Origin of the sequence: Halomonas sp. CSM-2, from assembly GCF_002119345.1 — a bacterium.
Lineage (GTDB): Bacteria > Pseudomonadota > Gammaproteobacteria > Pseudomonadales > Halomonadaceae > Vreelandella > Vreelandella janggokensis.
Genome location: NZ_NBYR01000001.1, coordinates 114,699 through 172,369, shown reverse-complemented (window position 1 = coordinate 172,369; position 57,671 = coordinate 114,699). Strand labels below are relative to the sequence as shown.

The 57,671-nt window shown below is 57.9% G+C and carries 52 protein-coding genes, 5 tRNA genes and 1 pseudogene (2 of these 58 cut by a window edge); 19 read left to right on the top strand and 39 right to left on the bottom strand.

The features are described from left to right. The 3 genes in view from B7L15_RS00800 to B7L15_RS00790 are tightly spaced (at most 30 nt apart) and all read left to right on the top strand, a layout consistent with a single transcriptional unit that may run on beyond the window. On the top strand, positions 1–2,403 hold the 3' portion of the coding sequence (locus B7L15_RS00800) for an efflux RND transporter permease subunit (RefSeq protein WP_085917149.1). Its footprint begins 696 nt before the window's first position; only the last 2,403 of its 3,099 coding nucleotides appear in the window; its start codon lies off the left edge, out of view; its stop codon occupies positions 2,401–2,403. Continuing rightward, positions 2,403–3,821: an ATP-binding protein gene (locus B7L15_RS00795; protein ID WP_085917148.1), complete on the top strand. Its 1,419-nt coding sequence runs from the start codon at positions 2,403–2,405 to the stop codon at positions 3,819–3,821. The genes B7L15_RS00800 and B7L15_RS00795 overlap by 1 nt, the downstream gene beginning before the upstream one ends. Positions 3,822–3,851: 30 nt before the next feature. Continuing rightward, entirely contained in the window at positions 3,852–4,550 is a 699-nt protein-coding gene (locus B7L15_RS00790; RefSeq protein ID WP_085917147.1) for a response regulator, read from the top strand. A gap of 13 nt (positions 4,551–4,563) precedes the next feature. Here B7L15_RS00790 and B7L15_RS00785 read toward each other — a convergent pair whose 3' ends face one another. Continuing rightward, positions 4,564–5,436, bottom strand: coding sequence for an alpha/beta hydrolase (locus B7L15_RS00785; protein WP_254902818.1), 873 nt, complete (start codon positions 5,434–5,436; stop codon positions 4,564–4,566). Between the two features lie 185 nt (positions 5,437–5,621). On the opposite strand from B7L15_RS00785, the gene B7L15_RS00780 reads away from it, so the two are divergent. Then, on the top strand, positions 5,622–6,020 hold the full coding sequence (locus B7L15_RS00780; RefSeq protein ID WP_085917145.1) for a hypothetical protein: 399 nt from the start codon (positions 5,622–5,624) through the stop codon (positions 6,018–6,020). Positions 6,021–6,266: 246 nt separating this feature from the next. Then, on the top strand, positions 6,267–8,306 hold the full coding sequence (gene betT, locus B7L15_RS00775; RefSeq protein ID WP_085917144.1) for a choline BCCT transporter BetT: 2,040 nt from the start codon (positions 6,267–6,269) through the stop codon (positions 8,304–8,306). Here betT and B7L15_RS00770 read toward each other — a convergent pair. Beyond that, positions 8,303–8,959, bottom strand: a complete 657-nt coding sequence (locus B7L15_RS00770; RefSeq protein ID WP_085917143.1) for a methyltransferase domain-containing protein — start codon at positions 8,957–8,959, stop codon at positions 8,303–8,305. The genes betT and B7L15_RS00770 overlap by 4 nt on opposite strands. Before the next feature lie 248 nt (positions 8,960–9,207). Between B7L15_RS00770 and dauA the strand changes: the two genes are divergently transcribed. Continuing rightward, a complete protein-coding gene (gene dauA, locus B7L15_RS00765; protein WP_085917142.1) occupies positions 9,208–10,956 on the top strand; it encodes a C4-dicarboxylic acid transporter DauA in 1,749 nt (582 codons plus the stop codon). Positions 10,957–11,030: 74 nt separating this feature from the next. Here the strand turns inward: dauA and adhP are convergent. Continuing rightward, positions 11,031–12,045: pseudogene (adhP, locus tag B7L15_RS00760) on the bottom strand (alcohol dehydrogenase AdhP). Between the two features lie 128 nt (positions 12,046–12,173). Continuing rightward, the gene (exaC, locus tag B7L15_RS00755) at positions 12,174–13,694 is read right to left on the bottom strand and encodes an acetaldehyde dehydrogenase ExaC (RefSeq protein ID WP_085917141.1); all 1,521 of its coding nucleotides are present in this window, start codon (positions 13,692–13,694) and stop codon (positions 12,174–12,176) included. A 117-nt stretch (positions 13,695–13,811) separates the two neighbouring features. On the opposite strand from exaC, the gene B7L15_RS00750 reads away from it, so the two are divergent. Next, on the top strand, positions 13,812–14,501 hold the full coding sequence (locus B7L15_RS00750; protein ID WP_085917140.1) for a LuxR C-terminal-related transcriptional regulator: 690 nt from the start codon (positions 13,812–13,814) through the stop codon (positions 14,499–14,501). 2 nt (positions 14,502–14,503) lie between these two features. Here B7L15_RS00750 and B7L15_RS00745 read toward each other — a convergent pair whose 3' ends face one another. The 10 genes from B7L15_RS00745 to B7L15_RS00700 all read right to left on the bottom strand — a co-directional run bounded on the left by B7L15_RS00745 (position 14,504) and on the right by B7L15_RS00700 (position 27,080). Continuing rightward, on the bottom strand, positions 14,504–15,898 hold the full coding sequence (locus tag B7L15_RS00745) for an ATP-binding response regulator (RefSeq protein WP_254902817.1): 1,395 nt from the start codon (positions 15,896–15,898) through the stop codon (positions 14,504–14,506). Beyond that, entirely contained in the window at positions 15,870–17,033 is a 1,164-nt protein-coding gene (gene nosP, locus B7L15_RS00740) for a nitric oxide-sensing protein NosP (RefSeq protein ID WP_085917138.1), read from the bottom strand. The genes B7L15_RS00745 and nosP overlap by 29 nt, the downstream gene beginning before the upstream one ends. After that, positions 17,014–19,248, bottom strand: a complete 2,235-nt coding sequence (locus tag B7L15_RS00735; protein ID WP_085917137.1) for a hybrid sensor histidine kinase/response regulator — start codon at positions 19,246–19,248, stop codon at positions 17,014–17,016. The genes nosP and B7L15_RS00735 overlap by 20 nt, the downstream gene beginning before the upstream one ends. Beyond that, on the bottom strand, positions 19,238–19,756 hold the full coding sequence (locus tag B7L15_RS00730) for a molybdopterin-dependent oxidoreductase (protein WP_085917283.1): 519 nt from the start codon (positions 19,754–19,756) through the stop codon (positions 19,238–19,240). The genes B7L15_RS00735 and B7L15_RS00730 overlap by 11 nt, the downstream gene beginning before the upstream one ends. Positions 19,757–19,771: 15 nt before the next feature. Further along, positions 19,772–20,200, bottom strand: coding sequence for a universal stress protein (locus B7L15_RS00725; RefSeq protein WP_085917136.1), 429 nt, complete (start codon positions 20,198–20,200; stop codon positions 19,772–19,774). A gap of 12 nt (positions 20,201–20,212) precedes the next feature. After that, positions 20,213–22,816, bottom strand: coding sequence for a TRAP transporter permease (locus B7L15_RS00720; RefSeq protein ID WP_085917135.1), 2,604 nt, complete (start codon positions 22,814–22,816; stop codon positions 20,213–20,215). A 149-nt stretch (positions 22,817–22,965) separates the two neighbouring features. Continuing rightward, positions 22,966–23,952 carry a TAXI family TRAP transporter solute-binding subunit gene (locus B7L15_RS00715; RefSeq protein WP_085917134.1) on the bottom strand — a complete coding sequence of 329 codons (987 nt, stop codon included), beginning with the start codon at positions 23,950–23,952 and terminating at the stop codon, positions 22,966–22,968. Positions 23,953–24,232: 280 nt separating this feature from the next. After that, positions 24,233–25,540, bottom strand: a complete 1,308-nt coding sequence (locus B7L15_RS00710) for a TRAP transporter large permease (RefSeq protein ID WP_085917133.1) — start codon at positions 25,538–25,540, stop codon at positions 24,233–24,235. Then, positions 25,530–26,009 carry a TRAP transporter small permease gene (locus B7L15_RS00705; RefSeq protein ID WP_085917132.1) on the bottom strand — a complete coding sequence of 160 codons (480 nt, stop codon included), beginning with the start codon at positions 26,007–26,009 and terminating at the stop codon, positions 25,530–25,532. Before B7L15_RS00705 ends, B7L15_RS00710 begins: the two co-directional genes overlap by 11 nt. Before the next feature lie 60 nt (positions 26,010–26,069). Further along, positions 26,070–27,080 (bottom strand): DctP family TRAP transporter solute-binding subunit, encoded by a 1,011-nt coding sequence (locus tag B7L15_RS00700; RefSeq protein WP_085917131.1) that lies wholly within the window; start codon positions 27,078–27,080, stop codon positions 26,070–26,072. A gap of 233 nt (positions 27,081–27,313) precedes the next feature. Here B7L15_RS00700 and B7L15_RS00695 point away from each other — a divergent pair, with 233 nt between their 5' ends. Beyond that, positions 27,314–28,174 (top strand): DMT family transporter, encoded by an 861-nt coding sequence (locus B7L15_RS00695; protein ID WP_085917130.1) that lies wholly within the window; start codon positions 27,314–27,316, stop codon positions 28,172–28,174. On the opposite strand, the gene B7L15_RS00690 is transcribed toward B7L15_RS00695, so the two are convergent. From B7L15_RS00690 to puuE, 14 genes are all read right to left on the bottom strand, one after another. Beyond that, positions 28,171–28,692: a DUF192 domain-containing protein gene (locus tag B7L15_RS00690; RefSeq protein WP_085917129.1), complete on the bottom strand. Its 522-nt coding sequence runs from the start codon at positions 28,690–28,692 to the stop codon at positions 28,171–28,173. The two genes, B7L15_RS00695 and B7L15_RS00690, sit on opposite strands and share 4 nt — an antisense overlap. Before the next feature lie 15 nt (positions 28,693–28,707). Beyond that, on the bottom strand, positions 28,708–29,814 hold the full coding sequence (locus B7L15_RS00685) for an ABC transporter ATP-binding protein (RefSeq protein WP_254902816.1): 1,107 nt from the start codon (positions 29,812–29,814) through the stop codon (positions 28,708–28,710). Continuing rightward, positions 29,807–30,454 (bottom strand): molybdate ABC transporter permease subunit, encoded by a 648-nt coding sequence (gene modB / locus B7L15_RS00680; RefSeq protein ID WP_233337278.1) that lies wholly within the window; start codon positions 30,452–30,454, stop codon positions 29,807–29,809. Before modB ends, B7L15_RS00685 begins: the two co-directional genes overlap by 8 nt. A 20-nt stretch (positions 30,455–30,474) precedes the next feature. After that, on the bottom strand, positions 30,475–31,254 hold the full coding sequence (gene modA, locus B7L15_RS00675) for a molybdate ABC transporter substrate-binding protein (RefSeq protein ID WP_085917282.1): 780 nt from the start codon (positions 31,252–31,254) through the stop codon (positions 30,475–30,477). A 3-nt stretch (positions 31,255–31,257) separates the two neighbouring features. Then, positions 31,258–32,742 carry a pyruvate kinase gene (pyk, locus tag B7L15_RS00670; RefSeq protein WP_085917126.1) on the bottom strand — a complete coding sequence of 495 codons (1,485 nt, stop codon included), beginning with the start codon at positions 32,740–32,742 and terminating at the stop codon, positions 31,258–31,260. Between the two features lie 82 nt (positions 32,743–32,824). Then, complete coding sequence (locus B7L15_RS00665) at positions 32,825–33,316, bottom strand: ureidoglycolate lyase (RefSeq protein WP_085917125.1); 492 nt, start codon at positions 33,314–33,316, stop codon at positions 32,825–32,827. 9 nt (positions 33,317–33,325) lie between these two features. After that, a complete protein-coding gene (locus B7L15_RS00660) occupies positions 33,326–34,183 on the bottom strand; it encodes a bifunctional allantoicase/(S)-ureidoglycine aminohydrolase (RefSeq protein WP_085917124.1) in 858 nt (285 codons plus the stop codon). An 88-nt stretch (positions 34,184–34,271) separates the two neighbouring features. Beyond that, positions 34,272–35,000, bottom strand: coding sequence for an amino acid ABC transporter ATP-binding protein (locus tag B7L15_RS00655; protein ID WP_085917123.1), 729 nt, complete (start codon positions 34,998–35,000; stop codon positions 34,272–34,274). Beyond that, positions 34,981–35,637 (bottom strand): amino acid ABC transporter permease, encoded by a 657-nt coding sequence (locus B7L15_RS00650; RefSeq protein WP_085917122.1) that lies wholly within the window; start codon positions 35,635–35,637, stop codon positions 34,981–34,983. Before B7L15_RS00650 ends, B7L15_RS00655 begins: the two co-directional genes overlap by 20 nt. Beyond that, a complete protein-coding gene (locus B7L15_RS20065) occupies positions 35,634–35,837 on the bottom strand; it encodes a hypothetical protein (RefSeq protein ID WP_441316939.1) in 204 nt (67 codons plus the stop codon). The genes B7L15_RS00650 and B7L15_RS20065 overlap by 4 nt, the downstream gene beginning before the upstream one ends. A gap of 30 nt (positions 35,838–35,867) precedes the next feature. After that, positions 35,868–36,311, bottom strand: coding sequence for an amino acid ABC transporter permease (locus B7L15_RS00645; protein WP_441316938.1), 444 nt, complete (start codon positions 36,309–36,311; stop codon positions 35,868–35,870). An 8-nt stretch (positions 36,312–36,319) separates the two neighbouring features. Continuing rightward, positions 36,320–37,174 (bottom strand): transporter substrate-binding domain-containing protein, encoded by an 855-nt coding sequence (locus B7L15_RS00640; RefSeq protein WP_085917121.1) that lies wholly within the window; start codon positions 37,172–37,174, stop codon positions 36,320–36,322. 306 nt (positions 37,175–37,480) lie between these two features. After that, complete coding sequence (locus B7L15_RS00635; protein WP_085917120.1) at positions 37,481–38,356, bottom strand: MurR/RpiR family transcriptional regulator; 876 nt, start codon at positions 38,354–38,356, stop codon at positions 37,481–37,483. 21 nt (positions 38,357–38,377) lie between these two features. Further along, positions 38,378–39,307, bottom strand: a complete 930-nt coding sequence (puuE, locus tag B7L15_RS00630) for an allantoinase PuuE (protein ID WP_085917119.1) — start codon at positions 39,305–39,307, stop codon at positions 38,378–38,380. 314 nt (positions 39,308–39,621) lie between these two features. On the opposite strand from puuE, the gene B7L15_RS00625 reads away from it, so the two are divergent. From B7L15_RS00625 to B7L15_RS00615, 3 genes are all read left to right on the top strand, one after another. Beyond that, positions 39,622–40,380, top strand: coding sequence for an aspartate/glutamate racemase family protein (locus B7L15_RS00625; protein ID WP_254902815.1), 759 nt, complete (start codon positions 39,622–39,624; stop codon positions 40,378–40,380). A gap of 120 nt (positions 40,381–40,500) precedes the next feature. Beyond that, positions 40,501–41,871, top strand: coding sequence for an NCS1 family transporter (locus B7L15_RS00620; protein ID WP_085917118.1), 1,371 nt, complete (start codon positions 40,501–40,503; stop codon positions 41,869–41,871). A 29-nt stretch (positions 41,872–41,900) separates the two neighbouring features. Further along, positions 41,901–43,382 carry an NCS1 family nucleobase:cation symporter-1 gene (locus B7L15_RS00615; RefSeq protein WP_085917117.1) on the top strand — a complete coding sequence of 494 codons (1,482 nt, stop codon included), beginning with the start codon at positions 41,901–41,903 and terminating at the stop codon, positions 43,380–43,382. 226 nt (positions 43,383–43,608) lie between these two features. On the opposite strand, the gene B7L15_RS00610 is transcribed toward B7L15_RS00615, so the two are convergent. Genes B7L15_RS00610 through uraH form a run of 3 tightly spaced genes read right to left on the bottom strand, consistent with a single transcriptional unit; the run spans position 43,609 to position 45,919 of the window. Continuing rightward, positions 43,609–44,322: a GntR family transcriptional regulator gene (locus B7L15_RS00610; RefSeq protein ID WP_085917116.1), complete on the bottom strand. Its 714-nt coding sequence runs from the start codon at positions 44,320–44,322 to the stop codon at positions 43,609–43,611. 16 nt (positions 44,323–44,338) lie between these two features. After that, a complete protein-coding gene (locus B7L15_RS00605) occupies positions 44,339–45,550 on the bottom strand; it encodes a urate hydroxylase PuuD (protein WP_085917115.1) in 1,212 nt (403 codons plus the stop codon). A 15-nt stretch (positions 45,551–45,565) separates the two neighbouring features. After that, on the bottom strand, positions 45,566–45,919 hold the full coding sequence (gene uraH / locus B7L15_RS00600) for a hydroxyisourate hydrolase (protein WP_085917114.1): 354 nt from the start codon (positions 45,917–45,919) through the stop codon (positions 45,566–45,568). Positions 45,920–46,045: 126 nt separating this feature from the next. Here uraH and uraD point away from each other — a divergent pair, with 126 nt between their 5' ends. Then, positions 46,046–46,594, top strand: a complete 549-nt coding sequence (gene uraD / locus B7L15_RS00595; protein ID WP_085917113.1) for a 2-oxo-4-hydroxy-4-carboxy-5-ureidoimidazoline decarboxylase — start codon at positions 46,046–46,048, stop codon at positions 46,592–46,594. 105 nt (positions 46,595–46,699) lie between these two features. On the opposite strand, the gene B7L15_RS00590 is transcribed toward uraD, so the two are convergent. Both B7L15_RS00590 and B7L15_RS00585 read right to left on the bottom strand, forming a co-directional pair. Next, positions 46,700–47,056, bottom strand: a complete 357-nt coding sequence (locus tag B7L15_RS00590) for a phasin family protein (protein ID WP_085917112.1) — start codon at positions 47,054–47,056, stop codon at positions 46,700–46,702. Between the two features lie 126 nt (positions 47,057–47,182). Continuing rightward, entirely contained in the window at positions 47,183–47,878 is a 696-nt protein-coding gene (locus B7L15_RS00585; RefSeq protein WP_085917280.1) for a glutathione S-transferase family protein, read from the bottom strand. Between the two features lie 387 nt (positions 47,879–48,265). Between B7L15_RS00585 and B7L15_RS00580 the strand changes: the two genes are divergently transcribed. The 5 genes from B7L15_RS00580 to B7L15_RS00560 all read left to right on the top strand — a co-directional run bounded on the left by B7L15_RS00580 (position 48,266) and on the right by B7L15_RS00560 (position 54,464). After that, complete coding sequence (locus B7L15_RS00580) at positions 48,266–49,963, top strand: L-lactate permease (protein ID WP_085917111.1); 1,698 nt, start codon at positions 48,266–48,268, stop codon at positions 49,961–49,963. Between the two features lie 144 nt (positions 49,964–50,107). Beyond that, positions 50,108–51,607, top strand: coding sequence for a glycolate oxidase subunit GlcD (gene glcD, locus B7L15_RS00575; protein WP_085917110.1), 1,500 nt, complete (start codon positions 50,108–50,110; stop codon positions 51,605–51,607). Positions 51,608–51,640: 33 nt separating this feature from the next. After that, entirely contained in the window at positions 51,641–52,741 is a 1,101-nt protein-coding gene (gene glcE, locus B7L15_RS00570; RefSeq protein WP_085917109.1) for a glycolate oxidase subunit GlcE, read from the top strand. Between the two features lie 14 nt (positions 52,742–52,755). Further along, the gene (gene glcF / locus B7L15_RS00565; protein WP_085917108.1) at positions 52,756–53,985 is read left to right on the top strand and encodes a glycolate oxidase subunit GlcF; all 1,230 of its coding nucleotides are present in this window, start codon (positions 52,756–52,758) and stop codon (positions 53,983–53,985) included. A gap of 77 nt (positions 53,986–54,062) precedes the next feature. Then, positions 54,063–54,464 (top strand): heme-binding protein, encoded by a 402-nt coding sequence (locus tag B7L15_RS00560; protein WP_085917107.1) that lies wholly within the window; start codon positions 54,063–54,065, stop codon positions 54,462–54,464. Between the two features lie 115 nt (positions 54,465–54,579). On the opposite strand, the gene B7L15_RS00555 is transcribed toward B7L15_RS00560, so the two are convergent. From B7L15_RS00555 to B7L15_RS00530, 6 genes are all read right to left on the bottom strand, one after another. Then, positions 54,580–54,656, bottom strand: a tRNA-Asp gene (locus tag B7L15_RS00555). A gap of 67 nt (positions 54,657–54,723) precedes the next feature. Then, positions 54,724–54,799 (bottom strand) — tRNA-Val (locus tag B7L15_RS00550). A 58-nt stretch (positions 54,800–54,857) separates the two neighbouring features. Then, a tRNA-Asp gene (locus B7L15_RS00545) sits at positions 54,858–54,934 on the bottom strand. 40 nt (positions 54,935–54,974) lie between these two features. Beyond that, a tRNA-Asp gene (locus B7L15_RS00540) sits at positions 54,975–55,051 on the bottom strand. Positions 55,052–55,114: 63 nt separating this feature from the next. Continuing rightward, positions 55,115–55,190, bottom strand: a tRNA-Val gene (locus tag B7L15_RS00535). A 120-nt stretch (positions 55,191–55,310) separates the two neighbouring features. After that, positions 55,311–56,036, bottom strand: a complete 726-nt coding sequence (locus tag B7L15_RS00530) for an alpha/beta fold hydrolase (RefSeq protein ID WP_085917106.1) — start codon at positions 56,034–56,036, stop codon at positions 55,311–55,313. Between the two features lie 113 nt (positions 56,037–56,149). Here B7L15_RS00530 and hemN point away from each other — a divergent pair, with 113 nt between their 5' ends. Next, the gene (hemN, locus tag B7L15_RS00525) at positions 56,150–57,565 is read left to right on the top strand and encodes an oxygen-independent coproporphyrinogen III oxidase (protein WP_085917105.1); all 1,416 of its coding nucleotides are present in this window, start codon (positions 56,150–56,152) and stop codon (positions 57,563–57,565) included. A 63-nt stretch (positions 57,566–57,628) separates the two neighbouring features. Beyond that, positions 57,629–57,671 carry the start of a fumarate/nitrate reduction transcriptional regulator Fnr gene (fnr, locus tag B7L15_RS00520; RefSeq protein ID WP_085917104.1) on the top strand. 695 nt of this gene lie beyond the right edge of the window, so 43 of the gene's 738 nt are visible here — the first part of the coding sequence; its start codon is at positions 57,629–57,631; its stop codon lies beyond the right edge, outside the window.

The window sequence follows — 57,671 nt, the reverse complement described above, 5'->3', positions numbered from 1 at the left end:
CGAAACAGCGCCGATGCCTTCGCCGAGCTGCCGGTTCTCACCAGCTCCCAGGGTATGCCAATTCGACTAGGCGATATCGCCGACGTACGCGAGGGGTTTGCCGAAACCGACCGGGAGGAGTTTTATAACGGCCAACCCGGCCTCTCGGTGGATGTTTATCAGATTGGCGACCAAACACCGACCAGCATTTCAGAAGCCGTCAACGGCGAGCTTGAACGCCTGCGTGCCGGGCTACCCGAAGGTGTCAGTCTGGATGTTTCCCGGGACAGCTCCGAGGTCTACGAAGACCGGTTGAGCCTGCTGCTGAAAAACGCATGGATGGGCCTGGCGTTGGTCCTGGTCTTGATGGCGCTGTTTTTGGAAGCGCGCTTGGCTTTCTGGGTCACGCTTGGGATCCCCACGGCATTCCTGGGCGCGATGCTATTCCTTCCCTGGATCGGCGTATCGCTGAACATGATATCGATGTTCGCGTTTATCATCGCGCTGGGGATTGTGGTCGACGACGCCATCATGGTGGGTGAAAACATCTACAGCTACCGTGAAGAGGGCTATTCGCTGCGCGATGCAGCGGTCAAGGGTGCCCGGGAAATCGCTACGCCACTGACCTTTGCGATTCTTTCCAACATCGTCGCTTTTCTACCTCTGTTGTTCTTGCCTGGCTTCCTGGGGCTGATTTTTGCGACCGTCCCGGTAGTGGTCATCACCGTCTTCTTGATTTCCTGGGCCGAAGCGCTGTTTATTCTGCCCGCGCACCTGGCCCATAGCCGTAAACCCCGCCAGACACCCACCTGGCAACGCCCGCTGGAAGCCTTGCGCCAACACATGCAAGGCGGGCTTCATCACTTTACCTATCATCAGTTCGAGCCCTTTCTGCAGCGGGCGCTCAATGTCCGCTGGCTGACCGTCGCGCTGGGAATCGTCATCTTGCTGGTGACGCTTGCCTGGAGCATGAGCGGGCGGCTTGGTTTCTCGCTGATGCCTCGGGTCGAATCCGATGAGGTCGAGGCCAGCGTCACACTGCCCATTGGCAGTCATATCAGCGTTAGCCGCGAACTCAGCCAACAGCTATTGGAGGCTGGCGATCAACTGAGTCAACGTGAGGAGTCTCTCCACTTCAGCAGCACCCACACCCGCCTGGACGGCGAGAGCCTGCAGGTAGAATTGGAGATTGCGCCAGAAAGCCTGGAGGACTGGCCGCCTTCGCGAGTTGCCCGGGAGTGGCGCGAGCTAACCGGCGATTTACTTGGCGCGCAATCGGTGCGCTTTGCTTCAGATGCAGGCGGGCCGGGTAGCGGTGCAGCGCTTAGCTTACGCCTGTCACACCCTGACACCCAGGTGCTCGAAGGAGCGGCCAACCAATTGGCCGATTCACTGGGCAACTATGGTTTGATCGATATCGACAGCGGCCTGGGCGATGGTAAACCGCAGCTTGAAATGCGCCTTTCCTCCGAAGGACGCTCGCTGGGCCTTACCGGCAGCGATCTGGCCCAAGCCCTGCGCGGCCCCCTCCAGGGTGCCACGGCCCTGGAGCAGTTTGTCGGGCGCAGCGAAGTCAGCGTCGAGGTACGCCTGCCCGAAGAAAACCGCAATAGTCTGAACGAACTCTACCGCCTGCCGGTACGCACACCCGACGGCCTCAGCGTGCCGCTTTCCCGGGTCGCCGACATCTCGCTGAGCCAGGCCTCCAGTGGCCTTGAGCGGATTAATGGCCGGCGGGTTATCACCGTCACTGCGGATGCCGAGGATGACCTGCCCATCAACCAGGTAATGGCCACCCTTCAGACGGATGTTTTCCCCGACCTGGAAACCAACTGGCCGGGGCTTGACGTCACCCTGGGCGGGCGCCAGCAGGATACCGCCGACAACCTCGCTACGCTTCGCACCTCCATGTGGTTGATGATGGCCGCGCTTTATGCGCTGCTGGCGATCCCGTTCAAAAGCTATCTGCAACCGCTGCTGGTGATGGCCGCGATCCCGTTTGGTATCGTCGGCGCGATTGGCGGGCATATGCTGATGGGCTTCGGACTGTCGATCATCAGCCTGCTCGGCATGCTGGCGCTCTCGGGTGTGGTGATCAACGATGCGCTGGTGCTGATCGATTTTGCCAACCGCAAGCGGCGCGAAGGCATGGCGGCGCGCGAAGCCATCGTCACCGCCGCCACCCGCCGCCTGCGCCCCATCATGATGACCACACTAACCACGTTTTTGGGGCTGGCGCCGATGATAATGGAAACCTCCCGGCAGGCTCGCTTCATGATTCCCATGGCGATTTCGCTGGGCTTTGGCATGCTTTTCGCCACGCTGATTCTGCTGATTCTGGTACCGTGCCTCTACCTCAGCCTCGAGAATCTGCGCGAGCGGTTACGTACGCCGCCGCAGCCGCATTCAGCAGGAGTTAGCTAATGTCGTTGACCTCGTTGCGCTCAACCCTGGGCGGCTTTCGCTGGCGTTTCTCGCGGCTGGGACTGAAGCTGTTCCTGATCATCCTGAGCGTTAACGTGGCGATTTCCGCGGGCGCCTTTCTGGCCGTCTCGTACAGCATTGACCGGGGATTTCTTGAGTATCTTAACCAGGCCCAGGAGCGGCGGGCCACCTTGCTGGCCGACAGCCTGGTGACGCGTTGGCAGCCCCGGCAAAGCTGGGCGTGGCTCGAACGCTCACCGGAACGCTGGCCGATGGTCGTACGCCACGCCCTGGGCCAAGAGCACCGTGACCGTCCAAGTCCACTCGGCGAGGCACAGGACTTTGTGCTGCGCGATGCCGATGAACGTTTTGTGATCCCGCCCCATAATGCCAGTCAGAGCAACTGGCACTGGCTCACGCTACGCAGCGACGACGAAGAGATCGGGGAGCTCGGGTTTCGCCCTCCCCAACAAGTCATGGAACGCATGGAAAACCGCTTCCTTGAACGTCAGCAGCGCAACCTGGTTATTATCGTTCTCTCGCTGGGTGTCGCCTCCTTGTTGTTGGCCGGTGGGCTCTCCTGGTGGCTGGGACGACGCACTCGGGCCCTTGCCACCGCCACCCGGCGCTTGACCGAAGGTGATTATCACAGCCGACTGCCCGAGCGTGGTCGCGACGAGCTTTCGCTATTGGCCCGCGACTTCAATGTCCTGGCTGCCACCCTGGAAGCGAGCCGCAATGCCCGGGCCCGCTGGGTCTCAGACACCGCCCACGAGCTACGTACCCCGCTGGCGGTGCTGCGCGGTGAGATCGAAGCCATGCAGGATGGGATTCGTCCGCTGAACCAGGAAAGCCTCGGGTCCCTCGGCCAGGAAGTGGATCAGTTGGAGCGGCTGGTCGCCGACCTGCGTCTGCTTTCCCAAAGCGATGCCGGCGCACTGGATATTCAGTTGGCGCCGATGAATCTTAGCGATGCGCTGGCGGGTCGCCTGGAAGATGCCGAACGCTGGCTGACGGACAGCGACATGAGTCTGACCCAACAGATCACCCCCGAGATAATGATTCGCGGCGATGCCCAGCGACTGCGCCAACTATGGGATAACCTGATGGATAACAGCTGTGCCTATACCAGCGCCCCGGGTTCACTCAACGTCACCCTGGCCCAAGACGGCAACGAGGCCGTGGTCAACTGGCAAGACAGTGCGCCAGGCGTGCCCGATAGCGAGCTTGAGCGCCTCACTGAACGACTTTATCGGGTCGAAGGCTCGCGCAGCCGCTCTAGCGGCGGCAGCGGTCTTGGCCTGTCGATCGCCAGTGCCCTGGTACATGCCCATGGTGGCAGTCTTTCGGCCTCTCATTCGACGCTGGGTGGATTATGCTGGACACTACGTTTCCCGTTGCTGAACGCTAACCATTAATCCGGTCCTTTTTCTTCAAGCGAGCTTGCCATGATGGATACCCCCTCTTTACTGGTCGTGGAAGACGAGCCAAAAATTGCCCGTCTGATGGCAGACTACCTGACCACCCATGGCTTCGAGGTGACCACCCTCGACCATGGCGATCATGTGGTACCGTGGATTGAAAAGCAGGTTCCCCGCCTTATCCTGCTCGACCTCATGCTGCCCGGCAAAGACGGCCTGACGCTATGTCGTGAAATCCGCCATCAATGGCCACATATCGCGATTATCATGGTGACCGCCAAGGTCGAGGAAGTGGATCGCCTACTGGGGCTGGAACTGGGGGCCGACGACTACATATGCAAGCCGTTCAGCCCGCGCGAAGTGGTTGCCCGTGTCAAGGCGGTACTGCGGCGAAGCCAGGCGGCGGCCGACACCACCCCGCAAGCGGCGAGCAACGCGCTGGTAACGCTTGATGAAGACGGCTGGCAAGCCCTGGCACAGGGCCACGACCTGGGTCTCACGGCGGTGGAGTTCCAATTGCTGCGGGTGATGATGCAGGCGCCGGGGCGCATCTTCAGCCGCGAGCAGTTGATGGATCACATGTACCGAGACAACCGGATCGTTTCGGAGCGCACCGTGGACAGCCACATCAAGAAGCTGCGCAAGAAAATCCACGAAGCGCTCCCCGAGCAGGAAATCATCCGCTCGGTGTATGGCGTCGGCTACAAATACCAGCCCGAAGGTTAGCGGTACGCACTCCTCAGGGGGAAACCTGGTCGTTGAGGAACGCAATCCCCGCCTCTATGGCGCCGCCACGCAGCAGAAAGCTGGCGAAATGGCCACGCCCATGCAGCAGGTAGAGCTCGCTTTCCACGCCGTTGTCGATCAGCGCTTGATAAAAGTCTTCCGCATGATCCACCGGCACTAGTTGATCCCAGGTGCCGTGGAAGATAAAAAACGGCGGCGCTTCCGACGTTATCTGGCGCTCGGGGGAAGCGAGACGGTAAGCCTGATTTTTTTCAGCGAGGGTACCACCGATAAAGTCGACCACCAGGCGCCCGTCATCAAACTTGAGCAAATCACTGGGCAGGCCACCGGCCAGCACGGCGGCCAAGCGAGCATGCTCTCCGCCATAGGGTTCCGCAAGCGGCCCTTGCGACCCGGCCAGCGCCAGCAGGCTCACCAGGTGCGCGCCGGATGAAAAACCTACGCCCACGATGCGCTGCGTATCCACTTGCCACTCATCCGCGTTGGCGTGAATCCAGGTCATCGCCTGCTGCAGGTCATGCAACTGCGCGGGAAACTGGTAGCTCGGCGCAAAACGATGCTCGATATTCACTGTCACGTAGCCTTGCGCGGCCAGCTGCTCGGCAATCCCCTGCATATCTTCAGGGCCACGATTGCGCCACCCCCCGCCGTGGACAATCAGCGCCGCGGGGCGACGGGTCTGGGTAGGCGAATGCGGCAAATAGACCTCGGCATTGAGCGCCTCAGGCCATGCATCGGGTGTATAGGGGGTAGGCGGAAGGCGCTTATAGGACAACGCCTGACGCGCACCTTCGTCCGCGCCGCTGGCGGGCTCACCTTGGCTGGCAAGATGGGTGACACCGCAGCTGCTTAACAGCAACGCCAAGGCACTCACAGCGCTACAGCGTCGTAAGCAAGACCACCGCGATATATGCAACACAGCATTTCTCCTTGAACAATCCCCCGACCCCCCAGCGAGCCTACCAAGATCACGATTATTGCACACTCCCTGCAAAGGGTTTGCACCCGGACGGACAATACTGACAACGTCCACCCATCAGGAGATACGTCATGACCCTTTCACTCCGTCAATTCGTTGCCCCGGCGCTGTTCGTCGCCGCCTTGTTGCCATTAGCCGCGACCGCCCAGGCGGATCATCACGACGGCGAGAAGCCTCACCATGACCGCGAGCGCATGGAAGAGAGAATGGAAGAACACCGTCAGGACGTTTATGAACGCGCGGCGCTCAGCGACGATAAACAACAAGCACTTAACGAGGCCCACGACACATTTCGCAATGAAATGAAAAACGTTCGCGACGCCCACCAAGCACGCATGGCCGAGATTCTGACCGAGGACGAGCAGGAAGCGCTGCGCGACGCCATGCACGAGGCCCGTGAAGAGTACCGTGAGGAGTACCGGGAAGCCCAAGGTAAACGTCATCACGATGAGGAAAAAACTAGCCAATAAGCGCGTTTATTTAACGTCTAATACGCTTAATGCCCGGTTCTACCGGGCATTTCTATTTCTATCCTGATCATACAAGGAGGTTGATCACCCCGGGATCGGCCATGTACCGATCAAGGAAGCGACACGGGGAGTTGAAAGACAGACTTGAAGGGAAAGGGTAAAGCGCGTATTTTATTTGAACGTTCATTCAAAATAAAATTGCTTGATCGCATTTCCATCATTGTCTAACAACAGGAGTCCGCCTCCATGGCGAAAGACAACCCCGTCCTACCCTCCCGAGACCGCCTCAACCCCGTGGTATTCCACGGCAGCGTAGCGGGCATTGTGGTCTTTCTGGTGCTTACCATGCTCTTCACCGAGCAGGCTGGTACCTTTTTCGATGCTGGCCTTGCCTGGGTGAGCAAAACATTTGGCTGGTATTACATGCTGGCCATCGTCGCGTACCTGGTGTTTGTCGCGCTGATTGGCATGTCGCGCTACGGCAGCATTAGGCTGGGGCCTGATCATTCACGACCGGAGTTTTCCCTCTTGTCATGGTCAGCCATGCTGTTTGCCGCCGGTATCGGTATCGACTTGCTGTTCTTCAGCGTTGCCGAGCCGGTTGCCCATTATTTGGCGCCACCGGATCTGACCCCTGAAAGCCAGGCAGCCATGCGTAACGCCGTCGTTCAAACCTATCTGCACTGGGGCCTCTCCGGTTGGGGACTCTACGTGTTGATGGGTATGGCGCTGGCTTACTTCAGCTACCGCCACCGTTTGCCGCTGGCAATTCGTAGCGCCTTGTATCCCATACTGGGCAAGCGCATCCATGGTCCTATTGGTAATGCGGTTGATATTACCGCGGTGATCTCGACGGTGTTCGGTATCGCGACCAGTTTGGGCATTGGCGTCATGCAGCTCAATTACGGCCTGAACTATATGTTCGATGTGCCGGAAACCCTCACCGTGCAAATCATCCTGATTGTACTGGTCGTTGTGTTAGCGACGATTTCCGTGGTCACTGGCGTTGAGAAAGGTATCCGCCGACTCTCCGAGTTCAACATGCTATTGGCGTTAGCGCTGATGCTGTTTGTGCTGTTTTCCGGCGATACGCTGATGCTGCTGGATAAAATGGTCAATAACGCGGGTGATTACCTTTCCGGATTTGTGGCCGCCAGCTTCAACACCTACGCGTTCGACGGTGAAGGCGCTCAAGAATGGAAAATGTGGTGGACGATCTTCTTCTGGGGCTGGTGGATTGCCTGGACGCCGTTTGTCGGTCTGTTTCTGGCGCGTATTTCGCGTGGCCGCACCATTCGTGAGTTCGTTGCCGGTGCGTTGTTTATCCCGCTGGCCTTCATGATGGTGTGGATGTCTATCTTCGGCAACAGTGGCATCGAACTCGTCGCCAACCAGGGCATTACAGAGCTTGGCGAACAGGCACTCAATACGCCGCAAACCACTCTATACACGCTGCTTGAATACTATCCGTATGTCGGCATTACAGCGGCAGTGGTCACTATCCTGGGGATTGTGTTCTTTATAACCTCGGCAGACTCCGGCGCGCTGGTACTGGCCAACTTCACGTCCATTCTCAGCGATGTCAACCACGACGCGCCGATCAAACTGCGTATTTTCTGGTCAGCCATCATTGGCTTGATCACCATTGCGCTGCTGATGGCAGGTGGCTTGAACGCGCTGCAAAGCGCCGTCGTGATTACCGCGCTGCCGTTCTCACTGGTGATTTTTGCTATCATGGTGGGCATGGTCAAAGCCTTGAAGCTTGAAGGCAGCAAGGCCGATGCACGCCGCATGATTGCTGGCGGCGCCTCTGGGGGTGACTGGCGCGAACGCCTTGATCGTGCGCTGGATACGTCCAACCGTGCTGGCGCAGCTGCGACGATTGAGCACTCGATTCGTCCGGCGATGACGCAGTTTGCTCAGGAGCTGGAGAGCCGTGGCCAGACCGCCAACGTGACCGAAGAGCAGTTAGAGGGCGAATCACTACCCAAGTTGATGCTGCAGGTCGACTTTGGCGAAGCCACCAGCTTTGTCTATCAAGTATGCCCGCACCGCATGCGGACGCCAAGCTTCATACCGGCAGACGATGATTTCTACGTGCGGCTGGATGTTTTCCTCGCCGAAGGCGGTCAGGATAAAGACCTCAACGGCTATACCCGTGGCCAGGTGATTGGTGATCTGGTGGCCGAGTACGAACGCCACCTGCACTTCCTGACACTGGCAGGCCATCAGCAGGCTATGCCGGGCACTATCGGTGAACCACCGGAAGAGTCCACGCAACCTTAAACCAAGCGTGCAACGCCCTCCCGGCCTAATGGCTGGGAGGGCGTTTTTTTGTGGGTAAAGTGCGCTAACTGGGTCGGCTGACCCAGTGCGTCATGCCACTCACCAATACCGGTGAAGCGCACTCGATAGCCATGGCGCTTGGCCACTCCCCTTGCCCACTGCTGAAAACGCCCCCGGGACCATTCAAACTTATGGTCTGGATCTCGGTACTCGCCCTCTTCTAACCCGAGTAACGGGTTATAGTCGGCGTTGGGTGTGGTCACCACCAGATAAGTCGGCTGGAAGCTCGCAAACACCGCTTTTTCCACCGCCGACAGTTGGGCGGGAGGAATATGCTCAATGGTTTCCACCATGGCCGCGGCTGAAAAGTGCTTTAGCGGTTGCTTGTCATCTGTATACGAGCCACAAATCAGCTCTAGACATTGCTTTGCTCGGGGTAAATCCGCCAAGCGAAATTTGGCTTGCGCTAATAGCTCACCGTCCAGTTCGACACCAACGACTCGCTCAAACTGCTCCACCTGCAATAAATATTGTAACAATCCTCCGGACCCGCAACCTAAATCCAATACGTCGCGGGCTTGGGTTGCGCGAAGTTTTTCGGCGACATAAAGCAACCGCTGCTGATGAAGATCCGGCGTTTCTAAATCGGTCACACAGACTCCAATATAAAGTAAAAGACCCTTTGTGGATCGGATCCATCGAACAGTTTGGCGGAATTGATAGCCGATCAAATCAATGCAACTGACCAACAGCGTAAGCGGCAATATCTTAACACCCGCCGTCCAGGTGCCCACGGCGAACCATTAGGGAGGCCCTATCATATATAACGCCCCGTTGTGCAAATTCAGCAGGCAGAGTAACGTAACAATTTGATTTACTTACCACCCAAGAGGCCTACCGCATGTCCCGTTCGCGTTACGTTTTTCCGGTGCCTGGTAGTGCACTCATTAGCGCTTGGCGTGAAGGATACACCCTTGGCAAATTGAAGCGCGATATCATGGCGGGGCTCACGATTGGCGTAGTCGCGGTACCGCTTTCCATGGCGCTGGCAATTGCCACCGGTGTCCCCCCTCAACATGGTCTCTACACTGCCATCGTGGCGGGAGCGGTAATCGCCTTGACTGGCGGTTCGCGGTTTAACATCTCCGGCCCCACCGCTGCCTTTGTGGTCATCCTGTTTCCCATCGTGGCCAGCCACGGTCTGGGCGGGCTACTGATTGCCACATTGATGGCAGGTGCTATCTTGGTCGCACTGGGGTTGTCGCGGCTGGGCAGCCTGATTCAGTACGTGCCTTATCCGGTGATTCTCGGCTTTACGGCGGGTATCGGTGTGGTAATTACGCTATTGCAGCTGCCGGACTTTCTCGGTCTATCCGGCGTCGAGCTTGGCGATAGCACCCTGCATAACCTGATGCTGATTGGCCAAGCACTACCCCGTCTTTCACCCGCAGAGATCAGTGTCGGGCTTTTCACCTTGGCGACGCTGATAATCTGGCCCCGTCTGAATACTCCCATCCCAGCCCCGCTGGTCGGTTTGGCAATGGGAACGCTGACGGCCGCGCTGCTCATGATGACTGGCGTTGAAGTCGATACCATCGCCTCACGTTTTAGCTGGGAGTTCGAAGGCCAAACCGGCGGAGGCATTCCCCCCTTTGCGCCTGGTTTTACGGCACCATGGCATTTCCCTGGGGCGGATGGCACACCGCTCGAGATCAACTTTACGCTGATTCAGTCGTTGCTCGGTCCGGCACTGGCGATTGCACTATTGGCGGCCATTGAGTCACTGTTGTGTGCCACGGTGGCGGATGGCCTGACCCGTACGCGCCATGACCCTAACGCCGAGTTAATCGGTCAGGGCCTGGGCAACATGGTGGTGCCTTTCTTTGGCGGCATTACCGCTACCGCGGCCCTGGCCCGCACCGCGACCAATATCAAAAGCGGTGCCTGCTCTCCTGTCGCCGCGGTGGTACATTCGCTGGTGGTATTACTTGCCGTGGTCGCTTTGGCGGGTGTACTGGGCTACGTTCCCATGGCCGCCCTAGCCGCCCTGCTGTTTATCATTGCCTGGAACATGAGCGAGGCGCGCCACTTTGTGCATACGCTGAAAAGCGCCCCCGCCAGCGATGTCACAGTGCTGGTAATCTGCTTTGCATTGACGGTGATTTTCGACATGGTGATTGCCGTGGCCGTGGGTATTGGCCTGGCAGCCGCGCTGTTTATCCGTCGCATGGCACAGTTAACTCATACCCAGCGCTTGGCTGCACCCGACGTCGGCGAAAACTTTCCGCCAGAAGTTGCACTCTACAAAATCAGTGGTCCGCTATTTTTCGGCGCGGCCGAAAAGGCCATTGCCACGCTAAGAGTCATTGATCACAGCATTCGGATTGTCGTACTGGATATGCGCGACGTGTCTAGCCTGGACACCACGGGCATGGTGGCGCTGGACAGCCTGCGACGAGAACTGGGTGAGCAAGATGTAGGTGTTATATTTGTTGGACTGCCGCCGCGGATGGCGCTGAAAATAAAACGCGCGGGCATTAAGCGCGAAGCGGGCAAGCTAGCGGTCGTCAGTAACCTTGCCCACGCCGAGCGCATGGCGCGCCGTTGGTTGGGCTGGCGGAATAGCAGCGAGGTGACAGCAGGGAATTAATAACGCCGGTGCCATGGCAGTATCAGAAATAAAAGGGGGGAGTTGCCTCCCCCGTCTGCTCTCATAGCCAGCTATCAGCTCGCCATATCGAGCACGATACGGCCCTCTATCTTGCCATCGACCATGCGCTGGAAAACGTCGTTGATATTGTCCAGCGTATCGGTCGCGACCGTCGCCTTTACCTTGCCTTCAGCGGCGAAGTCCAGCGCTTCCTGCAAGTCGCTGCGCGTGCCGACAATCGAGCCGCGAATGGTAATACCATTGAGCACCGTGCTGAAGATCGGCAGAGGGAAGTCACCCGGTGGTAAGCCGTTGAGCACCAGCGTGCCGCCGCGGCGTAGCATATTCTGCGCTTGATCAAACGCCTTAGGCGATACCGCGGTGACCAAGGCACCGTGAGCACCCCCGATGGTTTTCTTCAAATACGCCGCCGGGTCGGTTTTCAGGGCGTTGACAGTTACCGTAGCGCCTAAGCGTTCAGCCAGGGCCAGTTTGCCGTCGTCGATATCCACCGCCGCGACGTTAAGCCCCATGGCTTTGGCGTACTGGACCGCCATATGACCAAGGCCGCCAATCCCCGAAATCACCACCCACTGGCCTGGGCGGGTATCGGTCATTTTCAAGCCTTTATAGACCGTCACCCCTGCGCACAGTACCGGGGCTATTTCGACAAAATCAACGGCGTCGGGCAGGCGACCGACATAGCCCGCATCCGCCAGGGTATACGTTAACACTGTAGCCGGTATTTTGCTGGGACTCACAAAGGGTTTCCCACCCCCCTAAACAGTGTTCGCAGTAACCACAGGCCGAATAGAGCCAGGGTACACCAATGCGATCACCCTCTTTGACATGGGAGACCCCTTCACCCACCGCCACGATATGACCAACGCCTTCATGGCCGGGAATAAACGGTGGCGCGGGCTTCACCGGCCAATCACCGTGAGCGGCGTGTAAATCGGTATGGCAAACCCCAGAGGCCGCCACTTTCATCAATACCTCGCCCTGCTTGGGGCGGGGGACGTCGACTTCTTCTAACGCCAACGGCTGGCCAAACTCCCGGACCACCGCCGCGCGCATTGTGCTATCCATGATGCAACTCCTAATCGTTTTCGCTACGACCATTTACAATGGCTCTTATCCGAAAAGTCAGCGTCAGGGGAACTGAAAATACCGTCCGGCTTATATTTTATGCCGGACGGTATGACCAGCGGTGCTGGTTAGAAGAAGCCCAGCGGATTGATGTCGTAGCTGACCAGCAGGTTTTTGGTCTGCTGATAGTGCTCCAGCGCCACTTTATGGGTTTCGCGTCCAACGCCGGATTTCTTGTAACCACCGAATGCCGCATGGGCAGGGTACTGGTGGTAGCAGTTGGTCCACACACGCCCGGCTTGAATACCCCGGCCCATGCGGAAGGCAACGTTGATATCGCGGCTCCACAGGCCAGCGCCCAGTCCGAACTCGGTGTCGTTGGCAATCGCCAATGCTTCTTCCTCATCCTTGAAGGTGGTCACCGCCACGACAGGGCCAAAGATCTCTTCCTGGAAGACACGCATCTTGTTATTGCCCTTGAGCAGCGTTGGCTGAATGTAGTAGCCGCTGTTGATGCTGTCATCCAGGGTCTCTTTGTTACCGCCTGTGAGGAACTCGGCGCCCTCGTCACGAGCTATATCCATGTACGACATGATCTTGTCGAACTGCTCCTGAGAGGCTTGAGCGCCTACCTGCACGTCGGTATCCAGCGGATTGCCGCGCTTGATGGTTTGCGTACGCTCGATGACTTTGGCCATGAACTCGTCGTACATGCTTTCCTGAATCAGCGCACGAGATGGGCAGGTACACACCTCGCCCTGATTAAAGAACGCCAGCACCAGGCCCTCGACCGCTTTATCAATAAATGTCGGTTCGGCATTCATGATATCGGCGAAGTAGATGTTGGGGGATTTACCACCCAGCTCGACCGTGGAGGGAATAATATTTTCCGCGGCACACTTCAGGATGTGTGAGCCCACCGGGGTGGAGCCAGTAAAGGCGATTTTGGCGATACGCTTGCTGCTCGCCAGTGCCTGCCCCGCTTCGGCACCGAAGCCATTGACGATATTCAGCACGCCAGGCGGCAGCAGATCGCCAATCACTTCCATCACTTTCAAAATCGACGCTGGCGTCTGTTCAGCGGGCTTGAGCACCACACAGTTACCTGCCGCCAGCGCAGGCGCCAGCTTCCAGGTAGCCATCAGAATCGGGAAATTCCAAGGGATAATCTGCCCCACCACGCCCAGCGGTTCATGGAAGTGGTAGGCCACCGTGTTGCCGTCTATATCGGCCGCCGTGCCTTCCTGGGAACGGATACAGCCGGCAAAGTAGCGGAAGTGGTCAACGGCAAGCGGAAGGTCGGCATTGAGCGTTTCGCGCACGGCCTTGCCGTTATCCCAGGTTTCAGCAACGGCCAGCATTTCCAGATTCTGTTCGATGCGGTCGGCGATCTTAAGCAGAATATTGCTGCGCTCTTGTGCGGACGTTTTGCCCCATGCAGGTGCGGCGCTGTGAGCCGCGTCCAATGCTTTGTCGATATCTTCCGCGCTTGATCGGGGGATTTCGCAAAACACCTGGCCGTTAACCGGGCTGATATTATCGAAGTATTGGCCCTTCACCGGAGGAACAAACTCGCCGCCGATGTAATTGCCGTAGCGTTTTTCAAATGACACCAGTGAACCAGCATCACCAGGATTGGCGTAGATCATTATTGAGCTCCTGCGTATTATGATTATTAAAGGTTGCTCATGCAGTGTTGGTCAGACGGGCGCAACGCGACATACCCCGTTGGCAGGATGCGCCCTCATCCCTTGGTAGGAGACGCCATGTATTCGTTATTGGTGGCAGACGATCATCCGCTGTTTCGCGACGCGCTGCAGGTCGTGGTCAGCAGCGGCTTGCCACATAGCCAACTGTTGGAAGCCGATAGCCTCGCCACCGCCATCTCCCTGATTAGCGAGCACGACGGCCTGGACTTACTGCTGCTCGACCTGAGCTTACCCGATGCGGAAGGGCTAGACGGTTTGACCCACCTGCGCGAAGCGTTTCCCTGGCTGCCGGTGGCGATTATTTCGGCCCATCAGGAGCGTCAGTTAGTGCTGGATGCGATCAGCCTGGGCGCCGTGGGCTACATCCCCAAATCAACCCCCAGGGAGGTCATGCTCAATGCGCTCACCCAGATTCTTGAAGGGCAGCTCTATCTGCCTTCCGATGTCATGCGCCGCCCACCATCAGCAACACCCCCGTCCAAATCCAGAGGATCGGCAGCCGCCGAGCGCCTGGCCGGTGAAAGGCTCACTCAGTTGACCGATAAGCAGCTTGAGGTATTGCGCTGCATGACCCAGGGCATGTCGAACAAGCTGATCGCCCGCGAACTGGATATTGCCGAGACGACTGTCAAAACTCACGTCTCGGCGATCTTGCGCAAACTGGAAGCGACCAGCCGTGTCCATGCCATCGTGATGGCGGGCGAGGATAACCTGCCGCTTTATTTGGCCAGTCGAACGACGCGTTAACCTCACCTCTCCCGTTTGGTTAACAAACTGACCAGCAGCATCCTCAGGCGCATCGGCTTTAACGGTTTCAACAAGCAGTGCATGCCCGCCTCGCGGGCGGAACGGCTGAGTTGCGCATCATGGTTGGCGGTAATCACCACCACCGCCAAGCCTGGATAGCGACGGCGCAGGCGCGCCGCCAGTGCCAGGCCTGTTTCCCGGTGATCGCCAAGATGATAATCGACCAGCAAGACGTCAGGGGTCTCGCCGTCACTGGTGGCTTCAAGAGCACTGGCCGTGGCCGCCGCCCTGACCCGGCAGCCCCAGCCCCCCAGCAGCGCCTGCATGCCGTCGATAATCGCCTCATCGTCATCGATGACCCACACCACGCATTCAGCAAGCGGAGACCCTGGATCATCGTCTCCCAGAGCACCTCCCTGCTCGGGACTCGTTTGAGACAAGGCGACACGGGAAGATGCATAAGGCACGGTGATTGAAAACAGCGATCCATGCCCAGACCGAGAGGCCAGCGTTACCGGTTGATCCAGCATGGTACTGATACGGTCGACGATCGCTAAGCCGAGACCCAGCCCTCGACTATGATGGCGCTGAGCGTCCGGGGCGCGCTGAAACTCAAGGAAGATCGCCTCGCGCTGCTGTTCAGCAATCCCCGGGCCGGTATCACCGACCATGATTTCGACGCCCTCGGGGCGGCGGCGGCAACCCAATAGCACGTGGCCGTGCTCGGTATAGCGCACGGCGTTGCTCAAGAAATTACGGACCACCCTTGCCAGCAACGCCAGGTCTGACTCCACCATGACATGCGACGGCACGTAATGCAGACTCAAGCCACGCACTGCTGCCACCTGACGGTACTCCTCTGCCAAGGCATCCAGCAGAGTGCTGACCGCAAATGGTGCCTTGTCGGCGTGCAGCACCCCGGCATCCAGGCGCGAAATATCCACCAGGGTGCCCAGCAGTCCTTCAACATCTTTCAATGAACGCCCCACATGGCCGACCAGCGTCGTCGATGCCTCGGGCAAGGAATGAGATTCCAAGGCACTGACAAACAGCCTGGCAGCGTTAAGCGGTTGCAGCAGGTCGTGACTGACGGCAGCAAGAAACTTGGTTTTTGACAGGTTGGCGGCGTCAGCGTCGGCTTTTGCCGCCTGCAAATGCGCGTTGGCCTCCCCCAGCTCGTCCAGGGCACGGTGCAGCGCATCGGTACGTTCCTTGACCTGTTCGGCCAGCAGGACAGAGCGCTCGAAAGCCGCGTACGGGGCACCATCGGCACCACTGCCCGATTCCACACGGCTCATGAGCGCCTGACACACTTTGCGCAGACGGCGATTTTCTTCGCGTAAGGCTTCGGGGCTGAGTGTCGTGTCATCACCCGTCGAGAACTGGAAGAGTGCCAAGCGCCACTCCTGTAAAGGTTTGATTGACATGCATACCATGGTGCTGCTCACCATAGGTGTTAAATCCCACCACCCGCGATCGACGCAGCAGCGCCGAGGCCTGCTCGAGATGATCGACGGCTTCCAGCTCCATGCGGCGTAAAAAGCAGTCGCAGCCAATCATCAGCGATGGCGGCCCCAATCGTGCCGTTACCCCGTCAAGCATGCGATTGAGATCATCCAGCAACGGGGCGGGCTGCATTGCCGTCAGTACAATGCCGTTTTCCACTGCACAGTAAAAGTTTAGGCTACCGTCGTCATTCACGCGCTGAATCGAGCGTACGAAATGCTGCCCCCCAAGCTGCACCGCAAGAGGATGCCGTGCAAACACCTCGGGTACGAGGGCATCAAGCGAGACGCCTACCAAATCGGCGTAGACACTGGCCGCAGGAAGGCCGTTAAGTTCCATCACGCGGCGGCGTTCACGGTCAGCTTCGGTCACGACCAGCTTATGACTCAGCGGCAATAGGTGGTGGGTAGAGAATACTTCAAACGGTAGGCACGTATTGATCATCACAACCACGGCGGCACGGCTGTGGAAGCGCCCGTTGGCATACACATGGGTATTGGCAAGGTGGTTATCGTCACCGGCGGAACCGCCGAAACTGGGTATGCGCCCCAGGGCCGCGTCCAGCGTCGCCAGCACCTGTTCCTCGCGGCTTGATAGTCCGTCCAGCAAGGTCAGCGCAAAACTATGCTCGTTCACCGGTGCCAACGCTCGACGGCGACAGCGCTCGATCAGGTCATCGACCAGCGGCTGGGCGTCGCTCAACGCGAAGCGGTCCAGGTCATTGACCAGCGACGTTTCCATGGCGAACACCCGATGATCAAAGCCAATCGCGACAATACTGCCGCGATCATACCCCTCGGGGGTAATCTCACCTGCTGTGGTGCAGCCACTGACTGGTACCGCCGGAAACGCATGGACCAGCGCAGCCGATAGTCGCTCCAGATCATATTCGGCACTACAGAAAAAAATAACGCCGCCAAGATCGGCATGACTGAGGCCCTCGGCCAATACTTGTACAGCCTGCTCGGCATTTGCCGATCGGCTGGCGACGACCACCGTGCCATGGTTAGAGAGAGAAGTCGTCACGCTGCCATTTCTCCAACGCCAAATGCGTACGTGCTGCGGTTTGACGCAGCGCACTCAAGGCTTGATGCAACTCGCCGGGAGCAGGCCTCTTGACGACCAGCATCTCGAGTTGCTTTGCATGCTGCGCTACCTGCTGAGCCCCGATACTAAGCGCTTCACCGCGCAGTTGGTGGGCCAGACGAGCGACCTGTTCGGCGTGCTCATCAGACAACGTCTCAAACCCGAGGTAAGTCGTAAATTGCGCCAGATAATCCTCAACCTGCCGGTGGTACAGGGCAATCAGCTCACGCAGATGGCTTTCATCGAGGGTTTGGACAAGGCTGCCCAGGGTGTCGCCGTTGAGCAGGCTATCGCCGCCTGACGACGTCTGGGGCTGAACGGGAGCGGCACCGGACTCACCCAGCTGAAACGCGAGAACGTTGCTCAACGCACTCGTTGACAGCGGCTTGGTGATGTAGTCGTTCATGCCCGCATCCAGGCAACGCTGCCGGTCATCCTCAACACCACCGGCGGTCATGGCCACGATGGGCACCTCGACCAGCCACCCCCCCTGCGCTCGTAGCTTTCGGGTGACATCCAGGCCATCCATGTCGGGGAGTTGAATATCCATGAAAATCAGGTGGAAACGCTGAGCCGCTACCATGTCCAGTGCATCATGACCACTTTCTGCACAGACCACATCGCAGCCCAAGCGCGCCAGCAACTCAATGGCGACCTTGCGGTTGATAGCGTTGTCTTCCACCAGTAGTAGTGACGTATCAGGGAAATGGTGCTGGGTCGACGGCGATGGCAGCTCCGGACGCTGATGGGGCGTCGTTTCCTCCAGGGGTAGTTGGCAGCGGAAGGTACTGCCCTCACCCGGCTGACTATCAACACGCAATTGCCCATCCATGGCATGACTTAACCGTTTGCAAATGGCAAGCCCCAGACCAGTGCCGCCAAACCGCCGGGCGACCGATGCATCGGCCTGCTGAAAAGGTTCGAAAAGACGCTGTTGTTGTACATCGCTCAGGCCACAGCCCGTATCGATGACATCGAAGAATAAATGATCAGCCGTGGCAGAGACCCGCACAGAGACCACTCCGTCATCGGTAAACTTGATCGCGTTGGCCAGCAGGTTGAGCAAAATTTGCCGTAAACGACCAGCATCCACCATTACCCAGGCAGGCACCCGCTCATCCACATCGATAGTGAGCATCAGCCCTTTAGCTTCGGCCCTTGGCTTGAACAATGCCACGACGCTTTCGACCAGCGGCTTGACCGCAGTAGTTGCCGTTTCAAGGCGAAGATGACCGGCCTCGATTTTGGAAAAGTCTAAAATTTCATTGATCATCGCCAGTAACTGATTGGCGCTGTCGTAAATCGTGTTGGCGTAATCTTCAACCTGTACCCGATTGGCGGGCTCGCGCAACAGTTCGCTCATGCCGATAACGCCATTGAGCGGCGTGCGAATTTCATGGCTAACCATGGCAAGGAAATCGGATTTCGCTTGATTGGCTGCCTGGGCCTGCTCGGCAGTGACTTCCAATTGGCGACTAAGCGTTTCCTGGTCTCGCCGGGCTGCAGCGCTCTCACGCATTTCCCTTACCAGAAAGACCACCACCAGCAATGCCGCCAGGCTCATCGCCATAATCAAGCTCATCAACAGCTTGTAAAGCAGGCTAAGCTGGGCTCGCTCTTCAGTGGCGGACTCTGCCAGAAAGCCATTGATCGTGATCACCAGCCGTTCGGTGAGCCGCGTCAGTGCTTGCAGTTCGGTTTCCAGTGCGGTGATAGGCATCTGTTCGAGATCTTCGTGCGGCTCGAACATCGGGTCGAGAGTGTCTAGCTGCTGCTGGATGTCATTGAGCAGCTGACGTGCAGGCTCAATGCGGTTGAGCAACTCGCTGACCTCCCCTTCATTGAGCAAGTTGAGGCGGCTATAGAGCAGCTCAAATCTCAGTTCCAACTCATCCTGAGCACTCGGTGCTATTGGCCCCCGGGTCGCGTTGAGTAGCTGGTTGAGCAACTGGACCGCATCACGGTCCAGTTTATAAACCACCCAGGAGGTGTCTTCACGCAGGGTTTGGGTCAGGTTATCTTGCCGCCAGGCGGCGATTGTCGCCACGACCAGGGCTGCCGCAAACAGCACCACCGCGGCCATGGCAACCAGTTTGAAGCGCCATGGATAGCGCAGTAATCGAGGATAATGCGTCGTGGGAGCGCTAGAGGACATTAATGAGCATCACCTGCCAGACAGCTCGAAAACGCATTTTCTCACTCAACAAGGCCTCATCCTGATCAAAGGGATAAAGCACCCAAAGCGGGCCGTATTCACGGATGGGAATCGCTTCACCGTCACGCTTCAGCGCAAGAATGACATCGTAGTCATAAAAATCACTGACCGGAATCTCCGCCTGGTAGCCATTAAGCGCCTGTACATTGACGTTGCCATCCTCCACCCCCAGATGCGCCAGCAAGTCGCGCATTAGCGGGCCTTCATAATGATTCCGGCTGTCGGTCCAGGGCGTGGTCGTGGCAAAATCATGCTGCGGCAGTTGCTCCAGCATCTTGCGATCAAAATGCGCCTCGTCATCGACATTTGTGCGGGCAATATCACCCACAACTTTAAGAATCACCGGACCTGTCGGCGCATGGCTTTCAACTGACGTGGACGCGGCCCCCGCCAGCGGAATGCTGAACGCCAGCAGGACGACTCTCAATAAAAACGCCTTCACTGCGATATCCCCTTCGGGCAACTAGCGGACAATCATGACCGACATCTTCGCATGGTGTACCACATGCTCGGCGTTAGGCCCAAGTACGTAATCGACAAACTTGCGCTTGGTATGCGAGGCCATGACGATCAGGTCGATATCCAGCTGTTTAGCGACCTTGATGATCGCCTCCCATGGTGAGCCATCGACAATCACGCTTTGGGTATTGATTGTCTCAGGCACGTGCTGCTCTATAAACGCATGTTGCGCATCCTTGACGGCCTCATGCGCCTTCTTGGAGAAGTCTTTAGGAAAATAAGCCCCCACCATGGGCATCTTAAAGTCCGGCAGCACCGTCACCACGTGTAGCGACGCGTCAAACGTCTGGCACAGCTCAATGGCCGTGGGCAACGCCTTGCTCCATGAACTTTCTTCATTAAGATCAACGGGCAGTAAAATTTTGTGGTACATGACAGCCCCTCCTCACGCGGCATTAGCCTTGGTAGTGCGACCATCGGCATCCCGCCGACGGCGCTGTAGCATGACGATCAGGGCGAACACGCCGAGAGCGGGAATCCAGATCCACTCTTTTGTCCAGCGGTCCACCGGTGCCAGTACTTCGACGATTTCCTGATCGAAATCAAAGCCCAGGTCTGCCGCATCACTGCCATAGGTCACCATATCGACGATAGCTTCATCGTTTTCTGTCAGCAGCATCAGCCCCAGATTATCCAGGCGCTCCTGTCCACTATCACCCTCCGGCACAGGCACCAGAATATAGGTCGTCATGGGATCACCATAATCATCCAGGCCGCTAATCTGGACTCTTAGCGACGATCCCTCATCGACGTTACCCAGGGTTTCAACAAACTCGGTGGGCTCGGTAGACCGATAAGGATCGTGAATCATGTCCATGAAAAAGCCTGGACGGAAAAGCGCAAAGGCCACCACGAGCAACAGGACCGACTCATACCAGCGGTTACGCGTAATCATGAAGCCTTGAGTGGCGGCAGCAAAGATGAGCATCGCCACGGTCGCCACCACAAAGATCAATATCCCTTGCAGCGGTGTCACGTCAATCAACAGCAGGTCGGTGTTGAAGATGAACAGGAACGGAAGCGCGGCGGTACGCAGGCTGTAATAAAACGCCTGGAAACCAGTGCGAATCGGGTCGCCTCCTGACACTGCAGCTGCCGCAAACGAGGCAAGCCCCACCGGTGGCGTAACGTCCGCCATGATGCCGAAATAAAACACAAACAGGTGCACGGCAATCAGTGGTACCAGCAGGCCATTCTGAGCCCCCAATTGAATAATCACTGGCGCCAACAGGGCCGATACCACGATGTAGTTGGCAGTGGTCGGCAGCCCCATGCCGAGGATCAAACTGAGTACCGCGGTAAACAGCAAAATCAGCAACAGGTTGCCCATTGCCAGGGTTTCGACCACATCGGCCAACACCAGTCCGACCCCTGTCTGGGAAACCGCACCGACAATGATACCCGCCGTCGCCGTCGCAATGCCGATACCAATCATGTTACGAGCGCCGGTCACCAGTCCGTTCCACAGGTCAATAGCGCCTTCACGCAGGTCGTAGGCAATATCGCTACGGCCACGAAAATACGCGGTAATCGGACGCTGAGTCAGCATGATAAAGATCATGAACACCGTGGCCCAAAAGGCTGAAAGCCCGGGGGACAGGCGCTCTACCATCAAACACCATACCAATACGATCACGGGCAGAATGTATTGCAACCCCACCAGCACCGTAGGGCGGGTTTGCGGTAGCTTGACCACTGGCTCATTGGGATCATCGACTTCCAGTTCAGGGTAGCCCGAAGCCAGTTTGAGCAATGCGACATAAACCGCCGCGAGCACTAAACCAATTACCCAGGGGGCCGCCGGGCCCAGCAGGGGCTGCAACCAGCCCAGGCCGTAATATACCGCAAGTGCCGTGACCATCATCAGCAACAGGCCAGCCAGAAAGCCCGTCACCTTGCGAACGAGCGGCTTTGGCGGGTTGCTGCTTTCAAGCCCCTGCATATTGGCTTTCAGGGCTTCCAGGTGGACGATATAAATCAGCGCAATATAGGATATCAACGCAGGTAGAAATGCGTGCTTGATGACTTCTACATACGAAATGCCCACGTATTCGACCATCAGAAACGCAGCAGCCCCCATGACCGGCGGCATGATTTGACCATTGACAGAGGAGGCGACTTCGACAGCACCGGCCTTCTCCGAGGAAAAGCCCACGCGCTTCATCATGGGAATGGTAAAGGTGCCGGTGGTCACCGTATTGGCAATCGAAGAGCCCGAAATCAAGCCTGTCATGCCCGACGCCACCACCGCCGCCTTGGCCGGGCCGCCCTTGTAGTGCCCAAGCAACGAAAACGCGACTTTAATGAAGTAGTTACCCGCGCCTGCTTTATCCAGCAGCGCACCAAACAATACGAACAGGAAGACAAAGCTGGTGGACACCCCCAGCGCTATACCGAATACCCCTTGGGTAGTTAGCCATTGATGATTAACCAGTCCATAAAGACTCACGCCACCATGGGCAAGCATGCCCGGCATCCAGGGCCCGGCCAGCGAATAGAACAAAAACACGGAGGCAACAATCATCAGTGGCGGCCCGAGCGCACGTCGTGTCGCTTCCAGCAACAGCAAAATCCCCGCCACACCGACGACGACATCGGTCAGCAGCGGAGCACCAGGACGCTCCGACAAGCCTTCGTAAAAGATGAACATGTAGGCGCCGCAAAATGCGGCCACCGCCGCCAGCACCCAGTCTTGCAGTGGAATACGGTCGCGGGGCGACCGCTTGAGCGCAGGATATGCCATGTACGCCAAGAACAGCGCAAAGGCCAAATGAATCGAACGGGATTGCGTCGCGTTAAACACCCCGAAGCCGAAGATGTAAGGCAATGGCGACGCGATCCACAGTTGAAAAAGTGACCACACCGCCGCAATCCCTACCAGCAGCTTGCCAGGCATTCCGGCCGGTTTACGAGACCCGGAGTCCGTAGAGGCCACCAGATCTTCAAGATCAACATTTGACCCACCGGTCTTGGTGTTATCCGTTGTCATATGCATGCCCTGCAAAAATTTGGATGACAATGAGGAATGCCAATAAGAAGCCCTGGATCAATCCAGGCGACATTCCAAACACAGCGCGCGGCCCCGTGAGAGACCGCGCGCATCTTTCAATCGGTGATTAACACCCAGTACCGATAACCTTACTCTTCGATCCAGCCCTGCTCTACGTAGTAGCGCTTGGCACCGTCATGCAGAGGTGCAGACAGGCCTTGCGTCACCATGTCCTGGGCATCCAGATTTTCGAAGGCAGGGTGTAGACGCTTGAAGCGGTCGAAGTCGTCGAATACTGCTTTAACAGTTTCGTAGACCACATCGTCATCGGCATCCGCTGAGGTCACGAACGTCGCCGCCACACCGAAGGTCTCTACGTCATCAGGGTTGTTTTTATACAGACCGCCAGGAATCACAGACGTGGAGTAGTAGGGATATTCGTCAACAATGCCCTGAATATCGTCGTCGTTCATCGGGATCAGGTGTGAATCCACCGTGGTGGTGGCTTCCTGAATAGAACCGTTCGGGTGACCGACCACATACACCATGGCATCGATGTTGTTGTCAGACAGTGCAGCAGCCTGCTCAGCGGCGTCCAGCTCAGAGACCAGGGAGAAGGTGTCTTCGTCCCAGCCCTTGGCATCCATCACCACTTCCATGGTGTTGCGCTGACCTGAGCCCGGGTTGCCGATATTAACGCGCTTACCTTCGAGATCATCCAGCGTTTCGATACCCGAGTCCGCGCGGGCCAGCAGCGTCAACGGCTCGCCATGGATACGGAAGACGGCACGCAGGTCCTCAAACGCATCCCCCTCGAAATTCCCGGTACCATTGTAGGCTTGGTACTGAACGTCGGACTGGGCAACGCCCATATTCAGCTCGCCGGATTTAATACCGTTAATATTGGCCACCGAGCCACCGGTTGATGGCGCGTTACAACGGATGTTGTGCTCGTCGCTGCCGCGGTTGACCAGGCGACAGACGGACTGGCCGACGACGTAATATACCCCGGTCTGGCCACCGGTACCGATGGTAATGAATTGTTCGTCTTCTTGTGCCATTGCGGGAGAAGCAAAGGCAGTAGCAGCGAGTAACGTGCCTGAGAAGGCAGCGGTAGAAAATGCATGGCGTTTCATGAACACACCTCTTTATCTTGATGTTATGAGCATTGTGCGTTGGCCCCACCTGCGCGCTAATCATGCAGGCTTAAGGATCCAAAACGTTTTCAAGACAATCTGTTATCAGCATCGACAGCTTCTGTCGGCTTTCACTACTTTAGCGAAAAAAAACCTCGTTGGCGAAACCAGATACATCAAACCAGCAAACTTCGTTTACCAACCTGTAAACCCAGTGTAGCGATCTTCACCGTTTAGGGAGCGTTAACCGTCATTCCGCTTTGGCATAGGCCAATCGATATCAATCAACGTTATAGCCCAGAACACGGGGTAGCCACAGCGCAATGCCTGGGAATATGGCCACCAATGCCAATGCACAGCCCATGGCCACCACGAACAACAATGCCCAGCCCAAGGTCTGCTCCAGGCGGATTTTGGCCACCTCCGTCGTGACCATCAAGTTCACGGCCACCGGCGGTGTAAACTGCCCGATGGCAATGTTCATGGCCAGCAGTATGCCGAACCACACGGGGTTCCATTCAAAGTGCTGCATGACCGGAATCAGGATCGGCATCATGATCAGATAAATCGAGATCGCATCCAGCAGCATTCCCGCCACCAGGACGGCCAGCATCACCAGAATCAGCAGCAGAACGCCGTTATCGGTCAACCCAATAATCCATTCCGCCAGATGCCGAAATGTACCCAGCATGGTGCCGGCCCAGGCAAAAATACCCGCCAGGGCAATAATCAGCATCACCACGCCCGAGATAATGGCTGCTTCGCCAAACAGTTCCCACAGGTCCCGCCATGACAGCTCGCGGGTAAGAAAAAGTCCGACGACGGCGCCATAGGCCACCGCCACCACCGCCGCTTCTGTCGGGGTAAAGAGCCCGGAGCGCAGCCCGCCAAGAATCAGCACCGGTGCGAATAAGGCGGGCAATGCCTGCCGGAAGGTGTCCCGTACACTCAACTGCTCAGCACCCTCCGTCATTGCCCCGCCTTCCCAGCCATAGCGTCTGGACACCAAGAGTGCCGGTAGCAACAGCGCCAAACCCGCGAGCACACCCGGAAACAACCCGGCGGCAAACAAGGCACGCAGATCAACACCCGGCACAACAATGGAGTAGAGAATCAGCGCGACGGAGGGCGGGATGAGAATCGCGGTGGAGGCCGAGGCCGCAATCAATGTGGCGGAAAACGGCTTTGGATAGCCTGCCTTGGTCATGCTCGGCAACATCACCATGGCAACGGCTGCCGCGTCTGCGGGGCCAGAACCGCTCATGCCCCCCATAATCATGCACACCAGCACCGCGACCAGCGCCAACCCCCCGTGGCGCGGGCCAATCAATGCCTGGGCAAAGCGCACCAGGCGCAGCGCGACACCGGCACGCTCGAAAATCAGCCCGGTTAGTATAAACAGCGGAATGGCGATGAGCGGGTATTTGGCAATACTGTTGTAGGTGTTGGTACCAAGTGTTGCCAGCATATCCGGCGACAGCCCGATAAGGATCCCCACCGCGCCCGAAAGCGCTAGCGAAAACGCCACCGGAACGCCCGCGATCAGCAATCCTGCAAACGCCAGAATCATCCACACGTCAGGCGTCATCGCCGAACCTCCCGTTCAAACGGTCACGGGTTTGCTCCAGCAAACGCCACAGCATGGCCGCGGAAAGCACCGGCAGCCAGACGATATACCACCACTGCGGCAGGCCAAGCCCAGGCGAAAGCGACTCCCACTGGTATTCCTGCCAGGCAAGCTTGCCGCCATACCAAGTGATCAAGCCCAGTACAATTGCACCGCATAGCGCTTGAAACAGAATCAACGCACGGCGGTACTTAAACGGCAGTGCGCGTTCCAGGAAGCTGATTCGGATATGACGGTTACGTCGCAGCGCTACCGACGCCCCGGCGAAGGTCAGCACGACCAGCAGGAACACCGAAAACTCCTCGGTGAAGGAAAACGACCCGCCGGTTAAATAGCGCGTGATCACATTGCCCAGGCTAATCAATGCAATAATGATCAATGCCAGCGCGCCCAGCCAACGCTCAGGGCGCGCATCAGGAAAGCCTTTCATGGCAGCCTCACAACGAAAACTCCCAGCCTTGACGACTGGGAGACAGAACATCAGGGATGATTAGCGTGCGTCGATAGCGGCTTGTGCGGCCTCTACAAGGTCCTCGCCGATACGCGGGGTCCACTCTTCGTAGACGGACTGTGTTGCGTCGACAAAGGCCTGGTACTGCGCATCGGTTAGTTCGGTTACCGTCACGCCGCGTTCTTTAATGGCCTCAAGCCGCTCGCTTTCCTGTTCTCGGGTCATGGCGATTTCCCACTCGCCCGCTTCAACCGCGGTTTCACGCAGCATCGTTTGCTGTGCTTCACTCAATGATTGCCAGACCTGCTGGTTGACGGCAAAAATCAGTGGGTCGTTCATGTAGTTCCAGAGCGTCAGATGCTCCTGACCGACCTGGTCAATGCGCGCCACATCAAATACCGAGAGCGGGTTTTCCTGGCCGTCAACCGCACCGGTGGTCAGCGCTGGCTGAGCATCGGTCCAGCTCATTTGTGTCGGGTCGGCATCCAGCGCGGAGAACGTATCCTGGAACAGCGGCGAGCCTACTACGCGGATTTTCAAACCGTCCAAGTCACTCGGTTCACTGATGGGGCCTTGCGAATTAGACACCTGGCGAAAGCCATTTTCCCCCCAGGCCAGCGGAATAACTCCACGGGACTCGATCGCTTCAAACACCATTTCTCCGGCCTCACCACCGGTGACCGCATCCACAGCGGCCTCGTCAGGAATGAAAAACGGCAACGAGAAAAGGTTGAGTTCGGGCACCTGCGGTGACCAGTTGATAGTCGAGCCGACGGCGGCGTCAATCAGCCCTGAACGCATGGCCGAGAATTCGCGGGTCTGGTCGCCGGATACCAACTGTGAGTTGGGATACACCCGCATCGTCAGTTCACCGTCGCTACGTTCCTCGACCAGTTCTGCCCACTTTTCGGCCGCCTGCCCCCACGGAAAAGCGTCAGACAATACGGTGGAAACCGAAAGCTCACGCGCCTGTGCGGAAAGCGATAGAGACAACAACATTGCACCGGCCAGGCCGGTAGACATGCAAGCCATTGAGCGTGTCAGCGTCATAACAGATCCTTTTTTATCGGTTTTTATGGTGGTGTGTTCAACGGCCGCCTGCCGTTGGCGGCACCCCGCTTCATTGTATGCACTTCACTAGTAAAAGGAAGACATCCAAGGTCGCCCTGGTCGTTGTTGGCAGCATAAGATGAAGAAAATGCAGCGACTTACGGCACTATCATTTGGGCAGTCTACCAAGCTGATATAATGATGGCCTTTGCCATCTATCAACGGACATCAACGTGCCCCTACGCGACCTGCTGCTCGGCCTCTTTGTCATCACTATCTGGGCGTTGAACATCATCGTCATCAAGGTCGGCGTGACAGAGCTTCCCCCTCTGCTGCTGACCACGCTGCGCTTTATGCTGGTCGCGGCATTATTGGTGCCCTTTTACCCGGTGGCACGGGCGCAACTGCCTTTTTTGATGCTGTTGTCGACGACATTCGGCAGTCTGCATTTTGCTCTGTTGTTCATTGGCCTGGAGCAGGCAGAGGCAGGCACCGGAGCGCTTCTGGTGCAGATGGGGACACCCTTTGCCACGCTACTGGCCGTGATATTTCTCAAGGAAAAACTTGGGCCAAAACGTATTGCGGGGCTGTTGCTGTCGTTTGCTGGCATCATTGTGCTGGCAGGTGGCCCCACCTTGCCGACCCCACTTCCATTGGCGATTCTGTTGTGCAGCGCCATGGGCTGGGCGGTATCGCAGTTGTTAATTAAACGCGGGCCGCCCATTGCGCCGCTGGCGTTGGCGGGCTGGGTCGCGCTGTTTGCGGTGCCGCAGGTGGCCCTGGCTTCATGGCTGTTTGAGAGCGGCCAGTGGCAGGCAATTCAGCAGGCGAGCTGGTTGGGCTGGGGGGCGATGATTTACACCGCCGTGATGTCATCCATCATCGCTTACGGGATCTGGTACGCGCTGTTACGCCGCCACCCGGTCAACCGTGTGGTGCCCATGACACTCCTCGTACCGGTATTGGCGGTCGGCCTGGGTGCGCTCTTGCTGGGCGACAGCCTTGGCGTGCATAAACTGCTGGGCGGCGGTCTGGTAATCGCAGGCATTGCCCTGATTGTGCTCAATATCACCCCTCGCTCTCGTCCGGCTTAATCTTCCGGTTGGCAAAAGCCGGCCAGGGCGGAGACGGATACACAGTCACCCACGCCAATTCCCCGTTCGGCAAAGTAGCCAGCGTTGACTTCAAGCGCCGCATGATAGGCGGCGCCGGGGGCATACGAGGGGCAGTCACTCGGTGACGACGATTCGCAGGGTTGCATGGTGTCAATGGCGACGATGTGCCCTGCATCGTCGATGAAAGCAATGTCCAGCGGGATCAAGGTACGGTACATCCAGAACCCATTCCCGGCTGACCGTTCGCTTTCAAAGACAAACAGCATGCCGCGCTTTTCGGGGAGATGGTCTCGCTGCATCAACCCTCGCTGACGTTCAGCCAATGTATCGGCCAGCTCGACATCCAGGCGATGCGGGCCTTGCGGGGTGTGAATCGCCAACGACAAGGTTTCAGCGTCGTCTGGCGTCGCTTGCGCCCACAATGACGCCCCGGGTAGCCATAGCGACAGCGGTAATATGATGGAGGCTTTGAGCAGCGACCGGCGGTTCATGGTCATGGTGTTTTCCTTGTCTTATCGGGCGCTATCAACGCCGTATCCTGGCATCAGATGAATCCCTCCCGCCAACAGTGATACGTGCACTGCGGCGCCGGGGGTCAGTTGATTACGTCGTGCCGCATGGGTGGCAATATCGAAACGTAGCATATCGCCATGTTGAACGCGCAATGCGACCGAGGTCATGCCGCCTAACACAACAAGCTCATCGACCGTCGCGGCAATCGGATTTTCCCGCTCGCCAAGCGACGGTCGGTCGCGACGATGGAGCACGATATCCGAGGGTGGCAGGTACCACGCCACACGCTCATTGATAGGAAGCGCGTCAAGCCCCGAGGCAACGTCCAGTTGAGCGTTGCCCCAGCGCAAACGGCGCTCTCCACCGACCTCGACCACCTGCCCTGCAAAGACGTTATGCCGATCCAGCAGCCTTGCGACGCTGGGCGAGGCAGGCGTTCTGAAGAGGATTTCAGGCGAAGCTTGTTGCAGACTGCGACCGTTATGCAGCACACAAACTTGATCCGCCAGCGCGGCGGCTTCTTCCAGGTCGTGGGTGACCAATACGATGGGTATCGAGATTTGCTGGCGAAGCCTGGCCAGTTCGCGCTGTAGCCGTCGCCGAGTTACCTGGTCCACCGCCGAAAACGGCTCGTCGAGCAGCAGCACCTGAGGCTCGCGAGCCAGCGCACGCGCCAGGGCTACACGCTGACGCTGGCCGCCGGAGAGCTCGTTGGGATAGCGGCTTTCGAGACCTTTCAAGCGCACCGTTTCAAGCCATTGTTCCGCCTGAGGGCGGCGCCTGGCGGGCGGCAAATGCCGCAGTGCCACCGCAATATTGGCCAGGGCAGTCAAATGAGGAAAAAGGGCATAATCCTGAAACACCATGCCGACCCGGCGTTGCTGGGGCGATAGCGAGCGCTTACCCCGCGAGTCAAACCAGGTTTGTCCGGCACACTCAATAAGGCCCTGCTGGGGGCGATACAGCCCGGCAATGGCACGCAGCAAGGTGGTTTTACCACTCCCAGACGGCCCCACCAGCGCCAACAGCTCGCCGGGCAAGCAGCTGAACTCGGCATTGAGTGGAATCGGCCCACTTTGTTCCGCGCTCACTATCAACCTAGCCACGCGCCCACCTCCGGCGACCCGCCAAGCCATAGACGACGCCCAGGGTGGTAAATGACACCACCAACAGCAACGCCGCCATCAGAGCCGCCCCCTGCTCGTCAAAGGCCTGTACCCGGTCATATATGGCGATCGCCAGTGTCCGGGTTTCGCCGTCTATCGCCCCACCGACCATCAGGATGACGCCGAACTCGCCCAGGGTATGGGCGAAGGTCAATGCGGCAGCGGACAGGATACCCGGCCATACCAGCGGCAGTTCAATGCGCAGCAGCGTTTGCCACGGGCTTAGCCCGCTGCACCACGCTGCTTCTCGCAAGTTATGGGGGATGTTCTCAAACGCACGCTGAATCGGCTGCACGGCAAAGGGCAGGTTGGCAACCAAGGAGGCCAGCAGGATACCGCTGAAGGTAAAATTGAGACCGCCCCCGGTGAGCGACATCCACAGCTGGCCGAACGGCGCCTCGCGGCCAAAACTTTGCAGCAGATAAAACCCCAATACGGTGGGCGGCAACACCAGCGGCAGCGCCACCAGCGCCTCGCATAGGCCTTTACCGCGAAAGCGGGCACTCGCTAACCAGCGTCCCAGAAAAATACCTATCGGCAGCAAAAAAGCACAGGTTAGCGCCGCCAGGCGGAATGACACAGAAAGCGCCGACCAATCCATCAATCTGCACTAAACCCATAGTGTTGAAAGATCGCCCGCCCTTCTTCCTGCTGGAGCCAGGTATAAAACGCCTGGGCGGTATCGCCCGCTTCGCAGGTGAGCACCATGCGGTGGCGCAGCGGATCGTGCCAGCCTTCAGGAATGAGTATGTACTCACTTCGATCGACTAACGGCGGCGCCAGTGCCAGCGAATAGGCCACCAGGCCGCCTTGGGCATCATCAGAAAGCGCGAATTGCGCCGCCTGGGAAACGTTTTCTCCCAGCACCCTCAGCGGTTCGGTTTGATCCCAAAGCCCTGCATGCGTCAGTGCTTGCTGCGCGGCCACGCCATACGGTGCGTGCTCAGGATTGGCAAGCGCGATACGGGGGCGCTCACCCTTCGCATGGCGCGCCAGTGCCTGCTCTACGCCCGCCATGGGGGCATCGCCAAACGACTTTGCCTGCCCTGGCCGCTGCAGCCACACCAGACGCCCATGGGCGTAAATCACCCCCTCATCACGAGTATGGCCTTCGTCATGTAGCGCCTCTACGTAGCGCTCATCTGCAGAAAGAAAAAGCTCAAAGGGCGCACCCTGGGCAATCTGGCGTCGAAAATTGCCCGAAGAGCCAAAGTTCAGCCGCAGCGTGTGCCCGGTGTCGTGCTCGAAGCGCTCGGCGGCTTCGGTCAGCGCGAACTGCAGGGAAGACGCCGCCGCCACTGTTGCCGTCCCCGCCGACACGGGCATGGCGGTAAGCAGCAGCCAGGCCAACAACAGCCCATGCCGGTATAGGCCACGCATCACCTAGCCCGCCTTTGGAGGAAGGTGCTGCTCGTTAATCGCCATGACCTTCATGGTGTTGGTACCGCCATGAGCATTCATATGATCACCGCGGGTCAGAATCACGTAATCGCCAGGCTTGGCGACCCCCTGCTTGACCAACAACTCAAGCGCGCGGTCATTAAGCTCAGTGGCGGTCATTTCAGAGGTATCAAACGGCAGTGATACCACGCCACGGTAGAGCGCCATGCGGCGCTGGGCGATGGGGTTATGTGCCAGGCCAACAATCGGCAGCCCCGAGCGGATCCGCGAGGCGATCAGTGGGGTATAGCCCGACGAGGTCATACACGCAATCGCCTTGACGCCTTCCATGTGGTTGGCTGCGTACATGGCGGACAGCGCAATGGTTTCGTCCGGGCGGGTAAAGCCTTCGTGGATGCGGTGACCAGACTCTTGGGCGGTTTTTTCGCGCTCGGCTCCCAGACATACCCGTGCCATGGCATCGACGGTCTCGACGGGATAATCACCCGCGGCGGTTTCCGCGGACAGCATCACTGCGTCGCTGCCGTCCAGCACGGCGTTGGCCACGTCGAACACCTCGGCACGCGTTGGTAACGGCGACGCGATCATGCTCTCCATCATTTGTGTTGCCGTGATCACGGCACGGTTGAGTGTCCGCGCTCGCTTGATCATGCGCTTTTGAACGCCTACAAGCTGGGCATCGCCAATCTCGACGCCCAGGTCGCCACGCGCGACCATCACCGCCTCGGAGGCTTCGATAATGCCATCCAAGGTAGCGTCATCGGCTACCGCCTCGGCGCGCTCCACCTTGGCCACCAGGCCGATATCTTTCCCTTCCTCACCCAAGAGGCGACGCGCCTCAAGCATGTCCTCGGCCGAGCGTGGAAAGGAAATTGCCAGGTAATCGACGCCGATCTCGACGGCGGTTTTAAGGTCTTCCTTGTCTTTCTCAGTGAGCGCTGGGGCTGAAAGTCCACCGCCCTGCTTGTTAATGCCCTTATTGTTGGACAGCTTGCCGCCCACCACGACCTGAGTATGAATCTGCGAGCCTTCGACGCCGGTGACATCCAGCACCACGCGGCCATCATCGAGCAGCAAGCGATCCCCCGCCACGACGTCGTCGGCAAGCGTCTTGTAGTCGCAGCCGACCCGTGTGCTGTCGCCTGCGTCACCGTCCATCGCCATATCGAGAATAAACGGCTGGCTTTCCTGCAGCGTCACCGCGCCCTCTTTAAAGCGGGCAACACGGATTTTCGGGCCCTGGAGGTCGCCTAACGCGGCCACACTTTTGCCCAGTTTGGCGGCGGCCTCACGTACCTCTTGAAGTCGGCGACGATGATCGTCGGCGCTACCGTGGGAAAAATTCAGCCGCACCACATCGACACCCGCCGCGAGCATGGCGTCAAGTACGCCCTCGCGGTCACTGGCAGGCCCCAGGGTGGCGACAATCTTGGTGCGGCGGATAGAGGAATGGTGCAGTGCGTTCATAAAGCTCCCAGGCGCTAAACGTTGATGATCACTAGCCTAACAGTATAACGCGCGAAACATGACCGCTATGCAACACATCAAGTTAATCGGCGAGGTGAATCCGCAACGACAGAGGGTATTCGTCGCAGTTGTTGCCATCACCGCCCCGGTCTACTACTAAAAACTCGCCTTCTCGGTCCAGCACCGATTGAATGGCGTGCCAGGTGCCCGCGCGATAATTGACGCCCTGGCGACCATCGGTCACAAAAGCCCGCACGCTGGCGTCTTCAATGTGCTCGCCGGGGGGAGCAACCACCACAATAAACCGCTCTTCATGCAGCGGCATAAACGCCTGGCTGCCCTGAGGATGGCGCTCCAGAAACGTGAGTTCCAGCGGCAGGGTGACCGGCTGGCTGACAAAGATATTAATCAGCGTGCGGGCGTTTTCACCCAGGGTCTCCACCTTGGCCAGATCATGGTGGCGCTGGGTACGCCCGGCATTAATGGGAAACGACGTCGATGTACGCGCATCAATCACATCGCCAAATGGAGCAAAGGCCCCTGCCGTTAGCGGCTCGGCTTTTAGCTGCAACATGGCGGCTCCTTAACGAGATGACAGTTTTAGAGAGGCATGGCGATTAACATCTTTATACAACAAATACCGGAAAGGCCCCGGGCCAGCGGCATAGCAGGCCTGGGGGCAGAAGGCACGCAGCCACATGAAATCCCCGGCTTCGACTTCCACCCAGTTTTGATTCAAGTGATAAACAGCCTTGCCCTCCAGCACATAAAGGCCATGTTCCATGACATGGGTTTCATCGAAGGGGATTACGCCGCCCGGCTGAAAGGTCACGATATTGACATGCATATCGTGGCGAACATCCGCCGGGTCGACAAAGCGCGTGGTCGCCCAGCGACCTTCGGTACCCGGCATTTCGATGGGAGCTATATCCTGCTCGTTGGTGACAAACGCCTTGGGCACCTCCAGTCCTTCGACAAACTCATACGCCTTACGCACCCAATGAAAGCGCACTGGTTCAAGGCTTTCATTGCGCACCTGCCAATGGCTGCCCGGCGGGATAAATGCATAGCCACCGGGACGCATGGTGTGGCGCTCGCCTGCCAACGTCAGGGTTAACTCGCCGTCGACAACAAACAGCACACCCTCGGCCTGAGGGTCCAACTCCGGCTTATCGCTGCCACCTTCCGGCTGCACTTCCATGATGTATTGGGAGAACGTCTCGGCAAATCCTGACAATGGGCGCGCCAGCACCCACAGCCGGGTGCCTTCCCAGAACGGCAGGTTACTGGTGACGATATCGCGCATGACGCCTTTGGGAATCAGCGCATAAGCCTCGGTAAATACCGCCCGGTCGGCGGTGATCTGCGTTTGCGGCGGGTGCCCGCCGGTGGGGGCGTAGTAAGTGGAGACGCCGTAAGTGGGCGAAGGAATTGCAGGCATTTTATATCCTCATCAGCTAGCGTGATGTCGTAGACTGCGCCATCCAGCGCAGCATTCTTGTGTATGCGTCCTTGTATACGATATTACGCTAGAGGACCGCCGAAATGAATTGTCGCAATTCGGCCGTTTGCGGATTAGCGAACAACTCACTGGGGACGCCTTCTTCATGGATCCGCCCCTGATGCATAAACACGACGCGGTCAGCCACGTCCCGGGCAAAGCCCATTTCGTGAGTCACCAGAATCAGTGTCATGCCTTCGGCCGCCAGCGTTTCCAGGACGCGCAGCACTTCCCCCACCAACTCTGGGTCAAGCGCCGAGGTCACCTCATCGCAGAGCATCACTTTAGGGCGCATGGCGAGCGCCCGAGCAATGGCCACTCGTTGCTGCTGTCCGCCGGAAAGCTGCGCCGGGTAAGCATCGTATTTATCCGAGAGGCCGACTTTCTCAAGCACTTCATGGGCGATTTTCTCGACTTCCCCCTTCCCTTCGCCGCGTACCACTATGGGCGCCAGGCAAACGTTTTCACCCACGGTTTTATGGGGAAACAGGTTGAAGCTTTGAAATACCATACCGACGTTTTCACTCAGTTCCCTGGGCGACATGGAAGCCGCATCCAGTTGCTTGTCGGCGATGGTAATCTTGCCGCTGTCGTGCTTTTCAAGCTGATTCAAACAGCGCAACAGGGTGCTTTTACCCGAGCCGCTGCGGCCAATAATGGCGACGACTTCGCCCTGTGCGACCGAAAGATTAATACCTTTAAGCACTTCCAAGTCGCCAAAGGCTTTATGAACGTTATCAACGCAGACCAGCGTCATAGAGCTTTTTCTCCAGATAGCGCGCATAGCACGAAAGCGGGTAGCACAGCGCGAAGTAAAGAAGGGCCACAAGGGCAAAAATGGTGAAGGGCTCAAAGGTGGCGTTGTTGAGCATGGTGCCGGCCTTGGTCAGCTCGACAAAACCAATGATGGACGCCAGTGCCGTGCCTTTGATGACCTGCACCGAGAACCCCACCGTGGGCGGAACCGAAAGCCGCAGCGCCTGGGGCAGAATCACATGACGCATGGTCTGGAAATAATTCATCCCCAGCACCTGCGATGCATGCCACTGCCCTTTGGCCACCGCCTCCAGGCACCCCCGCCAGATGTCAGTCAGAAAGGCGCTAGTGAATAGCGTGAGCGCAATGGAGGCTGCTACCCAGGGTGAAATCTGGTGGCCCATGGCAGCGGCACCAAAGAAGATCAAGAACAGCTGCATCAGCAGCGGCGTGCCCTGGAAAAGATCAACGTAGAGTGACGTTAAACGCTGCAGCCAGCGGTTGCTGGAAAGGCGCATAAAGGTCAACAGCAGCCCTACCGTCGCCCCACCCACAAAGGCAATCAGCGACAGCACTACCGTCCAGCGCGCCGCCATCAACAGGTTGCGCAGAATGTCCCAGTAAGTGAACTCGATCATCGTTGCTCTCCTTGCTGATAGGCGAATAGGCGTTTGCCCACCAGCATAAAGCTGCGCCGCATACCAAAGGCGAGAAGCAGATAAACCAGCGTGATCAGCAGGTAGACCTCAAAGCTGCGAAAATTTCGCGACTGGATAAAGTTGGCCGCGTAGGTCAGATCAAACACCGAAATCTGTGACACCACCGCCGACCCCAGCATGACGATAATCGACTGGCTGATAAGTGCGGGTTAAACCCGCGCAAAAGCAGGCACCAGCACGACATGGCGATAGTTTTGCAATGTGGTCATGCCCAACGCCCGCCCGGCCTCCAGTTGCCCTTTCGCCGTCGCACCGATACCGGCACGGAGTATCTCGGCGCTGTAGGCAGCCAGGTTGAGCGTCATGGCAATAAAGGCCGCGGTAATGGCATCGATTTTGATGCCGAGCCCAGGTAGCCCAAAAAAGATAAAAAACAGTTGCACGATAAAGGGAGTGTTACGGGTCAATTCGACGTAACCGCCGAGCCCCCAACGCACCCATGGCTGCGCATTCGCGCGTAGATAAGCCACGGCCACCGCCAGCGCAAGCCCCGTCAAGGTGGTCACCACGGTCAGGATGACCGTGGTGGTAAGGCCTTTCAGAAGCTCACTGACGTAGGGCAACAGGGTAAGGAAATCGAGTGTTGGCCCCATGATGAACCTCAGCTACCGAAGTTTTCAGGCAGGTCGGCACTGAACCAGCGCTGGGACATCTCGTTCAAGGTACCGTCTTCAAGCGCCTGGGCGATCAGGCGGTTAACCTCTTTCATCAGCGCAGGCTCATTTTTATTCATGCCCACGTAGCAGGGTGAATCTTTCAACTGATACACCAGCGAGGGCGCCCGGTCGCTATTACGCTCGGCGATCTCGGCCGCTACCACGTTACCGGTGGCAACATAATCGACCTGCCCGGAAAGAAACGCGGAAATGGTGGTGGCGTTATCTTCAAAGCGCTGCACCGTGGTGGAGTCTGGTGCAATCTCGGAAAGCTCCATATCTTCCACGGCACCACGGGTTACACCGATGGTTTTATCGGCCAAGCCTTCCGGGCTCTCCACGCTTTCATCTTCATCGGCGCTGAACACACCCAAAAAGAACGGCGCATAGGCGTCTGAAAAATCAATCGCCGCTTCGCGCTCAGGGTTCTTACCCAGGCTGGAAATCACCAGATCCGCCTGGCCGGTCTGCAAATAGGGAATCCGGTTGGCGCTCGTCACGGTAATCAATTCAAGCTCCACGCCCATCTCGTCGGCGAGGTAGTTGGCCATATCAATGTCGTAGCCACGGGGTTCCAGGTCGGTACCCACCGAGCCGAACGGCGGAAAATCCTGCGGCACGGCAATGCGAACGGTGCCTCGGGATTCGATGTCCTCAAGGGCATCCGCCTGAACGTCTGGGCTTGTCGCGACAGCCCCCAGGGCAACAGCGGCACTCAAGCCCGTTGCTAAAAGACCGGACTGCAACCGCTTGAAGCGGCCATTAAAGGCGTGGTTGAAACGCTGCGATAACAATTTCATAGGACTCTCCTGGCAGGGACGCGTTTTATTAAGGAATGCTTTGTATGTAATAAGCCGAAGCGGCAATTCATGTAAGGCTAATGAAAGCTTTGTTTCATACAGCAGATACAAGAAACTTTCGTTTCACCTACTCACATAAAAGCAATGGCGATGCCAGAAGTCGCTAACCGCATTTATAACAGCACTTTATTGAAACCACGGGCGATGGTGCAGCGGTCGCTGCGCCAGAAAGGAAGGAGGTGTGCATGGTGTTGGTGCGGTTTCAAACCAACAAAAGAACGATATGCACTACGACAGGGTGGAAGTCTACTGGGCGTTCCAATCAACACTCATGATGGGTGATTCCAGTTCGCTGAGGTCAGCGTAACTATCGCTGATCGCACTGATCCGCTTTCGACCTTCACCAAGGCGCCGGTGCAATACGCCGTTGGCCAGCAGGCAGATCAGGCTATTGGCGGTGGCGTAGCTATCAAACGCCGAGAGGCTTTCCAGCGGCGCTTCCATCAGCCAGTCGACCTGGGAGACAAAATTTACCGCGGTAGGGTCGGCGATCAGCGCCACCTCGGCTGGCGAGTGCTCGAGGGCATTCACCAGCGCGGCAAATGCTGCCGGGCGGCGGCGAAAACCAAACAGTACCACCACATCCTGCTCGTTGAGATCGACAATCTCTTCAGCCAACGATTGGTTGGGCTGGGGTACCACACGCACCTGGGAGCGTGCCTGAATCAACTGCTGGCGAAAATGCAGCGCCAAGGGATAGCTGTTACGAAACCCGATCACGACCACATGACGTGCGCTAGCCAGGCGCTCTACCAGCGCGGTAAATTGATCCGCCGCGATGCCATTCAGGCAGCGCTGCAGATTATCCTGCTCGCGCTGCAAGTGACGCTGGAACGGCGCGCCCGCCTCACCCTGCATGGCGTTGGCATCGATCACCAAGGGCACCCCCAGGTTGCGCAGTTGACGGGCGTGGTCTTTAACCGAGCGATAGCTTTCGAACCCCAATCGCTTGAACAGTCGGCTGACAGTCGATTTGGAGACCCCGGTCAAGCGCGCCAAATCGGCAGCGCTGTATACCGCAAGATCATCAAAGTGATCGAGGATAAAGCTCGCCACGCGCTGTTCCTGGGCACTTAGCGCGTCAAACTGGGCGGTAATCCGCTGTCCGATATGCGGCGTCATAATATCCTTTTAGCTGCTTGATTAACGCGTTGATGGCGGGTGGTGCTCCGCCCAATGGCGGGCGATATCGACCCGCCGGGTCACCCAAACGCGGTCGTGGGTTTCGATGTAATCCAAAAAGCGCTGCAGGGCACGAAAACGCCCTGGACGCCCCAATAAACGGCAATGCATGCCCACCGAAAGCATCTTGGGCGCCTCCTCCCCTTCCGCGTAGAGCACATCGAACGCATCGCGCAGGTAGGTAAAGAAGTGATCCGCGGTATTAAAACCTTGCGGCGCGGCAAAGCGCATGTCGTTACTGTCCAGCGTATAAGGCACGATCAGATGATGATGATCACCGCCCTGACTATCGGTTACCTGCGTCCAGAAAGGCAAGTCGTCGCCGTAATAATCACTATCGTAAAGGAAGCCGCCTTCATCCAGCACCAGGCGCCGGGTATTGGGGCTATCGCGGCCGGTGTACCAGCCCAGCGGCTTCTCTCCATACAGGCGTGTAAAGATATCCATGGCGTTTTGCAGGTGTTCGCGCTCGATATGTTCGGGGACTTCCTGATAGTGAATCCAGCGATAGCCGTGGCAGGCAATTTCATGGCCCAACTCCTTGAAGGCCAGGGCGGCCTCGGGGTTGCGCTCCAGCGCCATGGCCACGCCAAACACCGTCAGCGGCAAATCACGCTTCTCGAACTCGCGCAGAATGCGCCACACCCCGGCTCGGGAGCCGTATTCATAAATCGACTCCATGCTCAGATGGCGGTCTGGATAGGACGGTGCGCCGATGATTTCTGACAGGAACTGCTCGGAACCTGAGTCGCCATGCAGCACGCAGTTCTCGCCACCCTCCTCGTAGTTAAGCACGAACTGCACCGCTATTTTAGCGTTGCCGGGCCAGTTGGCATGGGGCGGGGTGCGTCCGTAACCGATCAAGTCGCGGGGGTAATGGCGCTGTGTCATAGACGGCTCCTTAGATGAATCCTGGCATGCGTCGACATAACATGATCATTCGCAACGCATTATTAGCTTGTATACAAAATAGCCTGATCAAACCTTAACCGCAACGCACGACAAAGCGAATAGGTTGAGACAGGGGATGTTTCACTAACAATAAAGCAGCGAACAGCGCAAAAGTTGATCAATTGGTCAACTAACAACTTGACATTTGACGCAGTCTCGCACTTGCGGTGGGCGAAAAATCGCCCTATTTTGTATACAAGAAAAGATAAATTGTTTACCTGAAACGAACGTATTGCGACCAAGAGGAGAATCGGGTGGCCCATATACGCCTTATCAACCCCAATACCACGGCCTCAATGACCGCCTCGATTTATCGTGCCGCCAACGACTATGCCGCCGCAGGCACGCAGATCAGTGCCTGTCAGCCGGAAGCTGGCCCAGTGTCGATTGAAAGCCATTTCGATGAGGCAATCAGCGCCGTCGGCGTCGCACAGGAAGTCATCAAGGGCGAGCAGGAAGGCAACATCGATGCCTATGTCGTGGCCTGTTTCGGTGACCCTGGGTTGCTCGCTGCCCGTGAGCTGACCCGCGCCCCGGTGGTGGGCATTGCCGAAGCCGCCTTTCACATGGCGACGCTGATCAGCACGCGGTTTTCGATTGTCACCACGCTTGGCCGCACCGGCATCATTGCCGAACACCTGCTGGAACAGTACGGCTTTCGACAGCACTGCCGACGCATTCGCGCCGCCGAAATCCCGGTTCTGGACCTTGAACACCACCCCGAAGTCGCCTACCAGCGCATTGTGCAAGAATGCTGCCGAGCCCGCGACGAAGATGGTATTGGCGCCATTGTGCTGGGCTGCGGCGGCATGGCCAACCTCACCCAGGAAATTAGCCGTGAGGTAGGCCTGCCCGTTGTCGAGGGTGTCAGCGCTGGGCTCAAGCTTGCCGAATCCTTGGTGGGGCTGGGGCTCTTTACCAGCAAGCACGGCGACCTGGCTTACCCGCGGCCCAAACCGTTTACCGGTCAGTTTGCCGATTTTTCAAACCTGACACTGCCGCCCGGAGGCTAACCCACAAGACACCATCACGATGCCAGCCAATAACAATGACCGCATCAAAAACACACGCCAGCCGCAAGCATCCCCAGCACCGCTGAGGGTCAATAACAGCCATCTTGCGAGGTTCACACCATGAGTGCATCACCATCGGGTCTGACGTCGGACGACCCAGCGACCGTTACACCCAGCGACGGCCAGAAAAGCATAGGCGACGAATCGCTCGCGCCACAAAGTACGCGAATAATGGGGCGCGCCTCTTATTTTCTTGCCTGGTTTGGCGGCTGCGTGTCCATTGGCACCTTTGCCATGGGTTCGAGTGTGGTCGGCACGCTCAACCTGATTCAGGCGACGCTGGCGATCGCCATTGGCTGCTTTGTGATTGGCATTGCCTTGGCGCTCAACGGTGCCGCTGGCTATAAATACGGCATTCCCTTCATGGTCCAGGCCCGCAGCGCCTTTGGCTTTGCGGGCACCCGGCTGCCAGGGCTGGTTCGCGCGGTACCGGCGATCGTGTGGTACGGGTTTCAAAGCTGGATCGGCGCCGGTGCGCTGAACATGGTGTCAGCGACGCTGTTTGGCTTTGATAATCTGGTGTTCTACTTCATTACCTTCCAGCTGCTGCAAATCGCTCTTTCGGTTACCGGTTTTCAGGGCATCAAGTGGCTGGAAAATCTGGGTAGCGGGTTTATTCTCCTGTCACTGGTCTACATGTTTGTAGCTACCATTCAGCGCTACGGCGATGAACTGTCGGCAAACCTGCTGACCATGGAAGGTTCCTGGGGCATGCCGTTCTGGGGCGCAACCATGCTGTTTCTGGGCATCTACAGCACCATGATGCTCAACGTCAGCGACTACTCCCGGGAGCATAAAACCGGCTCGGGGCCGGGCCTGCTGACCACGCTGTATGCCATGTCGATTCTGCCCTGCACGCTGTTCATGGGCCTGATTGGTTTTATGGTCTCGGAAGCCACCGGCACCGCCGACCCCATCCAGGTCTTCGCCAACGCCGTGGATAACACCCCGCTGCTGATGACCACGCTACTGTTCATCGCCTTTGCGCAGGTAACGACCAACGTTCTGAATAACGTCGTTCCGCCCACCTACGTCCTGATGGATATCTTTAAGCTCAAGTTCCCCGTGGCCACCGTGATCGTCGGACTGCTGGCGTTCGCGACCTTTCCCTGGAAGCTGGTGCAGCCGGGATCGGCAGAAGGGTTGCAGCTTTTCGTGCAAACCTACTCTGCCTTTCTCGGCCCGATCTTCGCCATTCTGGTGGTGGATTATTACGTGATTCGTCGTCGCACGCTGGATCTGGACAAGCTTTACGACGCCAGCGGCCCATACCGGGGTGTTAATGCGGCGGCCTTGATCGCCACCGCCGTGGGCATTGTGGCGGCGCTGCTGTTCTCAGCCGTTTCCTGGTACGCCAGCCTGATTCCCGCCGGGCTGACCTACTTCCTGTTGATGAAGCACTGGCCCGCCTGCCAGCGTTTTAACTCGTAAATCCACTCGCCACTACAAGAGCTAATGCCATGAACAAGCGTAACGACGTCGGCGATCTGGATATCAAGCATATCGATCCCACGCTGTATAACGAGGACCTCGCGCCACTGAAACCCCAGGACCGCAACTGGGGAGCGTTCGAGATATTCAACGTCTGGTCCAACGACATCCAGAGCCTTTTTGGCTATACCCTGGCCGCTTCGCTATTTTTGACTTACGGCCTCAATGGCTGGGCCGTCATGGCCGCCATCATCCTGGCGGGCGTGATCGTGATGTTTCTGGTCAACCTGACCGGCAAGCCCAGCGTCAAGTACGGCATTCCCTTTCCGGTGATGGTACGCGCCAGCATGGGCGTGCGTGGGGCCAACCTGCCCGCGATGCTGCGGGCGATTGTGGGGATTTTCTGGTACGGCGTGCAGACCTACTTTGCCTCTACCGCCATGACGCTGCTGCTGGCAGCGCTGTTCGGTGGCGGTGACGGCGCCACTTTCCTGGGATTATCCGGCTTAGCGTGGATATCGTTCATCATCGTCTGGCTGTTCCAGATCGCGATCTTCTGGGCGGGCATCGAGCGTATCAAGCACTTCCTCAACTGGGCAGGGCCGCTGGTTTACCTGGTCATGATCGCGCTCATGGTCATCGTCTGGGTCAAGGCTGGCAGCGAATTATTGCCTGCGATTGACACGATTTTCAGCGGCGGCGAAGCCGATACCACCACGCATCCAGTTAGTGCCTTCATGGCCATTGTGGGCACCATGGTGGCCTACTTCGCGGCAGTGGTGATCAACTTCGGCGACTTTACCCGCTTTGTGAAAACCGAACGCCAGATGAAGCTGGGCAACCTGCTGGGCTTGCCGCTTAACGTCGCGTTCTTCTCGTTTATCGCGCTGATCATCACGGCGGGCACGCTGGTCTTGTTCGGCGAGGCGTTGACCAACCCTTCCGACATTGTCGAACGTGTGGATAATCTGGCGTTGACGATCGTGGCCGCCCTGACCTTCTTCGCCGCCACCGTGGGCATCAACCTGGTGGCGAACTTTATTCCGCCCGCCTACGACCTCGCCAACCTCTTCCCCAGCAAGGTGAGCTTTAAACTGGGTGGCCTGATCACGGCGATCATCGCGTTTTTTGTTGGCGCGCTGTGGGTCTCGGTCATCAGCCAGATTGGCGTACCTGGGTTTGTGAATGCGGTGGGGGCCATCGTGGCCCCTTTCTACGGCATCATCGTGGTCGACTACTACCTGATCAAGCGCCAGCATTTGAATATGCAGGAGCTGTTTTCCTCCGACGCCAACGGTGCCTACTATTACACCAACGGCTGGAATACCCGTGCACTGATCGCCTTTGGCGTGGCAGCACTGTTCTCGATTTCCACTGTGCTGGTACCGGCGCTGGCAAGCCTGAATGGCTACGGCTGGTTAATGGGCGCGGGCCTCGGCGGGCTTTTCTACTACGGTTTGATGCGGCAGTTTAAGGTAGAGCCTACTCTTGCTGAGCAGAAGACAAGCTGAAATGAATTAGCCGGTGCTAGCGGCTAATGATTCTAAACGCCATCGGTTCAACGCCGATGGCGTTTTTTATATGTCGGTCTAAACCGGTCATTATGAAGCCCGTTAGTAGCCTCACATGGCAATTCATTTCGCGGTATTGAAGCCCAGTGTAATGAGCTTTTTTCAATCTACAGCGCATATTTTTCTGTCGGGCTGGTATTGCAATACCAATTAAGTGCAAGCCTCCTTAACCCCCAAAAATCTGCTGCAAATCGGGCACGTTCTCTTCCTCTTCGACCATCGAGAGCGAGGCTTCAATAGCTTTCAGATGACGGCTCATAAACGCGCTTGCGCGCTCGCCATTGCCGGTTTCCAGATAGCCGACCAGGTCGTCGTGGTCGTGGGATTCACAACCTAAGTGGCCGGGATGGCCATAGACGGCCAAGATCAGCGATGAACGTGAACACAGGCTTTCCACGAAGGCTGCCAGTGTCGCATTGCCGGAAAGCTGCGCTATGCGAACGTGAAAATCCGCCGACAGGCGTATCGCCACGCTCTGCTCGCCGTTGCGCAACGCCTGGCGCTCGCGCTTGGCCATGTCGCGTAGTTCCGCTGCTTCTTTGTCGCCCATGCGCCGCGCCACGTCGGGCATTAACCCGCATTCGATCAACTGGCGCGCATCAAACACATCCTTGGCTTCGTCGGCGGTGGGCCGGGTAACGCTGGCCCCACGGCGCGGCGTCAGGGTCACCAGTTGCTCCAGCGCCAGGCGCTGCAATATCTTGCGGATCCCGGTGCGGCTGATGCCGAACACATCGGCCAAGGCATCTTCACGCAGCCGTGCGCCGGGCTTAAGCCGCTGTTCAACAATCGCGTCGCTCACCGCGCGATAAATCGCCTCGTGGCGTTCATCGCCTTCCGCTTTCGACGCCGATCGCTTAACCGCCTGCGCATCACTCATCGACTCTCCTCATTGATCATTCGTCCCAGGCGGCGATGGTATCGCGTTCTTCATCGCTCATCTCGGTCATGTTACCTAACGGCATGTAGCGACTCTCGACCACCTGCTGTATGACCGCTTTGTGGGCCAGGATGTCGTCCCAGTCGTCGAACGCATAGTCGGCCGGTGGCGCGGAGAAACCGGCATGTTCAGGATTGCTTGCGTGGCACTGCATGCAGTGCTCCTCAATCAGCCCCGCTATCTGATTGTCGCCGACATCGCTGACCTGGGTGTCGCGATCTGATGGGTCAGCGGTTTGCGAATCCGGTGCCGCTACCCAAAACGCCAGGATGACCAGCACCACGCCAGCCGCCGGGTAGCCCCACTGCCGCTTGCCCGCGTGCAGTAGCACAAAAAACTGGCGGATAACGGCGCCTGCAAAGATCAGCAGCGACATCGCTACCCAGGCCAGCTCGTGGGAGTAAAGAAACGAGTAGTGGTTGCTGACCATCAGCAGTACCACGGGCAAGGTGAAGTAGGTGTTATGCACTGAGCGCTGCTTGCCGCGCTTGCCATCCAGAGGGTTGGGCGCATCGCCTGCTTTCATGGCCTTCACCATGCGCCGCTGGCCGGGGATAATCCAGAAGAACACATTCGCGGACATGGCGGTGGCCATCACGGCCCCGGTGAGCAGGAAGGCTGCCCGCCCGCCAAACAGCTGGGTGCTTAAATAGGCAACCACCACCATCATGACCGCCACAGCGATACTCAACAGGCCGTCGCGCTGCATGGTGGGGCTGATGCGTTTGCACAGCTGGTTGTAAACCACCCAGCCGCCGAGCAGGAACAGTAACGCCAGCAGGTTGGCCTGCCAGCCTGACATGTTGGCCGCCCACTGCCACGGGCTATCCGGGTTTATCAGGTAGAAGCCAGGGTTGACCATGTAGAGGATGACGAACAGGGCAAAGCCGGAAAGCCAGGTAGTGTAGGCTTTCCAGAACGACCAGTGCAGGTCGTTGGGCAGTTTGTCGGGGGCCGTGGTGTACTTCTGGTTATGATAGAAGCCACCGCCATGGACGGCCCACATCTCGCCAAAAATCCCCTTCTGGCGGTCCGCTTCGGCCTTTGGCGTACGCAGGCTGTTATCCAGCATCACGAAATAGATGGACTCACCGATCCAGGCGATGGCCGCAATTACATGCAGCCACCGCAGCAGCAGGTTAACCGCGTCTATCAAATACGTTTGCATCACTGGCCTCCGCCATCAGCTGCCACGATAGGTCGAGTACCCATAGGGCGAGAGCAATAGCGGTACGTGATAGTGCTGATCGGCATCCGCCACGCCGAAGCGGATGGGAATGACATCCAGGAAGCGCGGTTCAGCGGCGTCGACGCTCTTGGCGCGTAGGTAGTCGCCGGCATGGAAGCACAGCTCGTACTCGCCGGGTGTAAAAGCATCGCCTTCGAGAAGCGGTGTATCACAACGGCCATCCTGGTTGGTGATCACGGTGTGCAGATGCTGCCGCTCGCTGCCGTTTAGCCGCAGTATATCGATGGCAATGCCCTGGCCAGGGCAGCCGAGTGCGGTATCCAGCACGTGAGTCGTCAGATATCCCATGGTGGCTCCTTATTGCTTTTGTGTATCGCGGGTTCAGCGTCGCGTGTCGATGGCTGTAGAGTACCGTTAGCTTGTTTTATTGTATACATTGAGCCATCACACACTCAGCCTAGCCCGGAGCGCCCCATGCCCTCACCCGCCGCCGACTTATGCCTTCAACCCTGCCCGAGTGAGCTATCCCTTGACGCCTTTATCGAGCATTACGGCGATATCTACGAGCACTCTCCCTGGGTCGCTCAGGCAGCCTGGGAAACCGGCTTGACCTCGGCACATGACCACCCGGATGCCCTGGCTGACGCAATGGGCCTTCAACTCCAGCAGGCGAGCAGCGAAAAACAGATACGCGTTATTCAGGCGCACCCCGACCTCGCTGGCAAAGCCGCAATGGCAGGCAGATTGACCCAGGACTCTACCAGTGAACAGGCAGGGGCCGGGCTTGACCAATGCACGCCTGAAGAGTTTGCCCGCTTCGAGCAGCTTAACGCCGACTACAAGGAAAGATTCGGTTTTCCTTTTGTGATCGCCGTGAAAGGGCTGGACCGGTTCGCCATTTTGGAGGCATTCGCCAAGCGCCTCGAGAACGACGCAATGACAGAGCGCAAAACCGCCATCGAACAGATCATCCGCATCGCTAGGCTACGTCTTCGCGCACGGGCCGCGGAACAACAGCAATAGGTTTGGCGGCCTACCAACCGCTTGTATACAGCACCCAGCAAAAAAAACTGCGCTCTAAAAAGAGCGCAGTCATTAACCAAGGCGATTAAACGATAGTGACCAGGCTTACTGCTTGGCCGTCTCTACCGCTTTCTTGGTGGTATCTTCGGCCATTTTCTGGCTGTCTTTGATGAAGCTCTGGCTGATGGAAGTGACTTTTTCGCCATCCCCCTTCATGCGCTCCATCAGGTCGCTGGTAGCTTTCTGCTGGCTTTCCATTGCCTTCTTGAAGCTGTCGGCATCTTTCACGTCCAGCCAGGTGCGAGCCTGGGCAATGCTCAGATCCGAGTAGGCACGAACAGCGTCAAGCTGTGCGCTAACGATCTGATCATAGTAGTCCAGCGCTGTCAGCGTGTAAGAACGCATCGGCGATACAAAGATGGACTCGACTTGCTGGCTGGCTTTTTCGGCGGCTTTATTCATCGCGCTAACTCCTTAAAGTGAGTAACGACATAGGCGCGCCTTGGAAAGGGAATATCAGTAAGGTCAGCGCCTCTGCTACACCACACGTTAGCAGTCGATTTTGTGCAGTGCAACATAAATTTTCGACTAGGCGATATCCCGCACCGTGGCAGCCTTGCCGGCAATGCCATCGTGAACAGCCAGCATGCGCTTAAACCATTGATCCACAACGTCTTCTGCATCAACCAGCGACTCATTCGATACGGTATATGCCCACATCATGCTGCCAAATAACAGGTAATCAGCCCCCGCGGGCGAGTCGCCATCGATAAAGTCGGCGTCATTCAGTTGAGCGTAGACCGGCGCAAGCGCCTGCTTGAGTTGCGCCCGCCCCTTCTCGGGCTGGTGAAGCGATTCCAACGTGCAGCCAAAACGCGCCTCGCGGGTCTCACGGAAATAGTCGCGGTCGTCGGGATGGATCGCCGCCAGCAAGTCGAGCGCGACTATCTTGAACAGTGCGGGCGTCACGCTACGTTCAACATAATGCTTGAAGAACCGCGCCCGCTGATAGCTGGCCCCTTCGCCAAAAAGCGGCGCCTGGGGGTAGGTATCGTCAAGGTAGCGCATGATATCAAAACTGTCGGTCACCACTTGCTCACCATCCACCAGTACCGGCACCTTGTCGTGATTGGCAAACGCGATAGCGTCTTTTTCGAGAAACCGCCAGGGCTGGGTGGTAAATGAGAGGCCTTTATGGGCCAGCGCCATGCGCACTCGCCAGCAGAAGGGCGAAAAACGTAGTCGCTCGTCGCGACCACACAGATCATAGAGTTTGATTGCCACCGTCATCGTCTCCTTGTTGCTGTTGGTCATAGTGGTAGGACACCTTAACCCGACAATGGCCGCAAGTCTTCCACGACGCAAGCGCCTGCGATTAGCGGTGCAGTACTGACCCTCGACAGGCTAACCCTACTGTCTATTAGTCTAATGAGTAGCGCTCGATATCTTCTTAACAATTCTCCATAAAAAATAATATAAACAGCTACTTAACGAACAACAACAAGATTACAACATGACATCAGGACTGATCGTTATTGGTCATACCAATTTTCCACCAGTAGTCATAGTATCGGTAGCGCCGTATCTTTCGTTCTGACATCTAATGCCTTAAATACGGCGCGTCATTATTGTGGAGCACAACGGTTAATAACAAGGAGTCGAGTTCTTCCCATGAATGAATCATTTCTTGCCCTTCTGGCATTCACACCGCTGTTGTTAGCGGGAATATTGCTCATTGGCTTTAAAATACCCGCCAAGATCGCCATGCCCATCGTCTTCCTGGCGGCGGCCATTATCGGCCTGACCGCCTGGGACATGTCTTTGTCACGGATAGTTGCTTCGACGATCCAGGGGCTGATCCAAACGGCAGGGCTGTTGTGGATTATTTTCGGCGCGATCCTGCTTCTCAATACGCTCAAGCACTCGGGCGGTATCACTGCTATTCGTAACGGCTTTTCGGGTATCAGCCCCGACCGCCGCGTCCAGGCGCTGATCGTTGCCTGGCTGTTTGGCTGCTTTATTGAAGGGGCGTCCGGCTTTGGCACCCCCGCCGCTGTAGCCGCACCGCTGATGGTCGCTCTGGGATTCCCGGCGCTGGCGGCAGTTGTGGTCGGCATGATGATCCAGTCCACGCCCGTCTCCTTTGGCGCCGTGGGCACCCCGATCGTCGTCGGCGTGGGCAGTGGTCTTGACCGTGCAGGCATCACCTCTGAACTGGAATCCGTGGGGTCAACCTGGGATATCTTCTTCCAGCAGGTAACCAGCGGTGTGGCGGTCACCCACGGTATTGTCGGCATCCTGATGCCGCTGATTCTGGTCACGATCATGGTGCGTTTCTTCGGTGCCAACAGGTCGTGGAAAGAAGGCCTGTCGATTGTGCCCTTCGCCATCTTTACGGGTATTTCATTCGTCGTTCCGTATATGCTGGTGGGCGTGTTCCTGGGGCCAGAGTTTCCGTCCATGATCGGTGCGATGGTGGGTCTCGCAATCGTCGTACCGGCAGCACGCAAAGGCTTTCTGCTGCCCAAGGACACCTGGGACTTCCCCGAGTCGACCTCATGGCCCGACGAGTGGATCGGCAACCTGCAGATCAAGCTTGAAGACGTTGTCGGGCAGGCACCGATGTCGACCTTCAAGGGCTGGGTGCCTTATGTGCTGCTGGCTGTCTTCCTGGTGGCGTCGCGCACCATTGAGCCGCTGCAAGCGGCACTGACCTCGTTGAGCCTGAGCTGGTCGAATATCCTCGGCGAGGAAGGTATCAGCGGCAGTATTCAGCCGCTCTACCTGCCGGGCGGCATCATTCTGGCAGTGGTGGCCGTCACCTTCTTTATTCACCAGATGAATGCCCGCAAGATGAGCGCGGCACTATCTGAATCCACCAAAACCATTTTTGGCGCGGGCTTCGTACTGATTTTTACCGTGCCGATGGTACGAATCTTGATCAACTCAGGGGTTAACGGTGCTGATATCGCGTCCATGCCGGTGATGATGGCGCAGGCCGTTGCCAGCGGCGTGGGTGATATCTATCCGTTCTTCGCACCAGCTGTGGGTGCCATGGGCGCCTTTATTGCCGGTTCGAACACCGTGTCCAATCTGATGCTGGCCGAGTTTCAGTTCAGTGTCGCGGAAACCCTTGGCCTGTCCACCGCCATGATGGTGGCACTGCAAGCCGTTGGGGCAGCCGCCGGTAACATGATTGCGATTCACAACGTGGTCGCTGCGTCGGCAACGGTTGGGCTATTAGGCCGCGAAGGGGCTACCATTCGTAAGACGATCCTGCCGACGATCTATTACCTGGTCGCCACAGGCTTGATCGGCTTGATTGCCTTTTATGTACTGGGTGTTACCGACCCGCTTGTCGGGTCGTAATCCTCAACCCCATGACGTCGCCGGGGGAAACCTCGGCGACATTATGCAAAAGCTTTCCACCATCATCAGGATGGATTTATGGAAATCTTTTCCATAACATAGAGCCACGGACTTCCCACGCTCTCCTCATCTTCAGGAGCTATCATGAACATCCTCTTTGATGAGCGCCTCGATGGCGAACTGGTTCGCCGCGATAAAACCGAGGTGTTGACCGACCTGCAGCAGGCAGTGCCTTCGCTTACCTTACTCCACCGCGAAGAGGATCTTCGACCGTTTGAGTGCGATGGCCTGGCGGCTTACCGGATTTTGCCGATGCTGGTGGCGCTACCCGGGACCCTTGAAGAAGTGGAAGGGTTGCTCAAACGCTGCCACGCTCTCGGCGTGCCGGTGGTCACGCGCGGCGCGGGCACCGGGCTTTCCGGGGGCGCGCTGCCTCTGGAACGCGGCGTGCTGCTGGTCATGTCCCGCTTCAATCAGATTCTCAAGGTCGACCCCGAAGCGCGCCTTGCAAGGGTGCAACCCGGCGTACGCAACCTGGCGATCTCCGAAGCCGCCGCCCCCTATGGGCTTTACTACGCCCCCGACCCGTCGTCACAGATCGCCTGCTCGATTGGCGGCAATGTGGCCGAGAACGCTGGCGGCGTGCATTGCCTGAAATACGGCCTGACTGTTCACAACGTGATGCGCGTCGACATACTGACCATCGAAGGTGAACGCATGACACTGGGCGCCGAGGCGCTCGATGCGCCAGGCTTTGACCTGCTCGCGCTGATGAACGGTTCTGAAGGCATGCTCGGGGTCGTCACCGAAATCACCGTCAAGCTATTGCCCAAGCCGGAAACCGCCAAGGTCCTGATGGCCAGCTTCGACGACGTCGAGAAAGCAGGTCGCGCAGTAGGCGATATCATCGCCGCAGGCATTATTCCCGGCGGCCTGGAAATGATGGACAAGTTGGCCATCAAGGCTGCCGAGGATTTCGTCAAGGCGGGCTACCCGCTGGATGCCGAAGCCATTCTGCTGTGCGAACTCGACGGCGTGGAAGCCGATGTGGACGACGACTGCGACACCGTTCGCCGCGTGCTTATCGACGCCGGGGCCACCGACATTCAGCAGGCCCGCGATGAGGCCGAACGCGCCAAGTTCTGGGCGGGCCGCAAGAATGCCTTCCCGGCGGTTGGCCGGATGTCGCCGGATTACTACTGCATGGATGGCACTATTCCGCGACGAGAATTGCCAAGGGTGCTCAAGGGCATTGCCGCGCTGTCCGAAGAAAGCGGCCTGCTGGTGGCCAATGTGTTTCACGCCGGCGACGGCAATATGCACCCGCTGATTCTGTTCGATGCCAACAAGGAGGGCGAACTGGCGCTGGCGGAAGATGTCGGCGGCAAGATACTGGAATTGTGCGTGGCCGCTGGCGGGTCGATCACCGGCGAGCATGGCGTAGGCCGGGAAAAGATCAACCAGATGTGCAGCCAGTTCCAGCCCGACGAGCTGACCGTTTTTCATGCCTTGAAAGCGGCGTTTGACCCGCTGCGGTTGCTCAATCCGGGCAAAAATATTCCTACTCTGGCGCGCTGCGCCGAGTTCGGCGCGATGCACGTCCATAACAACGAATTACCGCATCCTGAACTGCCACGTTTCTAATGCGCCAGGTAAAGACCCTGACTAGGAAAGACCATGACTAACACCGTGACTCACACTACGGATGGCGACATCGCCGAGGCGCTGTGCGACCAGGTCCGCGAGGCCCACGCCTCACGCACACCGTTGCGCATTGTCGGCGGCGACACCCGGGCCTTCTATGGCCGCCCGGTGGAAGGCCAAGCGCTCAACCTTGCCGGTCACAGCGGCATTGTCGACTATGACCCGGTCGAGCTGGTGGTCACCGTTCGCGCCGGTACCCGGTTAAGCGCACTAGACGCCGAATTGGCCAAGAACCATCAAATGCTCGCCTTTGAGCCGCCTGCCTTTGGCGAGGCCAGCACCATTGGCGGCGCTGTGGCTACCGGGCTTTCCGGCCCACGCCGGCCCTGGGCAGGCGCCGCTCGCGATTTCGTTCTCGGCACACGGGTCATTACCCAGGAAGGCAAACTGCTGCGCTTTGGCGGCGAGGTAATGAAGAACGTCGCCGGTTACGATTTCTCCCGCCTCATGGCAGGCGCACAAGGCACGCTGGGCGTGCTGGCCGATATCTCCTTCAAGGTACTGCCGTTGCCCAGCGCCAGCCACAGCTTGCGCCTGTCAATGGGTATCGACGATGCGCTGAAGAAGCTCGCCGAGCTTGGCCGTCAGCCGCTGCCGATCACGGCCGCTGCCTGGCATCAGGACGAGCTTTTTATCCGCCTGGAAGGTGGTCATAGCTCGGTGAAAGCCACGCGTGAACGCCTGGGCGGTGACGACCTTGATGCCAGCTTCTGGCAGCAGTTGCGCGACCATCAGCACGCGTTTTTCACCCCAAATGAAGGCCAGGTACTGTGGCGGCTGTCGCTGCCACCCAACACACCGCCTCTGGCGTTGGGTATCGACGACGCTGATATGTTCTACGATTGGGGCGGTAGCCAGCGCTGGGTGAAGACATCGCTGGATGCCGATACGCTTCGCGATGCCTGCCATACCGCCGGTGGCCACGCCACCTGCTATACCCCCTATGCGCAAGGTGGCACGCAAAGCCCCTTTACGCCGCTGCCCAGCGTGGTGGAAAAATACCACCGCAACTTGAAAGCGGAACTAGACGCCCACGGCATTTTTAACCCGGGACGTCTCTATGCGGCGTTTTAATCAGGAGAGCTGACATGCAAACGCAGTTTACCGATGCCGACCTTGAAAAGCCGCACATCCAGGAAGCCGACCGCGTGCTGCGCACCTGTGTGCACTGCGGCTTCTGTAACGCCACCTGCCCAACCTATCAGTTGCTGGGCGATGAGCGCGACGGTCCTCGTGGTCGCATCTACTTGATGAAGGAGCTACTTGAGAGTCGTGATGACGACGATCAGGTCACCGAAGAAACCCGCCTGCACCTGGACCGCTGCCTCACCTGCCTTAACTGCGAGACCACCTGCCCGTCAGGCGTGGAGTATCACAAGCTGCTCAATATTGGCCGGGCCGAAATTGAGCGTCGCGTACCGCGACCGGCTGCCGAGCGGGCGCAGCGTTATGCACTACGCAAAATGCTGGTCGAGCCGCAGCGCTTCAAGGCACTGCTGGCGCTGGGCCAAACTTTCAAACCCCTGGTACCCGGCAAGCTACGCAGCAAAATGCCGGGCGCGCCAGTCGATGCGGGTCAGCGGCCGAGTACCCAGCACAGTCGTCAGGTATTGATGCTGGAAGGCTGCGTCCAGCCAGGTCTATCGCCCAACACCAATGCCGCCACCGCAAGGATCCTCGACCGTTTGGGCATCAGCGTGACGCCGGTATCCGAGGTGGGCTGCTGCGGCGCGATCGACTTCCACCTCAATGCCCAGCAAGCTGGCCTCGCCCGTGTGCGGGCCAATATTGACGCCTGGTGGCCACACGTTGAGCAAGGTGCCGAAGCCATCGTGCAAACCGCCAGCGGCTGCGGCGCCTTCGTCAAAGAGTATGGCGAAATGCTCAAAGACGACCCGGACTATGCCGACAAGGCCGAGAAAATCAGCGCCCTGGCAAAGGACATCGTCGAAGTGCTGCGTGACGAACCGCTTGAGTCACTGGATGTGCAAGCCAGCCAGCGGCTGGCGTTTCACTGCCCCTGCACGCTGCAGCACGCTCAGAAGCTCAACGGCGCGGTTGAAGGTGTGCTGACCAAGCTTGGCTTTGCACTGACTCCGGTGCAGGATGCTCACCTATGCTGCGGCTCGGCGGGCACTTATTCGATCACCCAGCCTGAACTGGCGACCCAGCTACGCGACAATAAACTCAACGCTCTGGAAGCGGGCAATCCGGAAATGATTGTCACCGCCAACATTGGCTGCCAAACCCACCTGGCCGGTGCCAACCGCACGCCGGTACGCCATTGGGTGGAAATCGTCGACGCTGCGTTACACTGATTCCACACATCACATTATCCCGTGCCAAGCGAATGGCACGGGCATGTTTAACGGCAAACCAACCAAAGGACCACCTGATGCAAACTAAAGCTGTCTTATCCCAAGCAGACGTTACCCACGTACTTGATGCCGCCCAAAAAGAAGCCGACAGCAATGGCTGGGCGGTGACCATCGCCGTCGCTGATGATGGTGGTCATCTGCTTGCCCTACGCCGCCTGGACGGCGCGGCGCCCTTCAGCGCCGATGTGGCCACCCAGAAAGCACGCAGTGCGGCGGTAGGTCGCAAAGAAACCCAGGTCTTTGAAGAGATGATCAACGGCGGCCGTACCGCCTTTGTATCCGCACCACTTCAAGGGCTGCTCTCCGGCGGCGTGCCGATTATCGTCGACGGCCAGGTGGTCGGCTCGGTAGGTATTTCCGGCGTCAAACCGGACCAGGACGTTCAGGTCGCCAAAGCGGGCGTGGGTGCGATTGCCTGAGTTAGCGGCTGTATAAAGCACATACGAAAAACCCCGGATCGATGATCCGGGGTTTTTTTAAATTCGTTCGGTATAAAACCGATAATTCTGGCTGCTGGAGATAAAAGCTGCGTAATGGCGGACCGGACGAGACTCGAACTCGCGACCTCCGGCGTGACAGGCCGGCATTCTAACCAACTGAACTACCGGTCCGCTGTATCGCACTGATATCTAGCAGGGTATTGCATCATTACCATTTGAGTACGCCAAGCGATTCAAATGGTGGGTGGTACTGGGTTCGAACCAGTGACCCCCAGCTTGTAAGGCTGGTGCTCTCCCAACTGAGCTAACCACCCAGCGAATTGGCATCATTAGCTGAACTTTGCCAATTGAATTTTTACCGCTTGTTTATCGTGGCGGACCGGACGAGACTCGAACTCGCGACCTCCGGCGTGACAGGCCGGCATTCTAACCAACTGAACTACCGGTCCACATACGACAAAACATGGAAAACAAACGAAAAAGTGACGATGGCGGACCGGACGAGACTCGAACTCGCGACCTCCGGCGTGACAGGCCGGCATTCTAACCAACTGAACTACCGGTCCGCTGTATCGCACTGCTAACGCTAGGTGCTTTCCTTACTGCAACGTTTCCAGGCCATCAAGAGATGGTGGGTGGTACTGGGTTCGAACCAGTGACCCCCAGCTTGTAAGGCTGGTGCTCTCCCAACTGAGCTAACCACCCGCTGGTCACGTGGCGCTGCATTCTACAGTAGATGCGAAGGAAGTCAACAGACTATGTCAAAATACTGCGTCCAGATACTGTCCTTACAACGACTGTTTCCAACGCAATTTTCCAAACGCCTCACTGCGGCGATTGAGCGCGCACGAAGGATGCCCCATGAGCCGCTGCCTCGTCAATCAAAATCGTCTGATCAAGCCCCGATGCCCGGCGGGGTTTGAAGTCGTGATCGCCATCGGTCAACCAGGTCACGCGGGCATTATCCGGTAGCGCATACCCCGCGACTTCATCACGATTCCCCAGCGGATCGCGCTCGCCCTGAAGTATGAGCGCCGGCACCGGCACCTTCGACCAGTGCGCCAGGCGCAGTCTGTCGGGCGCTTTGGGGGGATGAAAGGGATAACCGGCAATCACCAGCCCGGGGCAAGGCTGCTCGCTTGCCAGCATGCTCGCCACACGGCCCCCCATGGATTTACCCCCCAGCCATAGCGGCTTGATCGTTAGCGGCGACAGGCAAGCATACCAACGCGCCAGTTCAGCAACGCTCCGTTCGATGGCGGGCGGTGGGCGGCGTTTGCCCGTCGCCTGCATTTGCTGCATGTAGCCCAGATCAAAGGTAATCACCTGCAGCCCCCTTCGCGCGAGTGCACTGGCAAACTGCTGCATGAAGGCCGAACGCTGCCCGGCACCCGCTCCATGAGCGAGCAGTAGGCAGCCGAGGTCTGCCTGGCCATAAAGCCTGAGCGGCCCCAGGCCCTCCCGCCAAAAACAGCCTTCGGCCTGCTCGGCGACCGCTTCAGCCAGCAACTGCTGGCTGACGACTTTTTCCTCTGGCCATTGCGCGTCCAACTCACCCCTCCTGTGTCGCTTGTTCGGTAACGGGCTTTTCCTTGACGTGGCTCAACGTTGCCTCGTGCGGCACTCGCTACCATGAATCAATACTCAGTCTGGAGCCCTGCCTCATGCCTGCCCCTATTCATTCAGCGCCTGGTAATCCACTCGCGTCGCCGGTGTGGGCCCCTGACCGCCTCCATCGCTATGCGAAAAGCGGACCGCGCTATACATCCTACCCGACCGCGCTATCCTTTGACGCGGCGTTCACTGCCGACGAGTTTAGCGCGGCACTGCAACGCAGTAACGAAGCTCAACGACCACTATCACTGTATGTGCACGTCCCCTTCTGCCGCAAAGTCTGCTTTTACTGTGCGTGCAACAAGATCGCGACCAAAAACACCGCGCTCGCCGCGCCCTACCTCGCAAGGCTCGACACGGAAATGGCGTTGACAGCGCAGCATCTGGATACCCGACGCCCGGTTGAACAGCTCCACTGGGGCGGTGGCACACCGACGTTTCTGACTCTCGATCAAATGAGCGAACTGGTGGATAAGCTGGATGCGCACTTCGGGCTTTCAGACGCCCCTGAGCGCGACTATGCCATCGAAATCGACCCTCGCGAAGCCGATGTGCTGACGCTGCGTCATCTACAGTCACTGGGTTTCAATCGCTTGAGCCTGGGCGTACAAGACCTCGATCCACGGGTTCAAAAGGCGATCAATCGCCCCCAGCCGCGGGCGCTAACCGAAACGTTGATGGACGAAGCCCATCGACTGGGCTTCCGTTCGTTAAACCTCGACTTGATTTACGGCCTGCCCAGACAAACCCCAGACAGCTTTGCACAAACCCTTCGCCAGGTGATCGAGCTGAACCCCGCACGCCTGTCGGTCTTCAATTACGCCCATTTGCCCCAGCGCTTCCCTCCACAGCGACGGATCCTTGATGCCGAGCTACCCAGTCACAACGAAAAGCTGGCGATGCTGCGCATCACGATTGAATTGCTCACAACCGCCGGCTACGTGCATATCGGCATGGACCATTTTGCCCGCCCTGATGACAGCCTGGCCATCGCCCAGCGTCACGGTACGCTACAACGCAACTTTCAAGGTTATTCCAGCCACGCCCAATGCGACCTTATCGGCCTTGGGGTCTCCGCCATTTCACGCCTGAATGACAGCTACGCACAAAACAAAAGCACGCTTGAGCACTACGAGGCGGCGATTGACCAAGGGCAACTGGCCACACAACGCGGCATACGGCTATGTCGAGACGACCTGCTTCGCCGTGAAGCCATCGAGCGTTTAATGTGCGATATGCGGCTCGACTTGTCAGCGCTCAGTGAGCGCTGGCAGGTCGATGCGCAAGATTATTTTCAATCGGCCTTAAACGCCCTGGAGCAGGCGCAACACGACGGCTTGATCGATATCCGCGGCAGTTTACTGGAGGTGACGCCTGTCGGACGCCTGTTAATACGCCACCTGGCCATGGCCTTTGATGCACGCTTGCTTTCTCAAACCGACAACCACTACTCGAATATTGTTTAGCAGTTGTTATTCATGGGCACACGCTTCCATAATGAACATACGAATTCTCTTTTGGAGACTCTTATGCTGGAAGCCCCGCAACGGCGGCGCGCAGTCCTGCACGAAG

Coding starts and splice junctions, on each gene's coding strand:
- puuE (WP_085917119.1), bottom strand. CDS start 39,307: ATGACACAGCGCCATTACCCCCGCGACTTGATCGGTTACGGACGCACC.
- B7L15_RS00605 (WP_085917115.1), bottom strand. CDS start 45,550: ATGCAAACGTATTTGATAGACGCGGTTAACCTGCTGCTGCGGTGGCTG.
- B7L15_RS00635 (WP_085917120.1), bottom strand. CDS start 38,356: ATGACGCCGCATATCGGACAGCGGATTACCGCCCAGTTTGACGCGCTA.
- B7L15_RS00735 (WP_085917137.1), bottom strand. CDS start 19,248: ATGTCCTCTAGCGCTCCCACGACGCATTATCCTCGATTACTGCGCTAT.
- B7L15_RS00705 (WP_085917132.1), bottom strand. CDS start 26,009: ATGAAAGGCTTTCCTGATGCGCGCCCTGAGCGTTGGCTGGGCGCGCTG.
- B7L15_RS00715 (WP_085917134.1), bottom strand. CDS start 23,952: ATGAAACGCCATGCATTTTCTACCGCTGCCTTCTCAGGCACGTTACTC.
- B7L15_RS00690 (WP_085917129.1), bottom strand. CDS start 28,692: ATGACCATGAACCGCCGGTCGCTGCTCAAAGCCTCCATCATATTACCG.
- B7L15_RS00790 (WP_085917147.1), top strand. CDS start 3,852: ATGATGGATACCCCCTCTTTACTGGTCGTGGAAGACGAGCCAAAAATT.
- B7L15_RS00720 (WP_085917135.1), bottom strand. CDS start 22,816: ATGACAACGGATAACACCAAGACCGGTGGGTCAAATGTTGATCTTGAA.
- B7L15_RS00665 (WP_085917125.1), bottom strand. CDS start 33,316: ATGTTGCAGCTAAAAGCCGAGCCGCTAACGGCAGGGGCCTTTGCTCCA.
- B7L15_RS00650 (WP_085917122.1), bottom strand. CDS start 35,637: ATGATCGAGTTCACTTACTGGGACATTCTGCGCAACCTGTTGATGGCG.
- B7L15_RS00590 (WP_085917112.1), bottom strand. CDS start 47,056: ATGAATAAAGCCGCCGAAAAAGCCAGCCAGCAAGTCGAGTCCATCTTT.
- uraH (WP_085917114.1), bottom strand. CDS start 45,919: ATGGGATATCTGACGACTCACGTGCTGGATACCGCACTCGGCTGCCCT.
- B7L15_RS00795 (WP_085917148.1), top strand. CDS start 2,403: ATGTCGTTGACCTCGTTGCGCTCAACCCTGGGCGGCTTTCGCTGGCGT.
- B7L15_RS00660 (WP_085917124.1), bottom strand. CDS start 34,183: ATGCCTGCAATTCCTTCGCCCACTTACGGCGTCTCCACTTACTACGCC.
- B7L15_RS00750 (WP_085917140.1), top strand. CDS start 13,812: ATGTATTCGTTATTGGTGGCAGACGATCATCCGCTGTTTCGCGACGCG.
- B7L15_RS00640 (WP_085917121.1), bottom strand. CDS start 37,174: ATGAAATTGTTATCGCAGCGTTTCAACCACGCCTTTAATGGCCGCTTC.
- B7L15_RS00780 (WP_085917145.1), top strand. CDS start 5,622: ATGACCCTTTCACTCCGTCAATTCGTTGCCCCGGCGCTGTTCGTCGCC.
- dauA (WP_085917142.1), top strand. CDS start 9,208: ATGTCCCGTTCGCGTTACGTTTTTCCGGTGCCTGGTAGTGCACTCATT.
- B7L15_RS00615 (WP_085917117.1), top strand. CDS start 41,901: ATGAACAAGCGTAACGACGTCGGCGATCTGGATATCAAGCATATCGAT.
- B7L15_RS00560 (WP_085917107.1), top strand. CDS start 54,063: ATGCAAACTAAAGCTGTCTTATCCCAAGCAGACGTTACCCACGTACTT.
- B7L15_RS00710 (WP_085917133.1), bottom strand. CDS start 25,540: ATGACGCCTGACGTGTGGATGATTCTGGCGTTTGCAGGATTGCTGATC.
- glcE (WP_085917109.1), top strand. CDS start 51,641: ATGACTAACACCGTGACTCACACTACGGATGGCGACATCGCCGAGGCG.
- B7L15_RS00655 (WP_085917123.1), bottom strand. CDS start 35,000: ATGACGCTGGTCTGCGTTGATAACGTTCATAAAGCCTTTGGCGACTTG.
- hemN (WP_085917105.1), top strand. CDS start 56,150: ATGCCTGCCCCTATTCATTCAGCGCCTGGTAATCCACTCGCGTCGCCG.
- modA (WP_085917282.1), bottom strand. CDS start 31,254: ATGCGTGGCCTATACCGGCATGGGCTGTTGTTGGCCTGGCTGCTGCTT.
- B7L15_RS00645 (WP_441316938.1), bottom strand. CDS start 36,311: ATGGGGCCAACACTCGATTTCCTTACCCTGTTGCCCTACGTCAGTGAG.
- B7L15_RS00610 (WP_085917116.1), bottom strand. CDS start 44,322: ATGAGTGATGCGCAGGCGGTTAAGCGATCGGCGTCGAAAGCGGAAGGC.
- B7L15_RS20065 (WP_441316939.1), bottom strand. CDS start 35,837: ATGCTGGGGTCGGCGGTGGTGTCACAGATTTCGGTGTTTGATCTGACC.
- B7L15_RS00700 (WP_085917131.1), bottom strand. CDS start 27,080: ATGACGCTGACACGCTCAATGGCTTGCATGTCTACCGGCCTGGCCGGT.
- uraD (WP_085917113.1), top strand. CDS start 46,046: ATGCCCTCACCCGCCGCCGACTTATGCCTTCAACCCTGCCCGAGTGAG.
- B7L15_RS00580 (WP_085917111.1), top strand. CDS start 48,266: ATGAATGAATCATTTCTTGCCCTTCTGGCATTCACACCGCTGTTGTTA.
- glcD (WP_085917110.1), top strand. CDS start 50,108: ATGAACATCCTCTTTGATGAGCGCCTCGATGGCGAACTGGTTCGCCGC.
- betT (WP_085917144.1), top strand. CDS start 6,267: ATGGCGAAAGACAACCCCGTCCTACCCTCCCGAGACCGCCTCAACCCC.
- pyk (WP_085917126.1), bottom strand. CDS start 32,742: ATGAACGCACTGCACCATTCCTCTATCCGCCGCACCAAGATTGTCGCC.
- glcF (WP_085917108.1), top strand. CDS start 52,756: ATGCAAACGCAGTTTACCGATGCCGACCTTGAAAAGCCGCACATCCAG.
- B7L15_RS00725 (WP_085917136.1), bottom strand. CDS start 20,200: ATGTACCACAAAATTTTACTGCCCGTTGATCTTAATGAAGAAAGTTCA.
- B7L15_RS00620 (WP_085917118.1), top strand. CDS start 40,501: ATGAGTGCATCACCATCGGGTCTGACGTCGGACGACCCAGCGACCGTT.
- exaC (WP_085917141.1), bottom strand. CDS start 13,694: ATGATCTACGCCAATCCTGGTGATGCTGGTTCACTGGTGTCATTTGAA.